The sequence below is a fragment of the Agrobacterium bohemicum genome (genome assembly GCF_002896715.1).
GTDB lineage: Bacteria > Pseudomonadota > Alphaproteobacteria > Rhizobiales > Rhizobiaceae > Agrobacterium > Agrobacterium bohemicum.
In genome coordinates, this window is sequence record NZ_PGEL01000024.1 from 1 (window position 1) to 57,671 (window position 57,671).

At 55.9% G+C, this 57,671-nt stretch carries 48 protein-coding genes, 1 pseudogene and 1 riboswitch (1 of these 50 running past the window's edge); of the genes and pseudogenes, 35 read left to right on the forward strand and 14 right to left on the reverse strand.

The genetic code is table 11. The features are described from left to right. The first annotated feature begins 383 nt into the window (after positions 1–383). From CUC55_RS10520 to CUC55_RS10540, 5 genes are all read left to right on the forward strand, one after another. On the forward strand, positions 384–1,334 hold the full coding sequence (locus CUC55_RS10520; RefSeq protein ID WP_103087809.1) for a phosphoribosylaminoimidazolesuccinocarboxamide synthase: 951 nt from the start codon (positions 384–386) through the stop codon (positions 1,332–1,334). 109 nt (positions 1,335–1,443) lie between these two features. Continuing rightward, the gene (locus tag CUC55_RS10525) at positions 1,444–1,995 is read left to right on the forward strand and encodes a TetR/AcrR family transcriptional regulator (protein ID WP_425352817.1); all 552 of its coding nucleotides are present in this window, start codon (positions 1,444–1,446) and stop codon (positions 1,993–1,995) included. A gap of 146 nt (positions 1,996–2,141) precedes the next feature. Then, complete coding sequence (locus CUC55_RS10530; protein ID WP_103087811.1) at positions 2,142–3,341, forward strand: efflux RND transporter periplasmic adaptor subunit; 1,200 nt, start codon at positions 2,142–2,144, stop codon at positions 3,339–3,341. A 55-nt stretch (positions 3,342–3,396) separates the two neighbouring features. Beyond that, on the forward strand, positions 3,397–6,486 hold the full coding sequence (locus CUC55_RS10535; protein WP_103087812.1) for an efflux RND transporter permease subunit: 3,090 nt from the start codon (positions 3,397–3,399) through the stop codon (positions 6,484–6,486). Between the two features lie 140 nt (positions 6,487–6,626). Beyond that, positions 6,627–8,078 (forward strand): efflux transporter outer membrane subunit, encoded by a 1,452-nt coding sequence (locus tag CUC55_RS10540; protein ID WP_067645661.1) that lies wholly within the window; start codon positions 6,627–6,629, stop codon positions 8,076–8,078. 129 nt (positions 8,079–8,207) lie between these two features. Here CUC55_RS10540 and efp read toward each other — a convergent pair whose 3' ends face one another. Further along, positions 8,208–8,777 (reverse strand): elongation factor P, encoded by a 570-nt coding sequence (gene efp / locus CUC55_RS10545; protein WP_103087813.1) that lies wholly within the window; start codon positions 8,775–8,777, stop codon positions 8,208–8,210. A gap of 250 nt (positions 8,778–9,027) precedes the next feature. On the opposite strand from efp, the pseudogene epmA reads away from it, so the two are divergent. The 3 genes and pseudogenes from epmA to CUC55_RS10560 all read left to right on the forward strand — a co-directional run bounded on the left by epmA (position 9,028) and on the right by CUC55_RS10560 (position 11,718). Further along, positions 9,028–10,093: pseudogene (epmA, locus tag CUC55_RS10550) on the forward strand (EF-P lysine aminoacylase EpmA). After that, the gene (locus tag CUC55_RS10555) at positions 10,090–11,142 is read left to right on the forward strand and encodes a lysine-2,3-aminomutase-like protein (RefSeq protein WP_067645666.1); all 1,053 of its coding nucleotides are present in this window, start codon (positions 10,090–10,092) and stop codon (positions 11,140–11,142) included. Before epmA ends, CUC55_RS10555 begins: the two are co-directional and overlap by 4 nt. A 384-nt stretch (positions 11,143–11,526) precedes the next feature. Beyond that, positions 11,527–11,718, forward strand: coding sequence for a hypothetical protein (locus tag CUC55_RS10560; protein WP_082760186.1), 192 nt, complete (start codon positions 11,527–11,529; stop codon positions 11,716–11,718). A gap of 81 nt (positions 11,719–11,799) precedes the next feature. On the opposite strand, the gene CUC55_RS10565 is transcribed toward CUC55_RS10560, so the two are convergent. Further along, positions 11,800–12,036: an Lrp/AsnC ligand binding domain-containing protein gene (locus CUC55_RS10565; protein WP_067645669.1), complete on the reverse strand. Its 237-nt coding sequence runs from the start codon at positions 12,034–12,036 to the stop codon at positions 11,800–11,802. A 273-nt stretch (positions 12,037–12,309) separates the two neighbouring features. Between CUC55_RS10565 and CUC55_RS10570 the strand changes: the two genes are divergently transcribed. From CUC55_RS10570 to modC, 4 genes are all read left to right on the forward strand, one after another. Next, complete coding sequence (locus CUC55_RS10570; protein WP_103087814.1) at positions 12,310–13,593, forward strand: NAD(P)/FAD-dependent oxidoreductase; 1,284 nt, start codon at positions 12,310–12,312, stop codon at positions 13,591–13,593. A 130-nt stretch (positions 13,594–13,723) separates the two neighbouring features. Beyond that, complete coding sequence (modA, locus tag CUC55_RS10575; RefSeq protein WP_067645671.1) at positions 13,724–14,518, forward strand: molybdate ABC transporter substrate-binding protein; 795 nt, start codon at positions 13,724–13,726, stop codon at positions 14,516–14,518. A 70-nt stretch (positions 14,519–14,588) separates the two neighbouring features. Then, positions 14,589–15,290, forward strand: a complete 702-nt coding sequence (gene modB, locus CUC55_RS10580) for a molybdate ABC transporter permease subunit (RefSeq protein ID WP_067645672.1) — start codon at positions 14,589–14,591, stop codon at positions 15,288–15,290. Beyond that, on the forward strand, positions 15,287–16,363 hold the full coding sequence (modC, locus tag CUC55_RS10585; RefSeq protein WP_103087815.1) for a molybdenum ABC transporter ATP-binding protein: 1,077 nt from the start codon (positions 15,287–15,289) through the stop codon (positions 16,361–16,363). The genes modB and modC overlap by 4 nt, the downstream gene beginning before the upstream one ends. Here modC and CUC55_RS10590 read toward each other — a convergent pair. From CUC55_RS10590 to thiC, 6 genes are all read right to left on the reverse strand, one after another. After that, positions 16,357–16,725 (reverse strand): winged helix-turn-helix domain-containing protein, encoded by a 369-nt coding sequence (locus CUC55_RS10590; RefSeq protein WP_067645674.1) that lies wholly within the window; start codon positions 16,723–16,725, stop codon positions 16,357–16,359. The two genes, modC and CUC55_RS10590, sit on opposite strands and share 7 nt — an antisense overlap. Then, a complete protein-coding gene (locus CUC55_RS10595) occupies positions 16,722–17,720 on the reverse strand; it encodes a P1 family peptidase (RefSeq protein ID WP_082760172.1) in 999 nt (332 codons plus the stop codon). Before CUC55_RS10595 ends, CUC55_RS10590 begins: the two co-directional genes overlap by 4 nt. 64 nt (positions 17,721–17,784) lie before the next feature. Continuing rightward, a complete protein-coding gene (locus CUC55_RS10600) occupies positions 17,785–18,558 on the reverse strand; it encodes a thiazole synthase (protein WP_103087816.1) in 774 nt (257 codons plus the stop codon). Positions 18,559–18,561: 3 nt separating this feature from the next. Beyond that, positions 18,562–18,759, reverse strand: coding sequence for a sulfur carrier protein ThiS (gene thiS, locus CUC55_RS10605; protein WP_103087817.1), 198 nt, complete (start codon positions 18,757–18,759; stop codon positions 18,562–18,564). Continuing rightward, complete coding sequence (gene thiO, locus CUC55_RS10610) at positions 18,728–19,723, reverse strand: glycine oxidase ThiO (RefSeq protein ID WP_067645689.1); 996 nt, start codon at positions 19,721–19,723, stop codon at positions 18,728–18,730. Before thiO ends, thiS begins: the two co-directional genes overlap by 32 nt. Before the next feature lies 1 nt (position 19,724). After that, positions 19,725–21,548, reverse strand: coding sequence for a phosphomethylpyrimidine synthase ThiC (gene thiC, locus CUC55_RS10615; RefSeq protein ID WP_103087818.1), 1,824 nt, complete (start codon positions 21,546–21,548; stop codon positions 19,725–19,727). A gap of 100 nt (positions 21,549–21,648) precedes the next feature. After that, positions 21,649–21,760, reverse strand: a riboswitch (TPP riboswitch). Positions 21,761–21,925: 165 nt separating this feature from the next. Between thiC and CUC55_RS10620 the strand changes: the two genes are divergently transcribed. The 9 genes from CUC55_RS10620 (at position 21,926) to CUC55_RS10660 (ending at position 34,026) form a co-directional block, all read left to right on the forward strand. Then, on the forward strand, positions 21,926–22,177 hold the full coding sequence (locus CUC55_RS10620; protein WP_067645693.1) for an acyl carrier protein: 252 nt from the start codon (positions 21,926–21,928) through the stop codon (positions 22,175–22,177). Beyond that, positions 22,177–23,358, forward strand: a complete 1,182-nt coding sequence (locus CUC55_RS10625) for an acyl-CoA dehydrogenase family protein (protein ID WP_103087819.1) — start codon at positions 22,177–22,179, stop codon at positions 23,356–23,358. The genes CUC55_RS10620 and CUC55_RS10625 overlap by 1 nt, the downstream gene beginning before the upstream one ends. 4 nt (positions 23,359–23,362) lie before the next feature. Next, positions 23,363–24,271: an amino acid--[acyl-carrier-protein] ligase gene (locus tag CUC55_RS10630; RefSeq protein ID WP_103087820.1), complete on the forward strand. Its 909-nt coding sequence runs from the start codon at positions 23,363–23,365 to the stop codon at positions 24,269–24,271. Positions 24,272–24,278: 7 nt separating this feature from the next. Then, positions 24,279–25,265: a DUF1839 family protein gene (locus CUC55_RS10635; protein ID WP_067645698.1), complete on the forward strand. Its 987-nt coding sequence runs from the start codon at positions 24,279–24,281 to the stop codon at positions 25,263–25,265. Beyond that, positions 25,262–27,718: a glycoside hydrolase family 2 protein gene (locus CUC55_RS10640; RefSeq protein ID WP_103087821.1), complete on the forward strand. Its 2,457-nt coding sequence runs from the start codon at positions 25,262–25,264 to the stop codon at positions 27,716–27,718. Before CUC55_RS10635 ends, CUC55_RS10640 begins: the two co-directional genes overlap by 4 nt. 204 nt (positions 27,719–27,922) lie before the next feature. Further along, entirely contained in the window at positions 27,923–30,640 is a 2,718-nt protein-coding gene (locus CUC55_RS10645; protein WP_103087822.1) for an ABC transporter ATP-binding protein, read from the forward strand. Between the two features lie 44 nt (positions 30,641–30,684). Next, positions 30,685–31,140, forward strand: a complete 456-nt coding sequence (locus CUC55_RS10650; RefSeq protein WP_067645704.1) for a cyclic nucleotide-binding domain-containing protein — start codon at positions 30,685–30,687, stop codon at positions 31,138–31,140. 192 nt (positions 31,141–31,332) lie between these two features. After that, a complete protein-coding gene (locus tag CUC55_RS10655) occupies positions 31,333–32,193 on the forward strand; it encodes an MBL fold metallo-hydrolase (protein ID WP_067645706.1) in 861 nt (286 codons plus the stop codon). A 174-nt stretch (positions 32,194–32,367) separates the two neighbouring features. Then, positions 32,368–34,026 carry an adenylate/guanylate cyclase domain-containing protein gene (locus tag CUC55_RS10660; protein ID WP_103087983.1) on the forward strand — a complete coding sequence of 553 codons (1,659 nt, stop codon included), beginning with the start codon at positions 32,368–32,370 and terminating at the stop codon, positions 34,024–34,026. 5 nt (positions 34,027–34,031) lie between these two features. Here the strand turns inward: CUC55_RS10660 and CUC55_RS10665 are convergent, their stop codons facing one another. Together CUC55_RS10665 and CUC55_RS10670 are read right to left on the reverse strand one after the other, a co-directional pair. After that, complete coding sequence (locus CUC55_RS10665) at positions 34,032–34,514, reverse strand: class I SAM-dependent methyltransferase (RefSeq protein WP_103087823.1); 483 nt, start codon at positions 34,512–34,514, stop codon at positions 34,032–34,034. Between the two features lie 14 nt (positions 34,515–34,528). Next, positions 34,529–35,890 carry a nucleotide sugar dehydrogenase gene (locus CUC55_RS10670; RefSeq protein ID WP_170063861.1) on the reverse strand — a complete coding sequence of 454 codons (1,362 nt, stop codon included), beginning with the start codon at positions 35,888–35,890 and terminating at the stop codon, positions 34,529–34,531. Between the two features lie 104 nt (positions 35,891–35,994). Between CUC55_RS10670 and CUC55_RS10675 the strand changes: the two genes are divergently transcribed. Then, entirely contained in the window at positions 35,995–37,092 is a 1,098-nt protein-coding gene (locus tag CUC55_RS10675; RefSeq protein ID WP_103087824.1) for a glycosyltransferase family 4 protein, read from the forward strand. Further along, positions 37,089–37,832 carry a polysaccharide deacetylase family protein gene (locus CUC55_RS10680; protein ID WP_103087825.1) on the forward strand — a complete coding sequence of 248 codons (744 nt, stop codon included), beginning with the start codon at positions 37,089–37,091 and terminating at the stop codon, positions 37,830–37,832. Before CUC55_RS10675 ends, CUC55_RS10680 begins: the two co-directional genes overlap by 4 nt. Here CUC55_RS10680 and CUC55_RS10685 read toward each other — a convergent pair. Next, positions 37,824–38,801, reverse strand: coding sequence for a glycosyltransferase family 32 protein (locus tag CUC55_RS10685; RefSeq protein ID WP_425352818.1), 978 nt, complete (start codon positions 38,799–38,801; stop codon positions 37,824–37,826). The genes CUC55_RS10680 and CUC55_RS10685 overlap by 9 nt on opposite strands. 179 nt (positions 38,802–38,980) lie before the next feature. On the opposite strand from CUC55_RS10685, the gene CUC55_RS10690 reads away from it, so the two are divergent. The 7 genes from CUC55_RS10690 (at position 38,981) to CUC55_RS10720 (ending at position 48,635) form a co-directional block, all read left to right on the forward strand. Then, positions 38,981–40,873, forward strand: coding sequence for a dipeptide ABC transporter ATP-binding protein (locus tag CUC55_RS10690; RefSeq protein ID WP_103087826.1), 1,893 nt, complete (start codon positions 38,981–38,983; stop codon positions 40,871–40,873). After that, on the forward strand, positions 40,870–42,771 hold the full coding sequence (locus CUC55_RS10695; protein WP_103087827.1) for an ABC transporter substrate-binding protein: 1,902 nt from the start codon (positions 40,870–40,872) through the stop codon (positions 42,769–42,771). Before CUC55_RS10690 ends, CUC55_RS10695 begins: the two co-directional genes overlap by 4 nt. A 1-nt stretch (position 42,772) precedes the next feature. Next, positions 42,773–43,771 carry an ABC transporter permease gene (locus CUC55_RS10700; RefSeq protein ID WP_067645720.1) on the forward strand — a complete coding sequence of 333 codons (999 nt, stop codon included), beginning with the start codon at positions 42,773–42,775 and terminating at the stop codon, positions 43,769–43,771. Further along, positions 43,768–44,943 (forward strand): ABC transporter permease, encoded by a 1,176-nt coding sequence (locus tag CUC55_RS10705; RefSeq protein ID WP_067645722.1) that lies wholly within the window; start codon positions 43,768–43,770, stop codon positions 44,941–44,943. Before CUC55_RS10700 ends, CUC55_RS10705 begins: the two co-directional genes overlap by 4 nt. Positions 44,944–45,007: 64 nt before the next feature. Further along, positions 45,008–46,216 carry a glycosyltransferase family protein gene (locus tag CUC55_RS10710; RefSeq protein WP_067645724.1) on the forward strand — a complete coding sequence of 403 codons (1,209 nt, stop codon included), beginning with the start codon at positions 45,008–45,010 and terminating at the stop codon, positions 46,214–46,216. A gap of 44 nt (positions 46,217–46,260) precedes the next feature. After that, positions 46,261–47,487 (forward strand): glycosyltransferase, encoded by a 1,227-nt coding sequence (locus CUC55_RS10715; protein WP_425352814.1) that lies wholly within the window; start codon positions 46,261–46,263, stop codon positions 47,485–47,487. Continuing rightward, the gene (locus CUC55_RS10720; RefSeq protein ID WP_103087828.1) at positions 47,469–48,635 is read left to right on the forward strand and encodes a glycosyltransferase family protein; all 1,167 of its coding nucleotides are present in this window, start codon (positions 47,469–47,471) and stop codon (positions 48,633–48,635) included. The genes CUC55_RS10715 and CUC55_RS10720 overlap by 19 nt, the downstream gene beginning before the upstream one ends. 6 nt (positions 48,636–48,641) lie before the next feature. Here CUC55_RS10720 and CUC55_RS10725 read toward each other — a convergent pair whose 3' ends face one another. Continuing rightward, entirely contained in the window at positions 48,642–49,874 is a 1,233-nt protein-coding gene (locus CUC55_RS10725) for an FAD-dependent oxidoreductase (RefSeq protein ID WP_103087829.1), read from the reverse strand. 24 nt (positions 49,875–49,898) lie between these two features. Continuing rightward, a complete protein-coding gene (locus CUC55_RS10730; RefSeq protein ID WP_103087830.1) occupies positions 49,899–50,591 on the reverse strand; it encodes a phosphatase PAP2 family protein in 693 nt (230 codons plus the stop codon). A gap of 133 nt (positions 50,592–50,724) precedes the next feature. Here CUC55_RS10730 and dxr point away from each other — a divergent pair, with 133 nt between their 5' ends. Both dxr and CUC55_RS10740 read left to right on the forward strand, forming a co-directional pair. Continuing rightward, entirely contained in the window at positions 50,725–51,924 is a 1,200-nt protein-coding gene (gene dxr, locus CUC55_RS10735) for a 1-deoxy-D-xylulose-5-phosphate reductoisomerase (protein ID WP_067645732.1), read from the forward strand. A gap of 181 nt (positions 51,925–52,105) precedes the next feature. Beyond that, positions 52,106–52,774 carry a metal-binding protein ZinT gene (locus tag CUC55_RS10740; protein ID WP_103087831.1) on the forward strand — a complete coding sequence of 223 codons (669 nt, stop codon included), beginning with the start codon at positions 52,106–52,108 and terminating at the stop codon, positions 52,772–52,774. A 65-nt stretch (positions 52,775–52,839) separates the two neighbouring features. Here CUC55_RS10740 and hemA read toward each other — a convergent pair whose 3' ends face one another. Next, a complete protein-coding gene (gene hemA, locus CUC55_RS10745) occupies positions 52,840–54,057 on the reverse strand; it encodes a 5-aminolevulinate synthase (RefSeq protein WP_067645736.1) in 1,218 nt (405 codons plus the stop codon). A gap of 374 nt (positions 54,058–54,431) precedes the next feature. Between hemA and CUC55_RS10750 the strand changes: the two genes are divergently transcribed. The 3 genes from CUC55_RS10750 to CUC55_RS10760 all read left to right on the forward strand — a co-directional run. Beyond that, positions 54,432–54,683 carry a YMGG-like glycine zipper-containing protein gene (locus CUC55_RS10750; RefSeq protein WP_103087832.1) on the forward strand — a complete coding sequence of 84 codons (252 nt, stop codon included), beginning with the start codon at positions 54,432–54,434 and terminating at the stop codon, positions 54,681–54,683. A gap of 170 nt (positions 54,684–54,853) precedes the next feature. Further along, a complete protein-coding gene (locus CUC55_RS10755) occupies positions 54,854–56,779 on the forward strand; it encodes an autotransporter assembly complex protein TamA (protein ID WP_103087833.1) in 1,926 nt (641 codons plus the stop codon). A gap of 40 nt (positions 56,780–56,819) precedes the next feature. Next, a protein-coding gene (locus CUC55_RS10760) for a translocation/assembly module TamB domain-containing protein (RefSeq protein WP_103087834.1) crosses the window boundary here: on the forward strand, positions 56,820–57,671 show its 5' end (the start). It continues 3,309 nt past the right edge of the window; the window shows 852 of its 4,161 coding nt (coding positions 1–852); it begins with the start codon at positions 56,820–56,822; its stop codon lies off the right edge, out of view.

Below are 57,671 nucleotides of genomic sequence, written 5' to 3' on the forward strand. Positions count from 1 at the left end.
AAAAAACAGACACACATTAGTGTCNAAAAAAACCAACCAAAACCCCTCAAGGCCATGATCTAAAAGACTAAACTCAWTCGCTCAATCTTCMSTKTTCTCMWGAACGAAGGACATCGTCGCTAGCAGCGCCGCCGCCCTCGTCAGTGAGCGGACTTATAGAGGACACCCAACGACATAGTCAACAGTGCCTCTGTAAAAAAATAGACATATTTTATAAATTATTGATTTCAAAAAGTATTTTGGATTAACCCCGCCCAACCACCCCGCCCCGCATAAAAAAGCCAATACTGGTCCTTCCCGATNAAACATGCGATAGGGTGATCCCATACTCTCCGGCACGTCTGAGCCGGTTATCGCCTTATAGAAAGAGATTGGACAATCCCGTGCGCGTTCTAGCAGAAGCCGTCATTCCTGAACTTCCCCAGTATTATCGTGGCAAGGTTCGCGAGAACTATGACTTGCCCGACGGCAATCGCATTATTATCTCGACGGATCGTCTCAGTGCTTTCGACCGTATTTTGACGTGCATACCCTACAAGGGCCAAGTGCTGACCCAAACTGCGCGTTACTGGTTTGAACAAACGAAAGATATCTGCCCGAACCATGTCGTCTCTTACCCGGATCCGAATGTCGTGATCGGTAAGCGACTTGATATTCTGCCAGTCGAGATCGTGGTGCGCGGATATATGGCCGGAACAACCGGCACCTCCATTCTGACGCTCTACAAAAAGGGCGAGCGCCAGATGTACGGTGTTACCTTCCCGGATGGCATGAAAGACAATCAGGTTTTGGTTGAGCCTATCATCACGCCCACCAGCAAGGAGTTCGATGGCGGTCATGATGAACCTCTCACCCCTGCCGAGATCATCGAAAAGGGTTTGCTGACGCCCGCGCAGTGGGAGAACCTTTCGGCTTACGCATTTGCGCTGTTCAAACGTGGGCAGGACGTTGCTGCAAGCCGTGGCCTCATTCTGGTCGATACCAAATATGAGTTTGGCACCGACGAGAATGGAACTATCATTCTGGCCGATGAAATTCACACACCGGACAGCAGTCGTTACTGGATGGCAGATACCTACGAGCAGGCTCTCCAGAACGGTACACGCCCGCAAAGTTTCGACAAGGACTTCGTCCGGGCATGGGTTGCCGAACGTTGCGACCCTTATAAGGACGACGTNCCCGNAATCCCGCAGGAGTTGGTTGCCCAAACGTCCAAGGTCTATATCGAAGCTTTTGAGCGGATCACCGGAGAAGCGTTCAGGCCCGATGACAGCGAGGCATCGCCCCTGGAGCGGGTACGGAAGAATCTGGAGCCATTTTTCCAGGGAGTGTAACGTGGCTAAAGCAAGCGTCCAGACATCCGCGTTGTCGAAAGCCGAAACGAGTGGGCGGCAGGTCCGTCCCCGTCGCTCGGGTGAGGAAACGCGCCGTGACATTCTTGTCATGACAGAGCGGCTTTTCCGCGAGCGGGGGTTTGGCGCCGTTTCTATCGCAGATATCGCCGCCGCGCTGACCATGTCGCCAGCGAACGTCTTCAAACATTTCAGCTCCAAGAATGCCTTGGTCGATGCTATCTTTCTGCAACAGATCCGATTGCTGGNAAACAAGCTCGATCCGCTGGACGCAACTCACTCCCCGTTCGAGAGGCTTCGGCATCTGGCGCATAGTCTGATGGNAAACCATCGACGTGATCTGAATGACAATCCGTATATTTTCGAAATGATTTTAATGACCGCCAAAAGAGAACTTGCGTGCGGCCGACATTATGAGAATGTGATAACAGAGCTACTCGCCAAGATCATTAGCGATGGAATAGAAGACGGAACCTATTCTGCGACGGATATCGACAGATCATCGCGTACTGCGCTTTTTGCTTTAACGAGTGTTCTGCATCCGGCTTTGATTGCACATGAAAACGTGGACATTTTAGCAACACGATGTGATGAACTCGTTCGCCTTCTGGATGCTGCACTGCGATATGGGATTGATAAGTGACGATATCGGCTGTACGTCACTTTGCTGAAACTGCCTGATCGTGTCGTGTCCGTGCATTCAACCAAACCGACTAAACATTGCAGAACCTGTATTTTCGTCTGCAACCGAATAGCAACCGAGATTTGACCGCTGATATGAGAAAAACGATGAAAAGACGCCTTACCCCTCTCTTCACCACATTGCTCATGGCAGGCATTCTTGCCGGTTGCAGCGACAGCGAAGAAAAAAAGGGAGCCGAGGCGCAGAAAAATCAACGTCCTCCCTCACCCGTTAGCGTCGTGACGATGAAGACGAGCGAATACCCGCTGACAACCGTTCTACCGGGCCGCGCCAGCGCATTCCAGACTGCCGAGATCCGTCCCCGTGTAACCGGCATCATTCGCGAGGTTCCTTTCAAGGAAGGCAGCGAAGTCAAGCAGGGTGACATTCTCTATCAGATCGAAGACAACACCTACATGGCCGAAGTTGCGCAGGCAAGCGCCAGCGTCGCCAAAGCAGAAGCCAGCATTCCAAGCGCCAAGGCAAACCTTGCGCGTTACGAGCGCCTCGTCAACAGCGGCGCGACGCAGATCGAATATGAAAATGCCAAAGTGACACTGCTTCAGGCGGAGGCAGATGTTGCGCAGTCCAACGCGGCGCTCGAGACGGCCGAAATCAATCTCGACCTGACAAAGATCCGCGCGCCGTTCGATGGCATCACGTCGTCAACAAATGTCAGCATTGGTAACGTGGTGACGGCCAACCAGACAACGGCCCTGACAACGCTTCGTCGTATCGATCCTATCTATATCGACCTGATCGAATCCAGCGCCAACCTCCTGCGCCTGCGCAATGCGGTGGCGTCCGGACGGCTGGCAGGTGAAAAGAACACCGACATTCGCCTGACGCTGGAAGACGGCACCGAATATTCGCAGACCGGTAAAGTCGATATGTCGGACATGGCGGTCAGCGAAACCACTGGCACCTTTGCCATCCGCGCGCTGTTTGNAAACCCGAACGATCTCATTTTGCCAGGCACCTACGTGCGCGCTACGCTCACAATCGGCAAGGAACAGGGTTTCCTCATTCCGCAGCGCGCCGCAACCCGCAACGCGGCCGGCGAACTCGAAGCAAAATTCGTTGGCGCGGAAAACAAGGTTGAAACCCGCGTCTTTCCGAAGAGCCAGCAATCCAACAATGCGTGGCTCGTCACAGAAGGCGTCAAGGACGGCGACAAGCTGATTGTCGACGGGTTCCAGTGGATTGCCAATGCTGCAGTCGTCAATCCCGTTGAAGCGACGATTGACGAACGTGGCATTGCCGTTCCTCAGCAGCAGGCGCAGCCGCCCGCTGCTCCATCGAAGTAAGCGTGTCCGTACCCGTGTCCGTTAGAGCTCGCAAAAAGTAAGGCGCAGACTTTCCATGGCCCATTATTTTATCCGGCGCCCCGTTTTCGCGTGGGTTATAGCGATTGTCATCATGCTTGGTGGTGCGCTGGCAATTTTCACGCTGTCCATCTCGCAATATCCGGAAATCGCGCCGACCACCGTGCGCATCAATGCGAGCTATAACGGTGCGAGCGCTGAGACGGTCGAAAAATCGGTTACGACCATCATCGAAGACGGCATGACCGGTCTTGACGACCTGACATACATGACATCGACGTCCTCGACCGGCAGTGCGTCCGTCACTTTGACATTCGGCAACAGCATCATGCCTGACATCGCTCAGGTGCAGGTGCAGAACAAGTTGCAGCTGGTCGAGTCCCAATTGCCGGATGTCGTTCAGCAGCAGGGCATCGAAGTCAGCCGTTCGACCTCCAGTATCTTGATGGTCGGCGCGCTGATCTCCACGGATGGCAAACGGACATCCGCAGATCTGGGTGATGTGNTTTCCACACAGGTCGAAGACCAGATCAAGCGCCTGGAAGGCGTCGGCAGCATCAATGTCTTCGGTTCGGAATATGCCATGCGGGTTTGGCTCGACCCGTTCAAGCTCAACAAATATCAGTTGACGACAGCAGACGTGACAAGCGCCATCGAAAGCCAGAACACTCAGGTGTCCGTCGGCTCTCTTGGCGCATTGCCAGCCGTACCGGGCCAACAGCTCAACGTCACCGTGACGGCGCAAAGCCAACTCACCACCGTTGCGGACTTCGAATCCGTCATTCTCAAGGTCGAAAAAGACGGGGCGGCGGTCCGCCTCAGCGACGTTGCCCGTATCGAGATCGGTCAGGAAACCTATGGCGGCGACTCGCGATCCAACAGCCGTCCGTCTGCGGGCTTTGCCGTGAACCTGGCGGTTGGTGCGAACGCTCTCGATACATCATCGCGCGTAAAAGCAGCGCTTGCCACAGCGGCTGGCGGTCTGCCAGAAGGCGTTTCGATTGAGTATCCCTACGACACGACGCCCTTCGTCCAGCTTTCCATCGAGAAGGTTGTTCACACGCTGATCGAAGCGATCATTCTGGTTTTCGTGGTTCTTCTGGTCTTCCTCCAGAACCTGCGCGCCACCCTTATTCCGATGATCGCTGTGCCCGTGGTTCTCCTTGGGACCTTCGGTATTCTGGCCCTGACGGGGTATTCCATAAACACGCTGACCATGTTTGCGATGGTTCTCGCCATCGGTTTGCTGGTGGATGACGCCATCGTCGTCGTGGAAAACGTCGAACGCATCATGTCCGAGGAGGGCTTGTCTCCGCTTGAGGCAACCGAGAAGTCGATGCACGAAATCACCGGTGCCATTATCGGCATCGCGCTCGTGTTGACGGCGGTGTTCATTCCGATGGCATTCTTCGGCGGATCGACCGGCATCATCTATCGTCAGTTCTCCGTCACCATCGTTTCGGCCATGTTGCTGTCGGCTGTCGTCGCCATCGTGCTGACACCAGCGCTCTGCGCCACGATGCTGAAGCCAGTCGATCATNAAAAAGAGAAGCGTGGTCCAGGAGCGTGGTTCAACCGCGTGTTCGGCCGCACCACGAATGGTTACGTCTCCAGCATCGGTTATTTGCTGAAACGCCCGGCACGCGTGATGATACTTTTCCTCGTCGTCATCGGTGGCTGCGCATGGTTCTTCACAAGACTACCAAGCTCATTCCTTCCACAGGAAGACCAAGGCGTCCTGCTGACAATCGTGCAGACGCCGACCGGTTCGAACATCGAACGCACGAATGAGGTGGTCAAACAGGTCGAGAAATACTTTCGTGAAAAGGAAGGCAACAATGTCGAATCCGTCTTTGGTGTTCTCGGCTTCAGCTTCACAGGTTCCGGCCAGAACAACGCGATGGTCTTCACCAAACTGAAGGACTTCTCGCTGCGCTCAGAACCTGAGCAACATGCTGCGGCCATCGTTCAGCGGGCAATGGGCACGTTCCTGTCCTTCCGCGATGCGCAGGTCTTCCCGCTGTTGCCACCGGCAATCCAGGGTCTTGGAACATCCAGTGGTTTCTCGATGTATCTCGTGGACAGTGGCAGAACAGGTACCGAAGCCCTAAGCGCCGCTTCCAAGCAGTTGATTCAGGAAGCGGGTGGAAACCCGAACATCAGTTCTTTGCGCTCCAACAGCCGAGACGAAGAATCGCAGATGAAGATTCTGCTCGATCAGGAAAAGATGGGCGCGATGGGCGTGGACCTTGCTTCCGTCAACCTCATGCTATCGACCATATTCGCGGGCCGCGACGTCAACGACTTCACGCTGAATGGAGAGTTGAAGCCCGTCTATGTTCAGGGTGACGCCCCTTACCGCATGCAGCCGGATGACCTGAAATACTGGTATGCCCGCAATACCAGCGGCGAAATGGTACCATTCTCGTCGTTCAGCGAAATCACCTGGGTCAACAGTCCGCCAACGCTTGCGCGCTTCAACGGCACAAGCGCTATCTCCATGGAAGGCGCGGCGGGTGCGGGCGTTGCGTCCGGTGATGCGATGAACGAAATGGAACGCCTGACAGCTGCACTGCCCGGTGGCTATACCGTCGCATGGCAAGGCATTTCCTATCAGGAGCGTCTCTCGGGTTCGCAGGCACCGATGCTGTATGCGCTCTCCGTTCTCATCGTCTTCCTTTGCCTGGCAGCGCTTTACGAAAGCTGGTCGATTCCGTTCTCTGTCATCATGGCAGTTCCGGTGGGCGTGCTTGGCGCTGTGGTCGCGGCTCACGTCTTTGGTCAGTCCAACGACGTGTATTTCAAGGTCGGCTTGCTGACGACCATCGGCCTTGCCGCCAAGAACGCGATTCTGATCGTGGAATTTGCCAAGGAGCGAATGGAGCACGGACTGAGTTTGATGGAAGCGACATTGGAAGCAGCAAAGCTTCGCCTGCGCCCGATTATCATGACGTCGCTGGCATTTATCTTGGGGGTTGTGCCCTTGGCAATCGCTACCGGCGCGGGCTCCGCTGCGCAGAATGCCATCGGTATCGGCGTTCTCGGTGGTATGCTTTCTGCAACACTCCTTGGAATTTTCTTCGTTCCATCGNTTTTTGTCGTGATTCGGCGGCTATCTAAACGTTAACAAACCAAAAATATGCTAGCAAAGCCGGGAGACGCTGTTAGAAATGTTGGAAATTACGAACCGCATTTTTGTCAGCACGCAGCAGTGCTCAGCTCGTTTCGACTGGTGTGTCACTTGCACCAAAATATTGGGATAACTTCATGCTGTCTATTCGCGCTACCATTCCTCTGACCTTGCTCCTTCTTTCTGGATGTGTTGTCGGGCCTGACCACAAGGAACCGGAAATCCAGCTTCCAGTAAAATTTGCGGAAGGTGGCAAAGCCAGCAATGGCGACGTCGCAACTGTCGCATGGTGGAACGCTTTCAACGACAGCCGTTTGAATGGCTATGTCTCAACAGGTCTTGCGCAGAACCTGACAGTTCTCCAGGCTATCGAGCGTATCAATCAGGCTCAGTCACAGATTACGGTTGCAGGTGCGGGCGCGCTCCCAAGCCTCACAGGCTCCGGCAGCCATACGATATCGGAGACGAAGGGAAGCCTCGCAACCGCGGACCGTCCTGTTCAGAACACGTCGAGCGGTGCGCTTGACGCGTCATGGCTGCTGGATCTTTTCGGCCAGTACCGCCGCTCCAAGGAGAGCGCCAGCGCGTCGCTTGACGCCGCTTATTCCACGGCGGACGTTCAGCGCCTGACGCTTATTTCGTCTGTCGTTTCCGCCTATATCGATGCCCGCTATTTTCAGGAACGCCTGGCGATTGCCCGCGCCAACCTGAAGTCTCGTCGCGAAACACTTGACCTGACGAAGCTGCAGCTGGAGGCTGGCGCCGCATCACGTCTTGACGTTGTTCAGTCTGAAGGTCTGGTCAACTCAACACTTGCTGACATGCCGGGTCTCGAAACCAGCTTCCGCCAGGCTGCGCATCGCATTGCCACACTTCTCGGCATGCCCGCATCATCCTTGGTCCTGGAACTGCAACGCGGCGCTCGTCAGCCGGTTGCCCGCAAGGCGCCGCTCACTGGCATCCCGGCTGATCTTATCCGTAATCGTCCAGACATCCGCGTTGCAGAACGCAACCTTGCAGCAGCGGTCGCGCAGATCGGCGTTGCCGAATCACGTCTTTATCCAAGCATCACGATCAGCGGTTCGATCTCGCCAAGCCTCGTAAACGTCGCCAATAATGGTGCGCGCGGAACATCGAACTCCTGGTCCTTCGGCCCAAGCCTTGTGTTGCCGATCTTTGATGGTGGCAGCCTGCGCGCCAATGTCGATATTGCTAAATCCTCGGCTCGCGAACAGTACCTGGCCTGGAAGGAAACGGTACTAAACGGTATCGAAGAAGTCGAAAATGCACTTGCCGCTGTTACGCGCGACAAGCAGACGGAAGACGCGCTTCGTAGAACCGTCAGGTCCTACCAGGAAGCCCTGTCGCTCGCGACAGCCAGCTACCGCGACGGCGCTTCATCCCTGCTCGACGTCCTCGATGCCCAGCGTCAGGTCTCTACCGCGCAGGCCAATCTTGCAACTGCGGTTCAGACGACGGCTCAGGACTATGTCCGTCTGAGCGTTGCGCTGGGCGGTGGTTACGCAGTGGGCGGCCCGACGACATCCTCAAACACCGTGATTGCAGCCAACACGCCAAAGCGCAGGTAGGCGAGGCGATCGCTCTGTAGAAGACATCAATCCCGCAACGAAAGTTGCGGGANTTTTTTTGTCTATGCAGCCAATAAAAAAGCCCCGGATCACTCCGGGGCTTTCTTCAAAGGACGATGGTCGCAAAAATCAGCTCTTTGCGCGCTCTACATAAGAGTTGTCTTCGGTTGCGATAACAACGCGGATACCGGCATCGATATGCGGCGGAACCATCGTGCGAATCCCGTTGGAAAGGATCGCTGGCTTGTATGAGGAGGAGGCCGTCTGGCCCTTCACGACCGGTTCGGTCTCCATGATTTCAAGCGTCACATGGCGCGGCAGAATAACGGCCAGCGGCAAACCTTCATGAATGGAAAGAACGCAGGTCATGCCTTCCTGAAGATAGGCCTTCTGGTCGCCCATCGTTTCCACGTCCACGACAACCTGGTCATAANTTTCCGGGTTCATGAAATGGAAGCCTTCACCATCTTCATAAAGGAACTGGAAGTTCAGGTCTTCAACGAAAGCGCGCTCGACCTGCTCGGTCGTGCGCCACCGCTCGGCAACTTTCACGCCATCCGAGATGCGGCGCATATCAACCTGCGTTACAGGCGTGCCCTTGCCAGGATGAAAGTTATTGGCGTTGAGAACGACGTAAAGCTTGCCATCGACATCGATAACATTGCCCTTGCGCACGGATGAGGCGATAACCTTGACCATATGATTTCCTTGTAACTCAATGAAATGCGTCGTAAAGGACCGCGCGGCAGCACTGACCCGATGGACGTTTTGTATGTTTTATGGGGCGCAACTACCTTAAATCCACGGTAATTGCCAGCCTTCAAAAGCCTCGGAGCGAAAACAGTGCCGTGGTTTTCGAATAAATCGATACCAATGCGGGGACTGCGGCAGTCCGAAATGTCTAATTTCGCCCGCTACTCGACACAAGTGATCGGAAAGAAAGCAGCAGATGGGCTCCAGTCTCGACACGACGTCTCCTTGGTGGACGCCCGATGTGCATCAGGATCGCCGCCCGTTTCTGATTGGGCGAAACGCCATCCAAGCTGCCATGCGCGGCTTTTTTGCCGCCAATGGNTTTCTTGAGGTCGATACATCAACCTTGCAGGTATCCCCTGGAAACGAGGCCCATCTGCATGCGTTTGCAACAACCGCCATAACAACAAGTGGCGAGCAGACACCGCTCTATCTGCACACGTCCCCGGAATTCGCCTGCNAAAAATTGCTGGCCGCCGGCGAAAAGCGGATCAACTGNTTTGCGCATGTTTATCGCAACCGCGAACGTGGACCTCTGCACCACCCCGAATTCACGATGCTGGAATGGTATCGCACGGGCGAGACCTATGAGACGCTGATGCGTGACAGCTGGCAACTGCTGGCGCTGGCCGCCGAAACCGCCAAGACCNAAAACGCTTACCTATCGCGGCCACAGCGTCGATCCGTATCTTGAGCCGGAAAGGCTCAGCGTTGCAGAAGCCTTTCAACGCTATGCGGACATTGATCTGCTGGCAACGATAGAGGCTGATGGTGCAACCGACCACGAGCATCTGGCGACAATGCTCAAAGCGTCGGGCATCCGTGTTGCGGATGATGACAGTTGGGCGGATATGTTCAGTCGCGTCATCGTTGAGCGCGTGGAGCCGCAACTGGGCTTCGGACGCGCGACCATTCTGGACGAATATCCAACCAGCGAGGCTGCCCTTGCCCGCCGCTCGCCAAGAGACAACCGTGTTGCCGAACGATTCGAACTCTATGCCTGCGGCGTGGAGCTTGCCAACGCTTTCGGTGAACTGACGGATGCCGAAGAGCAACGTCGCCGTTTCGAAGTCGAAATGGCGGAGAAGCAGCGCGTCTACGGCGAAACCTATCCGATAGACGAAGACTTTCTCGCAGCGCTCGACGTCATGCCGGCAGCCAGCGGTATCGCACTCGGCTTTGATCGGCTGGTGATGCTGGCAACAGGCGCACCCCGCATCGATCTGGTGATGTGGGCGCCAGTCACGGATTATGGCCCATGACCGCACACAGCCTGAAATCCGCAGAAGACCTCTTCGATGCAGGTCTTATCGACGGCCCTACGCTGGAGCGCATTCGCCCTGTAACCGAACGTTATGCCGTGGCGGTAACACCTGCCATGGCCGATATCATCGATAGAACCGATGCCGCCGATCCTATCGGATTGCAATTTCTTCCACACGAGGACGAATTGCGGCAGACACCCGAAGAGCGTGCCGATCCGATCAGTGATGAGGCCCATAGTCCGGTCCACGGCATCGTGCATCGCTACCCCGATCGTGTTCTGCTGAAAGCCGTGCACATATGCCCGGTCTATTGCCGCTTCTGCTTTCGCCGCGAAATGGTCGGGCCGCAAGGCAACGGCACCATGACCAGCGAAGAGTTAGATACTGCCTTGGCCTACATAAAGGCACATCAAGAAATATGGGAAGTTATCCTCACGGGTGGCGATCCGCTGGTGCTTTCGCCACGACGCCTGACGGTGATCATGGAAGGCTTGAAGGCCATTCCGCATGTCAAAATCGTGCGGTTCCACACGCGTGTACCGGTCGTTGACCCTGATTGCATCAATGCAGCGTTGGTCGAAGCCCTGAGATCAAGCGGCAAGACAACCTATATCGCGCTTCACGCCAACCATCCGCGTGAACTAACAGAGGATGCGCGGGCCGCCTGCGCACGCCTGATCGACGCCGGCATTGCCATGGTCAGCCAGTCGGTGCTTCTGAAAGGCATCAATGACAACCCTCTCGTTCTTGGCGCCCTGATGCGCGCGTTTGTGGAGACGCGGGTAAAGCCCTATTATCTGCATCACCCGGATCTGGCACCCGGCACCAGTCACTTCCGGCTGGATATAGAAGAAGGGCAGCAAATCGTTGCCGCCATGCGTGGACATATTTCCGGTCTTTGCCAGCCGATCTATGTGCTGGATATTCCAGGCGGACATGGNAAAGCCGCCATCGGTCAGAATGCGGCGACGAAACATGCCGATGGTTGCTACTCGGTTTCCGATTTCAACGGCAACGATCACCTCTATCCGCCATCGACCGAATGAAAATCTCTAATAAGCGCAGTTTCCCAGAGCATTGACGGCGACCTGGCTAAAGAAACAAAAATTTCACAATTCCGCCCCTGTCCTGTCATCATAAAGNAAAATATTCTACCTATATTCATAATAATTGATTACGCCGCGAATCCGGAGTATCAGTGATTCAACTGGAGAGCGATTCTCTCCGGTATTCCGGGTCCACACCAATGCAGGGAGAGTGACATGTCAAAAATGAAACGTATTGCCGCGATCCTTGATCAGCGGTTTGTGAGTGCCGGACACACATGCACGTGTTCCCGCTGCTGTCGAATGTGACTTAACGGTCAACCCATCTTTAAAAATTCGATTCGACGAAATGCTGTGTGCCAAGCCACAGCGGGAGTATGTATGATGCAAAAGCAAGTTATTGAATTCGCTGGTGAACCCGTAGGCATCGTCGTACCCGACGATAACAGGCTGAAGTTCATTGCTGTAAAGTTTCACGTCCATGATCTTGATGAGCAGCGTTTCGACAGTGCCGACGATGTGAGGCTGGCTATTCGCAACCTCGTGCGCAGCCGCAAGATTGCTGAACTGGTCTGACAAGCGCTGCCAAAGACCCGATAAAAACAAAGGCGTTGCCCCTGATGGGACAACGCCTTTTTTAGTCAAGGTGGAGAGTGGCTAGAACGCGGTGAATGTCAGCGTCGTCAGCGACCGCACGATGCCCGGAATACCAGCGATATTGTCATTGACGAACTTGCCGATGTCATCGTCCGTGGAGAGGTAGACCTTCAGCAGGAGATCATACTCCCCACTGGTCGAATAAAGCTCCGAAACCAGTTCGGTTTTGTAAATGGCATCGGCAACATCGTATGTCTTGCCGGGTGCGCATTGAAGCTGAACGAAGATAGGCTTCATGATCNTTTCCCGTCATAAATTAGATTATTGGCCAAGGGTCATCATNCCCCGTGCATGTGATGCAGTATTGTCCGAGGCAGGCGCATGTTTCAAGCCTGTGTCTCGATTGCAGGTGAAACCGTCTTCCACAATGCCTGTGGAACCAATTGCAGGCCACATTCCACGCCAGCATGACGTGATCACGATATGTCGGTATTCATAGGGCCGACACGGTTGTAAGCTGCTCGTCATACGGCGCACCGCACACGACCTTTCCGCTTCCTGGTGATTACGATGTACAACGATCCACGCTCTCATGGCCTTTGGGNAAAAACCGCGCCACAACCGCCAGTCACATCACCGCTGGAAGGCCGTGAGAAGGCTGATGTTGTGGTCGTGGGCGGTGGCTTTACCGGGCTTTCCGCAGCACTGCATCTGGCTGAACGTGGCATCAAAGTCATTGTTCTCGAAGGCAAGGAGATTGGCTTTGGTGGCGCTGGCCGCAATGTTGGCCTCATCAATGGCGGCATGTGGGTCATGCCTAAAGAGCTGCCAAATGTTTTAGGCCCCATCTATGGCGAACGCCTGCTCGACCTTCTCGGCAACGCGCCTTTTCTGGTACGCGAACTGATCGAAAAGCACCAGATCGAATGCCAGCTTGNAAAGAACGGAACACTCCATTGCGCGGTAGGAGAAAAGGGACTGGCCGAAATCCGCGAACGTTGCAGCCAATGGGCCGCACGCGGAGCGCCTGTCCGGGTTCTCGACGCGCAGGAAACAGCCGACCGTATTGGCTCTTCGGCCTATAGCGGCGCATTGTTGGATGAGCGTGCAGGCACGCTGCAACCGCTTGCCTATGTGCGCGGCCTGGCACACGCAGCCCAAAAGGCAGGTGCAACAATCTACACCTCCAGTCCCGTCACCGACAGCCAGGCAAATGGTGACGGCTGGGTGGTCAAGACCGCAAGCGGATCGGTTCATGCTGACTGGATCATCGTCGCGACGGAGGCCTATAGCACTGGCCCCTGGNAAATCATGCGCGAAGAGCAGGTCTACCTACCCTATTTCAACGTCGCGACCAAACCTCTAGGCGACAATGTGCGGAAAACCATTCTGCCGAATCGTGAAGGTTGCTGGGACACGAACGAAATCCTCTCCTCCTTCCGCATGGATCAAGCAGGACGCCTCGTTTTCGGCAGCGTGGGCGCGTTGCGCAACACGGGTGCTGCCGTTCACCCCGCCTGGGCCAAACGTGCGATGAAACGATTATTTCCGCAATTGGGTGACATCGAATTCGAATGTGAATGGTACGGCCAGATCGGCATGACCGACGATTCGGTGCCACGTTTCCACAAATTCGCGAAAAACGTCGTTGGTTTTTGCGGATACAACGGCCGCGGTATCGCACCCGGAACAATATTCGGTAAAACGCTTGCAGCGCATGTAGCAGGCGATCTCGCAGAAGACGCTCTTCCTTTGCCGGTCACAGACCCGCAGGCCCGCAGCTTTCGCGCTTTGAAAGAAGCCTATTATGAAGTCGGAGCACAGGTCGCGCATTTCGCAGGAGAGCGCATCTAGGCATCAGCAGATTCAGGCTCATGCGAATGTCCTGATCGCGCCCATCGATATATCCTTGNAAATATAATGCCCGCCATCTAAACAGTTTCGATATATTCATGNAAATATTTCGCCAAAANGGGCTAAATGGATGGGAATTCTTCGTAGCACTCTTATCAGAACCACTCTGGCAGCCATTATCGGCTCCGTCGTGGCGACCATTGGTCCATCTACACCGGCATCCGCGCAGGACAAGGTCACAGTGTTTGCCGCAGCCAGCATGAAGAACGCGCTTGATGCGGCAAATGCTGAATGGGCAAAGGAAACCAGAAACGAAGCCACCGTCTCCTATGCCGCAAGCTCGGCGTTGGCCAAACAGATCGAAGCAGGTGCGCCTGCCGATCTCTTCATCTCCGCAGACCTCGCCTGGATGGACTATCTCGCGAGCAAAAAGCTGATCAAGGAAGACACGCGTACAAACCTGCTCGGCAACCGCCTAGTCTTGGTTGCCCCCGTCGACAAAGCAACGCCCGTCGAAATCAAGCAAGGTTTCGACCTTGCAAAGCTGGTGGGTGACGGCAAGCTGGCCATGGGTGCGGTCGATAGCGTTCCAGCTGGTAAATATGGCAAGGCGGCCCTTGAAAAGCTCGGCATCTGGTCTTCCGTGGAAGGCAAGGTTGCCGGTGCGGAGAGCGTCCGTGCAGCGCTGGTTCTCGTTTCTCGCGGTGAGGCGCCTTATGGCATCGTCTACCAGACCGATGCCGCTGCCGACCAGGGCGTGAAGATTGTCGGCACCTTCCCGCAGGACAGCCACGAGCCGATCATCTATCCGGTTGCTATCTTGGCTGAATCCAAAAACCCGCTAGCTGCCGCCTATCTCGAATTCCTGAAATCGGCCAAGGCTGCGCCCTTCTTTGAAAAGCAGGGCTTTACCATTCTGAAGTAAGATCGATTTTCACGATCCTCATGGCTCCGGCAATCGTCTGAGCCATCCTATAATAACGGGAAATGGCATCTTGGACTGGCTCACTCTCAGCGCGGAAGAATGGACTGCGATACGCTTGAGCCTCTGGGTTTCCAGCATCGCGATGTTCGCGAGCCTGCCACTCGGCATCTTGATTGCGCTGGCGCTGGCGCGCGGCCAGTTCTGGGGCAAATCGCTGCTCAATGGCATCGTGCATCTGCCGCTCATACTACCTCCGGTCGTCACCGGCTTTATACTTCTGGTTACCTTCGGGCGCCGCGGCGTCATCGGCCAGTTTCTCGATCAGTATTTCGGCATCGTCTTTTCCTTCCGCTGGACGGGCGCCGCACTCGCCTGCGCCATCATGGCCTTTCCGTTAATGGTGCGCTCCATTCGCCTCTCGATAGAAGCCGTGGATTACAAACTGGAGGAAGCGGCAGGCACGCTGGGCGCTAGTCCTGTTTGGATATTCCTTACCGTTACCCTGCCGCTCATCTTACCCGGCATTATCGCAGGCACGATCCTCGCTTTTGCCAAGGCCATGGGGGAGTTCGGCGCAACCATTACTTTCGTCTCCAATATTCCCGGCGAAACGCAAACCTTGTCGGCGGCCATCTACACCTTCACCCAGGTTCCGGGCGGTGATGCGGGTGCGATGCGGCTGACACTGGTTGCCATCGCTATTTCCATGATAGCCCTGCTCGCCTCGGAATATCTGGCGCGCATTGTTGGAAAAAGGGTGAATGCGCAATGACACTGACGCTCACCGCCAAACATCGGCTGGGTGCCTTTACGCTGGACGTGGACTTCACCGCTGGCNAAAGCGTGACAGCCCTTTTCGGCCGCTCCGGCTCCGGCAAAACCTCCATCATCCGTATCATCGCCGGGCTGACGAAACCCGATCATAGTAGACTGACGCATGATGGTAAGGTGCTGGTAGACAGTGCAAAACGCCTGTTCACGCCATGCCACAAGCGTCATTTCGGCACCGTCTTTCAGGAAGCGCGCCTGTTTCCGCATCTCACCGTCGAGCAGAACCTGCATTACGGTCGCTGGTTTTCTGGCAATGCAAGCAGCGCCGCAGAAAGCGCAAAGATCATCGAGATGCTCGGCATCGGAGACCTGCTGAAGCGCCGCCCGGAAAAACTGTCCGGCGGGGAGAAGCAGCGCGTGGCGATTGGCCGTGCGCTTCTGTCGTCACCCCGCCTTCTGTTGATGGATGAACCGCTGGCCGCACTCGATGAGGCGCGCAAGGCCGAGATCATTCCCTATCTGGAACGGCTGCGCGATGAGTCGAAAATTCCGATCATCTATGTCAGCCATTCTATCAGCGAGGTATCGCGTCTTGCAGACCAGATCGTGGTGATGAAGGACGGCAGGATAGAGGTCGCAGGCCAGGCAGCGGACATCCTGTCGCGCACAGCTTTCACAGCCCAACTGGAACGCCGCGAGATCGGCAGCATTCTGTCCGGCAGTGTGGGAGGCTTCGATGCCGCTCACGGCCTTGCCACGATCAGACTGAGCAGAGTGGCGTTGCAAGTTCCCGCACCATCGGCGGAAGTCGGGCACCGCGTTCGCGTCCACATTCCAGCCCGCGACGTGATGTTGGCGACGGTCAAGCCCGAGGGGTTGAGCGCGCTCAACATTTTGGAAGGCCGCATCGCAGACATCGTGCTGTCGGAGGATGGCATGGCGATGGTGCAGGTGGATTGCGGTGGCGATATCGTTGCGTCGCGCATCACCCGCCTCTCGGTCGAACGGTTGGCGCTGGAGGCTAGACAGCCGATCTTTGCCATCATCAAATCGGCAGCACTCGATCCTTACTGATCGGAATGTCTGTTCGTCTCGAGCCAATCGAGGTCGGCTTTCAGTGTATCGTTCAGGCGCCGCTGCATGGCTCGATAGCGTTCAAGCAATTCCTGACCGAAGGCAGTCAAGCTTGCCCCGCCCCCTTGGCTGCCGCCGCGCTGGGATTCGATCACAGGCTCCTTGAACATATGGTTCAGCGCATCCACCAGCAACCAGGCACGTCGATAGGACATATCCATGGCCCTACCGGCAGCAGAAATGGAGCCGGTGGAGGCGATCAGTTCCATCAGCTGGATTTTTCCCCGCCCAAGTCTATCGCTCGGCGGAAAATCTATCCGTAGAACCGTTTTCAGCGGCAACTTCTGTTTTTGATCGCTCATTCGGCACCGGCTCCGAAATGATCATGCCAGGATTTTTGTGCGCCTTCATATGGCAATGCCGTCGCCTGATAAACACCCCGTGCGATGGCGCGGCTGACGACCATGCTAGCCAGGTGGCAAAGCTCTGCAAAGTCACTCGCAGCGCTCATGGATTTCTTGCAGGTCGCCGCCACCAACATGGTATCGCCATCACTGGCAAGGTGGGACGGCAAGATCGCACGGGCGAGCCCACTATGCGCCATGATCGACAGCCGGTGCGCCTGCGCTTTCGTCAACACGGCATCCGTCACCACCGCGCCGATCGTTGTTGCCGTCAGCGTTACGCCTTTGATGCGCATGGAAGTATCGGTGGATGAAAATTGCGGCGGCAATCCAAACCCGCCAAACTCGTTGTTACGCTCAAAGGGTGCCGCCCAAAAATGCTGCCTCGTTCCAACTGTCGCGGAGCCCATCGCGTTGACGGCAACTATGGCCGCGACCCTATGGCCGCCCGAAGTTACGGCGCTGGCAGAACCCAGCCCACCCTTGAGTGTTGCGGTCGTCGCGCCGGTGCCAGCCCCTACGCTGCCAAGCGCAAAGGGCTGGTGAGTAGCGGCCTTGAAGGCGTCATAACCCATCTCACGATAGGGCGAATGCAGGCCCCAATCCTTGTTGCCGCCATTCAACAAATCCATCAGGATCGCCTGCGGCACGATGGGAACGCGGGTCGAGCCAACGGCAAAGCCACGCCCAATGTCGCGAAGCCCGGATTGTGCGCCACCTGCCGCATCCAGACCAAAGGCCGACCCGCCAGATAGGACAAACGCATCGACCACCTCCACCGTCATGGACGGGTCAAGCAGTGCCGTATCCCGCCCTCCCGGTGCACCGCCAAGAACGGAGCCGGAAGCGATGGCAGGCTCGTCAAAGATAATGGCAGTAACGCCCGACCCGAGTTGGAGATCGGTGGCATGGCCGACAGCCACACCGTCGATATCGGTTAGCAGATTGTGCATGTCTGGGTACCTCGTGAGGCTCATCCCTGCCGGTATCCCGCCGTCATCTCATCTTGTCAACGGCTCAGGAAAACACCGCCGTACCGATAACGGGCGTTGAGGGCACCGCCATGTCGCGCGGTTCCAGCATGCCAGCAAGATAGGCCTCACGCCCCGCCGTCACCGCCTTTGCAAAGGCGCCAGCCATGATGACCGGATTGCCCGCACCGGCCACCGCAGTATTGAGCAGCACGGCGTCGTAGCCCAGTTCCATGACGGTCGCGGCATGAGATGGCCTTCCAAGACCGGCATCGACAATCATCGGCACATCGGAAAAATGAGCCCGCATCGACCGCAAGGCGGTGATGTTCAGTGGCCCCATGGCGCTACCAATCGGTGCGCACCAGGGCATCAGCACCTTGCAACCGGCATCCACCAGCTTTTCCGCCACCACCAGATCATCGGTCGTATAGGGNAAAACCTCGAAACCGTCGTCGCTGAGAATACGGGCGGCCTCCACCAGCGCAAAAACATCCGGCTGCAGCGTATCGTGATTGCCGATGACCTCCAGCTTGATCCAGTTCGTCTTGAACACTTCCCTTGCCATCTTGGCCGTCAACACGGCTTCCTTGGCTGTGTGGCAACCGGCGGTGTTGGGCAGAATGTTTCGGTCCAGTTCGCGGATCATCTCGAAGAATTGCCCTCCTTGCCTGCCGCCCGCCGTTTCGCGTCGCAGAGAGATCGTCAGAATATCCGTTTTACTGGCCCGCACCGCATCCGCCAGCACCGCAGGAGAAGGATACCGCGCGGTACCGAGCAGCAGTCGCGATCCGATGTCGCGTCCATAAAGTTTCAACATCGCCTACCCTCCCTGCATTGGTGACAGAACTTCGATCCTGTCGAATTCCTTCAATCGNAAATCATCGCGATCCTGCGCATGGACGAGATCGCCGTTGACGGCGGTTGCCAACCATTCGCCTTCAAATTCTAGCGCGGCCAGCAGGTGGGAAAGCCTTTCCGTGGCAAGATCATGCTCTTGCCCGTTGACGAGAATTTTCATGGGAAACCTCCTTTGACATCATGATATCGACAGCCTGCCGCGCCATGGCTGGCGAAAGCAGAAACCCGTGCCGGTGGGCACCGTTGATGAACAGCGTGCCGTTGTTCTCTCTGATAGCGGGCAGATTGTCGGCAAAGGCGGGGCGGATACCTGTGCCCGCTTCTATGATCTGCGCTTCACCGAAAGCGGGGTGCAGCGCATAGGCAGCGTTCAGCAGTTCCATCATCGAGCGTGCCGTGATCGGTCCCGCCTCATCCGTCTCGAGCATCGTTGCTCCCACCATGAAACGCCCCCCTTCTCGCGGCACGATGTAGAGCGGAATGCGTGGATGAAGCAGCCGAACGGGGCGGGACAGCGTGACCTCGCCGGTAGAGAGATAAAGCATTTCCCCACGCACGCCGCGAAGACCAGTAAGCTTGCCGGTCTGTGCCGCGCCGGTGCAATCGACGACGTGATCGAATGTGGTTCCATCTGGCGCGTCACCGCCGAAATGGAAGCCGGTACCCATCAAGACAACGCGTTCATAAAGTGCCAAGAGAGCCAAGCGTGGATCGAGATGCCCCTCGCCTTCGAAAAACAGCCCCTTACGGAAACGCCCCGCGAGATCGGGCTCCAGCGTAGCAATCTCGTCCTCATCAACCCATCGATAACCGGTCGTGCGAGAAGCAAACCGCGACAGTTCCGCCTTGTCCCGCGCAGGGGCCACAACCAGCGTGCCGTTGCGTTTGACCAGCCCCGGCGTCGCCTCATCCCACCAGTCGAGCGCTGATTGGCCAAGCGTCAGCACGGCTTCCTCGGCGCTTTCGCGCTCGCACCAAGGCGCCAGCATGCCGCCCGCATACCAGGACGCACCGCGCCCCGGTTGGTTGGCAAGATCGCAAACCGCGACCTCCATCCCATGGCGGACAAGTTCCAGAGCAGCCGTCAGACCGGCAACGCCTGCCCCTTTGACGAGAATGCGCATCTCATTCCCCCGCGACCGGCTTTTCCAACGGCATATAGAGATCGCCGCCCTGCTGGAATTTCTGCGCCATAACCTCCAGACCTTCCTTCTGTGCCTCGGCGCGGATGTCGTGCGAAATGCGCATGGAGCAGAATTTCGGCCCGCACATGGAGCAGAAATGCGCGACCTTATGCGCCTCCTTCGGTAAGGTCTCGTCATGGAACGACCGTGCCGTTTCCGGGTCGAGCGACAGGTTGAACTGGTCTTCCCAGCGGAATTCGAAGCGGGCGCGCGACAGCGCATTATCGCGGATCTGCGCCGCCGGATGCCCCTTGGCAAGATCGGCAGCGTGGGCGGCAATTTTGTAGGTGATAACACCGACCTTCACGTCATTACGATCCGGCAGACCCAGATGCTCCTTCGGTGTGACATAACAAAGCATCGCGGTACCAAACCAGCCGATCATCGCCGCACCGATGCCGGAGGTGATGTGGTCATAGCCCGGCGCAATATCGGTTGTCAGAGGCCCAAGCGTGTAGAAGGGCGCTTCGCCACAGACCTTGAGCTGCTTGTCCATGNTTTCCTTGATCTTGTGCATCGGCACATGGCCGGGGCCTTCGATCATGACCTGACAATCTTTAGCCCAGGCGATCTGCGTCAACTCGCCCAGCGTTTCGAGCTCGGCAAATTGTGCCGCATCGTTTGCATCGGCGATAGAGCCNGGCCGCAGCCCATCACCCAGCGAAAACGACACATCATAAGCGCGGCAGATGTCGCAAATCTCTTCGAAATGCTCGTAGAGGAATGATTCCTTGTGGTGATGCAGACACCACTTGGCCATGATTGAACCCCCGCGCGACACGATGCCGGTGACACGGTTGACGGTGAGCGGGATGTAATGAAGCCGCACGCCAGCATGGATGGTGAAGTAATCGACACCCTGCTCAGCCTGCTCGATCAGCGTATCGCGGAAAACCTCCCAGTTCAGGTCTTCCGCAATACCGTTCACCNTTTCCAGCGCTTGATAGAGCGGCACGGTTCCAATCGGCACCGGCGAATTGCGGATGATCCATTCGCGAATGTTGTGAATGTTGCGGCCGGTGGAGAGGTCCATAACGGTATCGCCACCCCAGCGGATGGCCCAGACCATCTTGTCGACCTCATCCGCCATGGAAGACGTGACGGCCGAGTTACCGATATTGGCATTGATCTTGACGAGGAAGTTACGTCCAATGATCATCGGCTCCGCTTCAGGGTGGTTGATGTTGGCAGGGATAATCGCCCTGCCCGCCGCCACTTCCTGACGCACGAATTCAGCCGTTACGAGATCGGGAATATGTGCGCCAAAGCTCTCACCATCGCGGGCCAACGTTTCCTTGGCTGCTTCGCGTCCAATATTCTCGCGAATGGCAATAAATTCCATCTCAGGCGTGATGATACCCGCCCGCGCATAGGCAAGCTGCGTGACAGCTTTGCCGTCCTTGGCCTTCAAGGGCTGGTGGCGGAGGGAAAACTCCGGCGTCAAACGCTCGCCGGTGGCAAAGCCGTTGTCTTCAGGTTTAACATGGCGGCCCGCGTAAGCTTCGACATCGCCACGCGCAACAACCCAGTCATGACGCACACGTGGCAAGCCACCGTCGATGCTGACTGTGTGGGATGGATCGGTGTAGGGACCGGAGGAATCGTAGACTGTAACCGGTGGTTCGCCCGCCGTGGGATGCACGGCGATTTCGCGCATGGGTACGCGGATGTGAGGGTGGATGATACCCGGCTTGTAGACCTTGGTCGAAGCGGGTAGCGGGCCGGTGGTAACGACAGGGGTAGGATTTTTAGTGGCAATGTTCATCGTGAGGCTCCAAAGCAAAAACAGTGGAGACCCAGTTCGAGCATGAAGACGNAAAACCACGTGAACGAATAACGACGCATTTCGGCAAAGCCGAACTGCTGTTCCCGCGTTTGCACCGTCCCTACGCCAGTATGAACTGGATCAGGTTCAACGGGTCACTGCGCGCGCTAGCAGTATCTCAGCCCCTTGCCGGGACTCCCCTGGTGAATGCCGCAATCAGAAACCCGACGCAGAAATTTGTCAAGTCATCTGTGGATGGTTGTCGAAAAACAGAAAGTTACACTAAGTTAACCCATCCATTTATTCGAATGTTATTTTTTGGAGCGTAACTCCAAGAATGCGTTATGATGACGCGCTGTGAAGGGAGACTACTCAGAATGAATTCAACTATTCGTGAAATACTGTCGAAATTCGGCCAACTCCCGGTGCCCGTCGATACCATCGAAGATGAGGCTGACCTTTACGCAGCTGGACTTTCTTCNTTTGCATCCGTGCAACTGATGCTTGGCATAGAAGATGCATTCGACATCGAATTTCCCGATAGCATGCTCAACCGGAAGTCTTTCGCCAGCATCAAGGCCATCGAAGACACGGTCAAAACCATTCTTGATGGCAAAGAGGCCGCGTGATGAACGTCTCCGTCGNCCCGCCTGATGCGACGCTCTCGGCGCGCGCCTCCCGTGTCGCGTCGATCGCCGCACGGCATGNCGACGATGTCGATACCGCCGCACGTTTTCCAATAGAAGCCGTTGATGCGCTTCGTTCGGAACGGCTTTTAGGCATTCAAGTACCTGTTCATCTGGGCGGTGAAAGTGCAAGCATCGCGCAAATTGCCGATATCTGCTGCATTCTCGGCCAATCCTGTTCCGCAACGGCGATGATCTTCGCGATGCACCACATCAAGGCCTCCAGCCTTGTGGAACATGGCGAAGACAGTGAATGGCATGTTGCCTTCATGCGCCGCGTGGCATCAGAACAATTGCTTTTGGCGTCTGCCACCACCGAAGGCGGTATCGGCGGAAACATGCGCAATTCCATCTGTGCCATCGAAGTTAACGGTCCCGACTGCACCTTGGAAAAAGACGCCACCGTAATTTCCTATGGCACGCATGCCGATGCCATTCTGATTACCTCGCGTGCCAATGACGCAGCGGCACCCAGCGATCAGGTCATGACCGTTTTCCTGAAGGACCAGTACACGCTCGAACGGACCCATATTTGGGACACGCTCGGCATGCGCGGAACCTGTTCCGATGGCTTCCTGTTCAAGGGAAGCGCACCTTCCGAGCAGATTTTCTCCAAGCCTTTCGCCGAAATTGCAGCGCAATCCATGCTGGCGACATCCCATCNTTTGTGGAGCGGCGTCTGGTATGGAATTGCCTCTGACGCGGNTTTGCGTGCACAAGCCTTCGTTCGTGCAGCGGCGCGCAAATCGCCCGGCGTCACGCCACCAGGTGCCATTCGTCTGGCAGAAGTGTCGAGCAAGCTTCAGACCGTCAAATCGAACGTCATTGCTGGTCTCAAAGCCTATGAGGCCACCAAATCCGATCCCGACAAGCTGATGTCGATGGGGTTTGCCATCGCCATGAACAACGTCAAGATTTGCTCGTCGGAAACCATTATCGAGATCATCAATCACGCCATGCTGATCTGCGGCATCATGGGCTACAAAAACGGTACGCCTTATAGCCTCGGTCGTCACCTGCGTGATGCGCATTCGGCGCAACTGATGATCTCCAACGACAGAATTCTCAGCAACTCCGCCAATCTCCTGCTCGTCCAGAAGCAGGACACCAGCCTTTCGGGATAAGATCATGGACATGCAAACATCNTTTCTCGATCGCCTGTTTGACAAAGGCCTGCTGATCGATACCGGCGTCGATGGCCTCTATGGTCGTAGCGGCCAGTTCGAAGACGTGATTGCCGGTTTTGAGCGCCTGATCGGAACGGTCGGCGGCGCAGATAAAGCCGAAGTTATCCGCTTCCCGCCCGGCATCAACCGTGCCTANTTTGAAAAAAGCGGCTACATGAAAAGCTTCCCGCAACTGGCAGGCACCGTCCACTCCTTCTGCGGCTGCGAGCTGGATCATGTCAGCCTTATCAAAAGCATGGACGAAGGCACGGACTGGACGAAAGACCAGAAGATTACCGATATCGTGCTGACGCCAGCGGCCTGCTATCCGCTGTACCCAACCATCGCCAAGCGCGGAAATCTGCCCGCTAGCGGAGGTCTTTACGACATTCAATCCTACTGCTTCCGCCATGAGCCCTCCAAGGACCCGGCCCGCCAGCAACTGTTCCGTATGCGCGAATATGTATGCATGGGAACTGAAAGCGACGTGACGGAATTCCGTCAGCTATGGATGGATCGCGGCGTCGAGATGATGGNAAAGATCGGTCTCGATGTGAAGATCGACATCGCAAATGATCCGTTCTTCGGGCGTGCCGGCAAAATGCTGGCCAACAACCAGCGCGACCAGAACCTGAAATTCGAATTGCTGATTCCGGTAACATCCACCACCAACCAGACGGCCTGCATGAGCTTCAACTACCATCAGGACGCTTTTGGAGCCAAATGGGGCCTGAACCTCGAAAACGGCGACGTCGCGCACACAGCCTGCGTCGGCTTCGGGTTGGAGCGGATAGCACTGGCACTGTTTGCCAAACACGGACTGGATGTCGAAGCATGGCCACAGCCGGTTCGAGACGCGCTTTGGGGCTGAAGACAGCATGACGAGCATCTTTCCAGCCCTCAACGCCGAGACCTACATTCCGCATCCGTTGCATTCGCTGGAGCGGATGTGGCCGGAAACGAATTGCTATGTCGATCTGTGGATAGAGCTGCTGGCTTCCAGCGGTCTGCCGCCAGAAGCCATGCTGGGCTTTACGCTGACGCAGGATTTCGAGGGCGACCAGTTCACTTTTTTCAAGGTGCCGCTGGAAGACCTCGAAGCGCTCTATGGCATCCGCGTCACCGAACTTGCGATTTTCGACAGGCTCGAAAGACATATCGACATGCAGCTGCAACGTGGACGCATCTGCCTGATCGAGATGGACAGTTTCTACATGCCGGATACGCACGGCACCGCCTATCGCAAGGAACATGGCAAAACAACCATCGCCATCAACCGGATGGACGTGGCAAACCGCAAGCTGGAATACTTCCACAATGGCGGTTATTTTGCCCTGGAAGACGATGATTTCTCCGGTATTTTCCAGCACCATCTGACAGACGAAGACGCCCCATTCCTACCCTATACAGAATTTGCGAAATTTCCTGAAAAGCCAATGTCCGATGTGGAAAGACGGGCGATAGCGCTGCGTCTTCTGGCCTCGCATTTTGCAAGACGACCCGCGCAAAACCCGATCAAGGCATTCGCCAAGGTCTTTCCTGCGCAAGTCGAAAAAATAGCCGACCGGCCCTTCGGNTTTTTCCACAAATATGCTTTCAACACGCTTCGCCAATTCGGCGCGAATTTCGAACTGGCTGCCAGCCATCTGCAATGGCTGGGTAGCGATCAACGTTTCGGCAGCGCGCCTGCCCACGCACTTCGCATTTCGGAGGTGGCTAAAACGGTGCAGTTTCAGCTTGCCCGCGCTATCGCCCGGCGTAAGTTCGACACGCTCTTGACCGCTCTCGACCCGGCGATTGCAGCTTGGGACGCGCTCATGGCGGAATTGGAGATTTCGCTTGCCCAGACAAGCGAGGCAGCGTGACGGTCTCGGGCATCGATAAGGGACAGTCGTTAAGCGAGGGCTGGACCCTGACGCTGACAGAAGCCGATGCCTTTAAGACACCTGTCGATATTCCGCTCGACATCGAGGCGGTAACGGCGCCCGTTCCCGGGACTGTCGCGCAGGCACTGGAAGCACTGGGAAGATTTGATCGCTTTCAACCAGAGCCGCTCAATAATCAGGATGCCTGGTATCGACTGACACTGGTATCCGATAAAATCGGCCCAGCTATTTTGCGCTTCGAGGGACTGGCAACCATTGCCGAAATTTTCCTGAACGGTGAACGTGTTGCGCACTCTACCAGCATGTTCGAAGCGTTGGACGTTTCCTTTGAACCATCAGGTGCCGACGAACTTGCCATTTGCTTTCGTGCCTTGGCACCACATCTGGAAAAATCAGGACCACGGGCGCGCTGGCGTCCACAAATGATGAATTCTCAGGGCCTGAGGCTGATCAGAACAACGGCGTTGGGCCACATGCCCGGCTGGTGTCCGGAAATTCACGCCGTCGGGCCGTGGCGGCCGGTTCGGCTGATCCGCAAAGATCAGTGCAAATTCGAAATCCTGTCCTTTCAGTCGCAACTGGATGCGGATGGAACGGGATTCCTGCGTATCTCTGTTCGCAGCGATGCCACTGCAATAGAGCTGGGATGCGCCGATCTATGGACAACATTGCATCCCGCGGGCGACACTACATTCGAAGGTGAACTCCGGCTGGAGCATATCGAGCCATGGTGGCCCGCCACTCATGGCACACCGGTGCTTCACGATGTGAGCCTGCGCATTGAGGGTCAGACTCACCTCGCCGCCAGGACAGGGTTTCGGCGTATCGATATCGACCATGGAGCCGACGGAAAAGGCTTTGGCCTGAAAATCAACGGCGAGCCCGTGTTCTGCCGTGGCGCTGTTTGGACGAATGCCGATATTGTTCGACTGCCTGGCAACCGCGCAGATTACGAGCCCTGGCTTCGCCTCGCTGCTGAAGCCGGTATGAACATGACCCGCATCGGCGGCACGATGGCCTACGAGACACCTGAGNTTTTTGTACTCTGCGATGAGCTGGGGTTGATGGTCTGGCAGGATATGATGCTGGCCAACTTCGATTATCCAGCCAAGGATGAGGCGTTTCTGGCTCATATCGATCAAGAAATCTCCCACCTCCTCACCAACACCGCTTGCTCGCCATCACTTGCCGTTTTGTGCGGCGGAAGTGAAATGTATCAGCAGGGAGCAATGCTGGGGCTATCGGAACAGTTCTGGAAAGGCCCGCTGACGGAAGAAATTCTGCCCGCACATGTTCGTCGTCTGCGACCTGATATCGCCTATGTGCCGAACTCTCCGTTTGGCGGGGCCCTGCCCTTCGTCTCGAACGAGAAGATCGGCCACTACTACGGCGTCGGTGCCTATTGCAGACCGCTGGAAGATGCGCGGCGCGCGAATGTACGGTTTGCCGGCGAATGCCTCGCCTTTGCAAACGTCCCGCATCAGGTCACCCTCGACAAATACCTGCCAGTAAAACCGGTTCACGATCCGAAATGGCGCGCGCGCGTGCCCCGTGACCGANGGGCGTCCTGGGATTTCGAGGACGTGCGGGATCATTATCTCAAGCTACTTTACGACTTAGACCCGGCAACATTGCGAAGAGAGAATGTTGATCGCTATCTCGATTTTTCCCGCGCAGCGATTGCCGAGGTCATGGAAGCGACATTCGCAGAATGGCGGCGTGTCGGCTCAAATTGTCAGGGCGCGATGGTATGGACGTTGCAGGATCTGCTGCCGGGTCCCGGCTGGGGAGTTATCGATTCAACAGGCCTGCCGAAGTCTGCCTTTTATGGTCTTAAACGTGCGTTTCGACCTCTGCAGATCAACCTTCTCGATGAGGGCACCAACGGCCTCGATATCCATCTCATTAATGAAACACCTGNAAATGCGGACGTCGTCGTGGAGATTGCATGCCTGCGTGACGGCATCCAGCCTGTCGTCAGCGGCAGGCGCGCAATGAGTCTAGCAGCGCGTGACAAGCGGTTGATTGCTGCAACCGACCTGTTCGGTGCATTCTTCGATACCACCTATGCCTATCGGTTTGGTCCCCCTGCACACGACGTCACGGTCGCAAAACTCCTGGATGCGCAAACTGGTGTGCTGCTCGCCAATGCCGCCCANTTTCCAAGGGGCCGACAGGCAGCCCTTCATCCTGTCAGCCTTCAAACTGACCTGACGATGAACGACGGGCGTTGGATCCTGCATGTAACCGCGGACCGTTTTGCCCAATCCGTTTGTATAGATGCCGAAGGNTTTCGTCCCGCCGATGATGGATTCCATCTCTCGCCGGGGGAAGGCAGGCGTATCGAACTCATTCCTGCCGGCCCCCAGTCAACGGAAATGCCCCGTGGCGAAATTCGCACGCTGGGCAATGTCCAACTATTCCGTTTTTGAGAAATTGCGCTATAAGGCGCTTCATTCATAATTCGTAAAAGAATGGTCCGCGCCGTCACGGTCGTTCCATCCCGCCANTTTGCGAGAAGAGACGCATCTTCATTCATTCTTCTAACGTTCATAACCGTTGCGCAACAGCGGCTTTGACGCAATGACAAACATCAACTACCTTCCAGTCAGTCCGGCAAGGCATAGAAGTCCTACATGGNAAAAAGTCTAACCCGCTATATCTGGAATCATACGAGGCGGCAGCAACTTTTCATTCTGCTGATTGTCGCCTTTTCGATGGTTCCCTACTTCCTTGCCTTCGATCTTCCCAAGCAGATCGTCAACGGCCCGATACAGGGCGATGGCTTCGAGGGCGTGAATTCCACACAGCTCTTCATGCATTTGACGTTCGATCTCCCCTATCTCGGAAAGATCACGCTGTTTCCGGGCGTCGAGCTCACCCGTTTCGGCATGCTGATGGGGCTGAGCCTGACGTTTCTGGCACTCGTCGTCATCAACGGCCTCTTCAAATACTATATCAACACCTATAAGGGCCGCCTCGGTGAGCGTTTGCTGCGCCGTATTCGCTTCCAGTTGATCGACCGTATCCTGTTGTTTCCCCCTTCCCACTTCAAACGGGTGAAGGGTGCGGAAATTTCCAGCATGATCAAGGACGAAGTGGAGCCTCTCGGTGGTTTCACCGGTGATGCCTTCGTTCAGCCAGCGCTTCTCGGGGGCCAGGCACTTTCAGCTCTCTTCTTCATTCTCGTGCAGAATTTCTGGCTCGGGCTGATCGCTGCTTTCATGGCCGCGATTCAGGTCGGGATCATTCCCCAGATGCGTCGCCGCTTGATCGAACTCGGCAGGCAGCGACAGTTGAGCGCGCGCCAGCTCGCCGGCAGGATCGGCGAAATGGTGGATGGCATCGGCACCATCCACGCCTACGACACCTCCAATTATGAGCGCGCGGATGCTGCTCACAGGCTCGGCGAAATCTTCAAGATCCGCTACGACCTGTACCAATGGAAGTTTATCGTCAAGTTCATCAACAATTTCCTGGCTCAGCTTACACCGTTCTTCTTCTACTCGCTCGGCGGTTATCTAACGCTGAGAGGCAGTCTCGATGTCGGTCAGCTCGTCGCCGTCATCAACGCCTACAAGGAATTGCCGGGTCCCTTGAAAGAATTGATCGACTGGGACCAGGCGCGCCAGGACGTTCAGGTGAAATACGAGCAGGTGTTCGAACAGTTCGATTCACCGACAATGATCGACTCGAAAATTCAGGCCCTGTCGCCGGAAGAAGCCGCAGCGATCACAGGGCCTATCGTTATTGCGGGGCTTGCATTGGATGACGACAGCGGCACTCGGCTTCTGGATCAGGCATCCCTGACGATCAATCCGGGAGAGACCGTCGGCATCGTGGGCGGCTCAGGAGCCGAAGCGCTCGCCGATGCGCTTGGACGGACCCTTTGGCCAACATCAGGCAAGATCACCTTTGGGGATATAGACCTGCACGACCTGCCGGAATCTGTCAGCGGCCGACGCATATCCTATGTTTCAGCCGACACATATTTCTTCCATGCAAGCCTGAGGGAAAACCTCGTTTACGGCCTGAAACACGCACCATTGAAGGCNAAAGACTATACCGGTGCCGACCTGGAACACCGGAAATGGGAAATTCGCGAAGCAAAGCTCGCNAAAAATCCTGATATCGACATCAACAGTGACTGGATCGATTACACATCCAGTCCTTTTGGAAGCGATGAAGAAGAACAGTTCCTCAAGGCCATGCTGTCAGTTCTCGACACTGTTCAGCTGTCACCCGACATTCTCGAATTCGCCTTGCGCTCCTCTATCGATCCTTCGACCGATCTGCATTTGGCAGCCCGGATCGTAGAACTGAGGCAGGCGCTGCGCGCAGAGCTGGAAGAGGAAAACCTCAGCGGCCTGATCGTGCCGTTCGAGCCCAACAGCTATAACGCCGAGGCCACTGTCGGCGAAAACATCATGTTCGGCACGATGCGCGATTCATCGATTGCAAGTCGGAAAGTTATCGACAGTGATTATTTCCGCACCCTGATGCGCAGCAGCGGACTGTCCGAAACGCTGTACGACATGGGTTATACGATTGCGGAAAACGTGGTTGAAATTTTTAGCGACCTTGCGCCCGACCACCCTTTTTTCCAGCAGCTGACCTTTATGACGGCTGACGATATTCCGACCTATCAACAGACGCTACAGCGCCTTCAGGGCAAGAGCTACAAGGATGCCAACGACGCCGACAGGCGCGCCATGCTACGGCTCAGCTTCTTCTATATCGAACCACGTCAGCGTTTCGGTCTTCTGACGCAGGAGGTAATGGACAAGATCATCGAGGTCAGACACATGTTCCATCAGAACCTGCCCGATGATTTGCGCAGCTGGATAGAGCCATACGATCCCGAAAAATATGCGGCTTCAACCAGTCTCCTCGACAATATCCTGTTCGGCAAGATCAGCCACCGCTATGCCGACGCCTCGCGCCGCATCACCAAGATCGTCGCCGAAGCCATGAAGAAGCAGGGCCTTTACGAAAAGGTCCTGGCCGTCGGACTGGAATTCAACTTGGGCGCAGGCGGCAAGCGGCTAGGCCCCTTGCAGCGGCAAAAACTCAATCTGGCGCGGGCGCTGATGAGAAAATCGGACTATTACGTGCTCAACCGCCCGTTGCCCGGTCTCGACCATCGCATGCAGCAGGAAATTGTCGATAGCGTCATCTCTTTCCTCAAGCGCGATGACGCTAATCCGGCTGTGATTTGGATACTGTCCAATGCTGCACTTTCAAAAATGTTCGACCGTGTTATCGTTATAAACCACACGACCATCGTTGCGGATGGAACATACGAGACTCTTCTGGAAGAAAACGGTACATTTAAAGAAATGATCGCCGCATAGTTGGTTTATCTTGGGTAGAACAGGAATACGGACGGGACAGGGCAATGCTTTTCAAAGACGAAATTCAAATGCTGAAACGCGTTCCCTTCTTCAGTGAGATGGAGCCTTCCAAGCTGAAGCTGTTGGCTTTCGCGTCAGATCGGGTTTCCTACCACGCCGGTGACGAGTTGTTCCGGCAGGGTGATCTTGGAGATGCCGCTTACGTTCTTTTGACCGGCAAGGTCGACGTTCTGATCGATTCCCCCTCAGGGCAGATCAAACTCACGGAGATGAGCGGAAACGCCATCGTCGGTGAAATCGCCATACTGTGCGACAGTGTGAGAACGGCAACAGTACGCGCGTCCACCTCGGTGGAAGCTTTGCGGATCGGCAAGGAGCAATTCTTCAAGCTCATGTCGGATTTCCCGGACGTAACGATCAAGGTCATGCGCGTGCTGGCCGAGCGCCTGACGCAGACAACGACCGAGTTGAGCAAAGCAAGGTCAAGTTCCAACGCTTAAAGAAACAGTCTTTTTAAACCACGTTTTTTGAAAGAAAAATAAAAGTGGTGCTATCGTCATAAAACTGAAATGCTGGCCCTACTAATGGCGGAGACATTCTTGTCTTCCTAAGGCGGGGTAACGGCAGGGCAGATAAAACGATGCCCATCGGAAGATGGCCTCAGGGCTATCCGTGGTAAATTGGGGTGTATCATGGCGTTGAATTCCGACGATCTACGTCGGGACAATAAATCAGAGTTTCGGGTAAAGATTTGGGGAGCAAGGGGAACGCTTCCCGTATCAGGAGACAAGTTCCGAAAATATGGTGGCAACACGATCTGCATCGAAGTCAGATGCGGCGAGCACGTCCTGTTGTTCGATGCGGGTTCAGGTTTGTTGCCTGCCGGTCAGTCGCTTAAGGCTGAAGGTGTTGGCGCCGTCAACATGTTCTTCTCCCACTGCCACTATGACCACATAGTTGGATTTCCCTACTTCAAGCCGTTTTTCAATCGCGAAAATGCGGTTCGCATCTGGTCGGGCCATCTGGCCGGACAAAAGACGACGCGGGAAATTCTCAGCGAATTCATGAGCCCTCCCTGGTTTCCCGCCCCGCTCGATATCTGTTGCGCCCGGATCATTACCAAGGACTTCCAAGCAGGAGACGTTCTCTCTGTCCATCCCGATTTGAGCATCACGACAGGAATGCTCAACCATCCTGGAAACGCCATCGGCTACCGCATCGATTGGCAAGGCCGCAGTCTTGCTATCATCACCGATACTGAGCATGAGGCCGGCAAAACCGATAAGACTGTTTTGAAACTCATCGAAAACGTCGACCTGTTTCTCTACGACGCAAGCTTTACCGATGCCGAGATGGAGACCTATCGGGGCTACGGCCACTCATCGTGGCAGCACGCCGTCCATCTCGCAAAGCTTGCCAATGCCAAAAGCGTCGGTCTGATCCATCACGCACCCTTTCGCACCGATGACGAACTCGATGTTATCGATGCCGATGCAAAGATAGAGTTTGCGGGTGCCTTCGCTGCTTGGGACGGGCAAACGATAAATCTTTGATATCAGTGTGCTTGCCCTAACGGACGTGATGCTTTGCACAAATGCCGATGACGTGATCGCTGATCTGTTCAGCTTTTTTAATCGTTAGAGTATAGCGGCAAACGGCTATCAACAGAGAACTCTCTGGCAATCTGCCGAATAACGAGCGCGATGCTGCAACCGGAGACGATCAACATGGCCAGGATCGTCTCGGAAACGTCGCTGAGGCATGCGCGCATGCTGTCCGGCCTCGTGATGCTGGGCTTCGTGTTCACCCATCTGGCGAACCACGCACTCGCCCTGATTTCGATTGATGCCGCCGAATATGGCCGTATGTGGTTCAGCATCGTCTGGCTCAACCCCCTCAGCAGCCTTATTCTCTATGGTTCGGTGTTGACCCATATCGTGCTGGTTTTGCGCTCCCTTTATCTGCGCCGCTCCTTCAAGATGCCTGCTCGGGAAGCGCTTCAGATTCTCATCGGCCTCCTCATCCCCTATCTGATCATCGACCATGCCACTGGTATCCGCATTTCGCGTTCGCTTTACGGGGTCGATATCGGTTACGAAACCGTGATCCATAATTTCTGGGTGCGCAATCCGCTGCTCGGTCTGCGCCAAAGCACAGCACTGGTGCTGATCTGGCTGCATGGCTGTCTTGGTATATTTTTCTGGCTGCGGTACCGGGACTGGTACAAGAAAATTTCGCCCTATCTTCTCACCATCGCCGTGTTGCTGCCCATTCTGGCGCTTCTGGGCTTTAGCGATGCGGGCCGGGCGATGGAGAACAATCCGCCGCCGCCGAGAACGCCTCATGCCAACCAGGCTGAACTCGAAGCGACGATCGATGCCGTTACGAACGGAGCGAAAGCCCTGTTTGGCGGTGCAATCGCGCTGGTTCTTGCTCTTCGCGGCGTTCGCAGCTGGCGGCAACGTTCNAACGCGTTCGAAATCCGTTACGATCACGGAGCCTTCGTGCGCGCACCTGCTGGCTTGAGCATATTGGAAGGTAGCCGCTTGGGTAACGTCCCCCATTTTTCGGCCTGCGGTGGCAAAGGCCGGTGTTCGACATGCCGTGTGAGGATCATAGATACGGAAGGACCCCTGCCGGAACCATCCACGATGGAAAAAGCTACCCTTCAGCGTATCCATGCGGATAGTGATGTCAGGCTTGGATGCCAGCTCCGCCCTAAACACAATATCAAGGTTGCTTTACTGCTCGCCTCAAAACAGCAGCGAGACATCCCCGCCAGCGGTGAGCCGATCCGGCCCGGTCGCGAAGAGGAGATTGCCGTCCTGNTTTGCGATCTTCGCAGCTTCACAGCCCTGTCGGAAGCGCGGTTGCCCTATGACATGGTGTTTTTGCTCAACAGGTACTTCACTGTTGTGGGCCAAGCGGTGGAGCAGGCTGGTGGCAGGCTCGACAAATTTATCGGCGATGGTGCCATGGCACTGTTTGGCCTTGAGGGAAACACGGAGACCGCAAGCCGAGACGCGCTGAAGGCGGCAGCACTCATTCTGCGCAACATCGAAACGCTCAACGAGGAGCTGGAAAAGCAGTTCTCAGTGAGACTGCGTATCGTCGTTGGTATCCATGCGGGGCCATCCATCGTCGGCGTGATGGGTTATGGCGCAGCTAAAAACCTGACTGCCATCGGCGACACCGTCAACGTCGCGAGCAGGCTGGAAACTGCCGCAAAGGAATTCGATACAGCGATCGTTGTGTCAGAACCGGTATTGAAGCAATCCGGTCACGACATCCGGGCGCTGCAAAGTCGCACAATTCCCATCCGTGGCAAAAGCTCGCAAATGAAAGTCTTTCTGATTTCAGAAACAGAAAGCCAGCTCTTCCTGTAGGCAGATTATANTTTCCGATACAGGAAATAACGATCCGTTGGCACCGAGGTTGGTGCTGGCAGCGGATTGAGGGTTTTCTCCTCCAACGGAAGACCACTGACCGCGACTCCGCCCTTGGCCAGCATTCCCGCGACGAACTGCGGCAACCATGTCAGTGTAACCGCGTCCTTTTCCGGATAGCCGGTGNCGATATCGGCGTGAACGAGTGATGCCTCGATGCCGAGATAAGCCTGGGCAGTCTCGGCGATCTCACCGATCACCAAATCTTTTTCGTCCGGTACTGAAGAAGCGTGCGCGCCCATGGCCCGATCAAACGCAACGATGCGGCGATCTGGAAAAAGTTCGCGCAGATGATTGAAGGTACGGCCGTTACCGAGACCGATTTCCATCACCGGNCCACCGGTGGGAAGGTTCATATCGGCGTGGACGTGGTTGAGAATATCGCGCTGCGCCGTCAGGCGACGAATGAAGCTGTCCAGTCTGCTCATTTCTTACTCTTCCATCAGGCTTTGATGATGTGGCTTGCCACAATGCCACGCTTGGCAAAAGCATTGCGCGTGTCGATAATCAGCGGTGACCACGTCGAAAGACTTTGATAATCGACGTCGTCATGGTCGGTCGCGATGAGAACCGCATCGAATTCACTGATCGTCTTCTCATCCCAGACAACAGACTTCATGCCCATCAGGTGACCATATTCGCGGGNTTTCGGAATTTCCGCGACATAGGGGTCGAAATAGGAGGGCTGACCGCTTCGCTCGAGAATAAGCTCGATCAGCTTCAACGAAGGGCTTTCGCGAATGTCGGGCACGTTCTTCTTATAGGCCAGACCGACGATCAGAACCTTCGAGCGACTGAGCGCCTTGCCGCTGTGAACATCAAGCGCTTCTGCAAGGCGGGTAACGATGTGGCGCGGCATACCGGTATTGATCTGCCCGGCAAGCTCGATAAATCGTGTCGGCAAATCATATTCGCGGGATTTCCAGGTCAGGTAAAACGGGTCGATGGGAATGCAATGCCCGCCAAGTCCCGGACCGGGATNAAACGGCATATAGCCGAAGGGTTTGGNTTTGGCCGCGTCGATCACTTCCCATATATCGATGCCCATCGCCTCGTAGACGACCTTCAATTCGTTGACGAGGGCAATATTGACAGCACGAAAGACGTTCTCGGTAATCTTGACTGCCTCAGCCGTGGCGTTGGTGGAAACGGGGACGACCGTTTTCACAACGGACCCGTAAAATGCCGTCATCAGTTCAGCCGCATCGGAACCCTCACCGGCCACCACTTTGGGAATGGTTGATGTCTGAAAGTCGCGATTGCCGGGATCTTCCCGCTCGGGCGAGAACCCAAGAAAGAAATCCACACCCGATTTAAGGCCCGTCTTTTCCAGAATAGTTTTGACGACGCCATCCGTGGTGCCGGGATAGGTGGTGGACTCCAGCACGATAAGCTGACCCGGGCGAAGTCTGCTGGCAATCTCCCGGCAGGTGNTTTCGACATAGGAAAGATCAGGATCGCGATATTTCGTCAGTGGTGTCGGGACGCAGATGGCAATCACATCACAATCGGCAAGTCTGGNAAAATCACAGGTCGCGACGAAACCATCGTTCTGACGCGCGCCGTTCAACACATCGTGTGGTACCGCTTCGATGTAGCTCTTACCGGCATCGATGGCCGTGATCTTGTCAGGATCGATATCGAACCCCACCACCTTGAAGCTGGCATGCGCGATCGTCATCGCCAGCGGCAGACCGACGTATCCGAGGCCTATCACGCCTGCCGTGGCCTTTTTGGACTGGATGAGACCGAGAAGGTGTTGTGCGTTTGAAGAGAAAGTCAAAGCTGATTGCGCCCCGCGCATGGAAGAAGATGTCCATCAGTTGGGCGAGAAGAGGCAAAGTGTCAAGGTTTGGCCGGGTCAAATTCCCATTGACGAAGCGTTGACCGGCGACGCAAAACTGAACCATGAAAATCGCATTCTACTGCCCACTGAAATCTCCCAACCATGCCGTCCCCTCCGGCGACAGGCTGATGGCACGGTTGTTGATGGAAGCGATGCGACTTGGCGGGCATGAGGTACACGTCGTGTCAGAGCTACGCAGCTTTCTGCGGCAGCCAGAAGGCGAGGACGCCGAGAGCCTGAGAATGGCAGCCAAAGCGGAGAGGGACCGCATTACAGGTGAATGGCTGGGCAACGGCAAGCCGGATGTCTGGTTCTGTTACCACCCCTATTACAAGGCGCGCGATCTTCTCGGACCGGAGCTTTGCCAGCACTTCGGAATCACATACGTCACCGCAGAAGCGTCCTATTCACCAAAGCGAAATAGCATGGGATGGGCGAAGACGCAGGCTGAACTTCTCGCCGATCTCCGCTTCGCAGCCGTCAATATCTGCTTCACCCAGCGTGATCGCGACGGGATTGTAAAAGCAGCAGCCGATATCAGCACGGCCATGCTGCCTCCCTTCATCGATGCCTCAGNTTTCATGAAGGTGAGCCCCTCACCCACCCGTTACCGTATGGCAACGGTGGCAATGATGCGCGCGGGCGACAAGCTGGCGAGCTATCAGGCGCTGGCGCAAGCCTTGAAACAGATACCGCCTGATGTGCCATGGACGCTAGACATTGTCGGAGACGGACCTGAACGTGACACCGTGCGAGAGCANTTTGACACGATCGATCAAAACCGCCTCATCTGGCACGGCGAGCGAAATGCCAAGGACATCTCGGAAATCCTGTCGCGTGCCTCCCTCTATGTGTGGCCGGGCCACGGCGAGGCCTACGGGCTTGCCTATCTGGAGGCGCAGGCAGCCGGCTTGCCAGTTGTTGCAGAGCGTATTGCCGGGGTTCCGGAAGTCGTCAGGGATGAAGAAACAGGCATTCTGACCGCGCCAGGCGATATCGAGGCCTATAGCGCAGCACTGGTCAAACTGATGACGGATGACGCGACGCGCCAGACTATGGCGCAAAAAGCGCGCCGCTTTGCGAGCATCGACCGCTCCCTGCAAAACGCCGCCACAACACTGAACGAAATCCTGAAGCACGTGCTGGAGCAGACGCCATGACCGNAAAAAAGCTTTTGGACACACTCGATGATTTCGCGAGCAAAGGCATCATCGCCGACTTGTGGTTGCGGGATGACGACGCGACGGTGCCAAGCCTGGCACTTAACAGGTTGCTGAACCTTTCCGAGCAATATTCCATCCCCATAACATTAGCGATCATTCCAGAACCGACCGGCGAGGCGCTGGCAGCCCGGCTTGAGCAAACGACAAACATCGATGTCGCGGTCCACGGCTGGGCGCATCAAAACCATGCGGGACCGGATGAGAAAAAACGCGAGCTTGGGTTACACAGACCGCTCGGAACCGTTCTTGGCGAACTGCAAGCCGGACTTGTGAAACTTCGATTGCTCCACGGGACCCGTGTCACGCCCATGCTCGTGCCGCCATGGAACCGCATCGACCCTGACCTCATCAAACATTTGCCGCAGGCGGGCTACAAAGCATTGTCCGTTTACGGGCCTGAAAAGCCTGATCGCCTCCTCCTTCTCAACACACATGTCGATGTCATCGATTGGCGCGGCAACCGAGGCGGCAAGGATCATGACCTGTTGTTTACGGAAACCGCCGCACGGATGCACGAAGCGCATGCGACCGGCGGCATGACGGGTATCCTGACGCACCACCTCGATCACGACGACAATGTCTGGACGTTTTTGCAAAGGCNTTTCAAACTGACAGCAGGCCATCCCGGCTGTCGCTGGCGTTCATCGCGCCAATGGCTACATGCATTGTCACCATGATTTCCAGGCGACCAGCAATCCATCACCTTTCACGTCCGCGCGAATAGCTTCGACTGCGCTAAAGGGCGCCAGATCCGGCAGCGTCGCCACGACGAAATCCCCACTGGCCAGACAGACAGAGCCGGAGCGTGCAACGATTGTGAAAATCAGCGGGCCGGTTGCCCACCATGCCGGCGCTCTGGGCAGCTTATCCAAAATCTCGGGAAAAGCATCCAGCATCCGGCTGAATAGGGGGTGAGACGCTGGTGTTGCGATAAACGAATTGGCCAGAAGGACACTACCCTGTCCCGTCATGCGCGGCACATTTTCCGCNAAAGCGGTCAGTCCGATCATGGGCAGCAGATCACCGAAACTCAGATCATCACGGGCGGGATAGAAATCGCAATCGAGGTAAATGCCACCCATCTTCGACAGAACGATATATCGTGCCACATCCACCGCACCGGGATAATCCTTTTCGGCCAGCATTCCAGCAAATACAGGATTGGCGAAAACCCCCTCCTGTTCAAGATCGGCCTCACGCCATAGACGATAGTCAAACCCGTGTGTTGCAGCATGGGCCGCCCACGCACCGGTCGATACCGGCACTTGCTTCTCACCGATCCATATCTGGTGAATGATCTTTGGCACAGGCTCCCGGTTTTTGGCGGCCATCACACGTCGCTCCGCCGCAGAAAAACGACCATAGGTCTCTAAAACATCCGGTGAGGGAACAAGGTGGTATTGATAGCCGACACGGCTGACCACATCCCTTTGCGCCTTTGCCAAGGCAAGAAAGACGGAATGAAGCCTGCGCGGCAAACCCAGGGCTGTCTCATCACCCATCAGATGTTGGTCGGGCTCCTTGGAAAGCGCGTCCAAAACATCGCGAGCGTCTACAAACTTGCCTTGGGCAATGTCGTGCCGGGCGGCGGCAAGCTTTTTATCGAAATAAGCCTTGTCGGGCATGGCGGTCCCTCGCGTGTTCATCACTCAGACATATCTTCGAAATAGATGTTTTTCCGCAAGCCCGGTTTATTCGGAACTTCCTGAAANTTTCATTGTTTCAGGAGCATAGACAGATGTTAAGGCCTGCGATAACGTATCNTTTATGGCCCCGAAGTAACTGCCGCAGGCAAAATNAAAAAAACGGTGAGGACACCCTTGGCATGACTTCAGGCGCCGATCTGCTTCGCATCGAAAATTTGCAAGTATCGTTTTCTCTGATGGGCGGNAAAATCGATGCCGTCAGAAATGCCAGCCTGCGCANTTTGCCGGGCAAAGTTACGGCACTTGTCGGCGAATCCGGCTCTGGNAAATCCGTCATTGGCCAGACCATCATGGGCATTCAGCCGCGCACGGCAAGCGTCAAGGGGCGCGTCCTGNTTTCCGATCCGCAGCGTGCGCTGGCCGAACCGGTTGATCNTTTGCGGCTGGAGCAGGACGGCAAGCCCATGCGGGCAATCAGAGGCAACCGCGTCGGCCTGATCTTCCAGGAGCCGATGACCTCGTTTTCGCCGCTGCACACCGTCGGAAACCAGATCGATGAAGCCTTGCGGATTCACTCCGTACTGACGCCTAGGGAACGGCAGGAAAAGCTCGAAGAAACACTCGATCTCGTCGGCTTTTCAAATCCGCCCAAGATTTGCAATATGTACCCCTTCGAGCTTTCCGGCGGCATGCGGCAGCGCGCGATGATTGCCATGGCGCTTATCTGCCGTCCCGCACTTTTGATCGCCGATGAGCCGACGACGGCTCTCGACGTAACGATCCAAGCACAAATTCTCAAGCTGCTGCGCGATCTGCAAAGCCGCCTCAACATGGGGATGCTGCTGATCACCCACGACCTTGGCGTCGTCGCCAATATCGCCGATGAAGTCGCCGTGATCTATCAGGGCGAGATCATGGAATCCGGACCGGTCGATGAGATTTTCCGGGCGCCGTCGCATCCTTATCTTAAAGGTCTGATGGCGGCGGTCCCGCATTTCGACATGAAGCCCGGCGAACGGCTGAAGGCACTGCGCGACGTCGTCATCGACAAGGAAAGCCTGATCGGCAAGAAAACGGCGAGTGTCGATAAAACGCAGGGCGTCCTTCTCACAGTCGACAACATCGGCAAGACGTTCACGACCCGAAAATCGAGCTGGTTTACCGCTGGAAAGGCCACCACCACCAAGGCGGTCGATGGTGTCAGTTTCGAAATCCGTCGCGGCGAATGTCTCGGCCTTGTTGGCGAAAGCGGCAGCGGCAAGACCACTGTCAGCAAAATCCTCATGCGCGCCGTGAGACCTGATGAAGGCTCCATTACCTTCCACAGCCGCACCGGCGATATCGACGTTTTGAGTGCAAAGGACGACGATCTGCGCGAATTGCGCACAAAGATACAGATGGTGTTTCAAGACCCTATCTCGTCGCTGTCTCCGCGCATGACGATCAGCAATATCCTCAGCGAACCGCTCGAAATTCACGGTCGCGGCGATGCCAGATACCGCGCGGAAAAAGTCCGCAATCTCCTCAAGGCGATCGGTCTTGGAGAAAGCGCGCTCAATCGTTACCCGCACAGTTTTTCGGGTGGCCAGCGTCAGCGCATCGGTATCGCCAGAGCGCTGACTTTGGGGCCGGAACTGCTGATTTGCGACGAGCCGGTATCGGCGCTCGACGTTTCGGTGCAGGCGCAAATTCTCAATCTGCTTAAGGATCTGCAAAAAGACCTGGGCCTGACCTACCTGTTTATTTCGCACAATCTGGCTGTGGTGGATTATATGGCGGACCGCGTTGCGGTGATGTGCGAGGGCAAAATCGTGGAGCTTGCACCGCGTGAAGCGCTGATGCGAAATCCGGTTCATCCATATACCAAATCGCTGCTGGCCGCCGTGCCGTTCCCCGACCTCGACAGACCACTCGATTTCAGCACCATCGCCAAGATAAGCGCCACGGGTAAATTCGACTGGGGTAAGCAGTTTCGCGACAGCGATGATGGTGGGTTGATTACAGCCGATCTCGGCGACGGCCATCTTGTGCTTGCCAATGGGAATGTCGACATTGCGGAGCTACGCTCGTGATTACCCGCCGAACCACACTCGCCCTCCTCGCCTCGGTCTTTGCACCATGGAAAGCATTCGCAGCCTATAGCGATTCCGACTTCTTCAAGGAAAAGCGCGAAAAAGGCGAGCTGCCGCCGGTCGATCAACGGCTGCCCAAGAACCCTCGTGTTATGAACATGAAGAACCTGGGTCGAGAGCCTGGCAAGCATGGCGGCTCCGTCCGCATGCTGATTGGCGGGCAGCGGGATATTCGACTGATGCCGATCAACAGCTACGCGCGGCTGGTCGGCTATGACGAGAGCTTCAATTTTCAGCCAGATATTCTGGAAAGCTACACGGTCGATGAGGAGCGCGTCTTTACGCTGAAACTGCGCGACGGCCACAAATGGTCTGACGGTAGCGACTTCACCACCGAAGACTTTCGTTATTTCTGGGAAGAAGTGGCGCTCAATCGCGAAATCCACAAGGGTGGACCACCCATCGAGTTGCTGGTTTATGAAAAGCCGCCAAAGGTGGAGGTCATCGACCGTCTGACCGTGCGTTATTCCTGGGAAGGGCCGAACCCGGACTTTCTGGCCAAGCTCGCCGGTGCCTCGCCTGCACGCTTGTGTCTGCCCGCTGCCTATATGAAGCAGTTCCATGCGAAATATCAGACGCCAGAAAATCTTGCCAAGTTGATGAAGAAGAACAAGGTGGAAGACTGGAGCAATCTGCATGTGAAGATGTCACGGCAGGTGCGCCCGGNAAATCCCGATCTCCCGACGCTGGATGCGTGGCGCAACATCACGTCACCGCCGTCTGAACAGTTCATTTTCGAGCGTAATCCCTACTATCACCGCGTCGATGAAAATGGCCTGCAGTTGCCGTATCTCGACCGGTTCCTGCTCAATGTGACGTCATCGGAAATCATTGCCGCAAAGACGGCTTCCGGCGACAGCGACCTGCAATTCATGGGTCTGGATTTCAACGACTACACGTTCCTGCGAGACGCCGAAGACCGCTATCCGATCAAGGTGAACCTTTGGAAACGTAGCCAGGGCTCGCGTGTCTGTCTTTTACCGAACCTGAATTGTGGTGATGATGTCTGGCGCAACCTGTTCCGCGATGTGCGGATGCGCCGTGCCTTGTCGCTCGCCATCGACAGGCATGNAATCAACATGGTCTGTTTTTACGGATTGGCAAAGGAAAGCGCCGATACGGTTTTGCCGGAAAGCACGCTTTTCCGTCCCGAATTCGCTAAAGCCTGGGCCGACTTCAACCCCGCCTTGGCAAATGCGCTGCTGGATGAACTGGGACTGACAAACCGAAATGACAAGGGCGTTCGACTGCTTCCAGATGGCCGCCCCGCCCACATCATCGTCGAAACCGCGGGTGAAAGCACGCTGGAAACGGACGTGCTGGAACTGGTCACCGATCATTGGCGAAAAATCGGTATATCCCTTTCCAGCAGGCCCACCCAGCGCGATGTGTTTCGCAAGCGGGCCATGGGTGGCGAGGTGCTGATGTCGGTATGGTTCGGCATGGATAACGCCGTGCCGACGCCCGATATGCTGCCTGCCGGGCTCGNCCCAACCGGCGATGATCAGCTTCAATGGCCCGTCTGGGGCGTTCACTATCTGTCNGGGGGGCGCGAAGGTAAGGAACCTGACTTGCCAGAGGCTGCCCAGCTTCTTGCCCTTTTGAAGAAGTGGCGCCTGAGCATAACCGAAGAGGAGCGGCGCCATATCTGGCTGGACATGCTGACGCTCTATTCGCAGCAAGTCTTTTCCATCGGCATCGTCAACAGCGCACTTCAGCCCATCGTGCATGTGACGAAGATGCGCAACGTCCCGGAAAAAGCGCTCTATGGNTTTGAGCCGACTTCCTATCTCGGTGTCTATATGCCAGACGCGTTCTGGTACGACGGAGACGCATGACATGCTCAGATATATTCTAGGGCGTCTGCTCGTGATGATCCCGACACTCATTCTGATTTCGATGCTGGTCTTTACAATCATCGAATTGCCGCCCGGCGACTATTTCGAAAGCTATGTCTCCGAGATGCGCGCCATGGGCGAAACCGCCAATATGGCGGAGATCGAAGAATTGCGCGCCCGTTATGGCTTCGACCAGCCTGCGCCCATCCGATATCTTCGTTGGGCATCCGGCATGCTGGTGGGCGATTTCGGTTATTCCTTCGAGTATCAGCTTCCCGTCAACGAGGTGGTCGGCGACCGCCTCTGGCTGACAATTCTCGTGTCTTTTGTCACCATCATCGTCACCTGGCTGATCGCTTTTCCTATCGGCATCTATTCCGCCACGCATAAGTACAGCTGGGGCGATTATGGACTGACGTTTGTGGGGCTTCTGGGCATCGCCATTCCCAACTTCATGCTGGCGCTCATCCTGATGTATTTCGCCAATATCTGGTTCGGAACGTCCATCGGTCACCTCATGGACCGCGAATACCTCAACCAGCCGATGAGCTGGGACAAGATGAAGTCGATCCTGGAACATCTTTGGATACCCGTCCTCATCATCGGCACCGGCGGCACTGCCGGTATGATACGCAGATTGCGCGCCAACCTGCTGGACGAGCTTCAAAAACAATATGTCGTCACCGCTCGCGCCAAGGGCCTTCATCCCTTCAAGGTGCTGACGAAATATCCGCTGCGCATGGCATTGAACTTTTTCATTTCAGACATTGGCTCCATCCTGCCTGCCATCATTTCCGGTGCGGAAATCACTGCCGTGGTTCTGTCACTGGAAACGACCGGCCCCATGCTGATCCGCGCCTTGCAAAGCCAGGACATGTATTTGGCTGGGTCTTTCCTGATGTTCCTAGCCTTCCTGACAGTCATCGGTGTGCTGGTATCGGATATTGCACTTGCCATCCTCGACCCACGCATTCGCTTTGGAGGCGGTAACATCAAATGACCACCTCTCTTCCCGAACCTGGCGCACCATTGCTGCATTATGTATCGACGGCGCCGTTCGACCCCAATCTGATCGAACCGACGACCTCTGGGATGGCCGCATTCAACAAGGCGTCGCAATTCAAGCTGATGTGGTGGCAGTTCAAGCAGCACAAGCTTGCGCTCTATTCCGGGGCCTTTCTGCTGTTCGTCTATCTGTCGATCGTCATATGCGAGTTTTTGGCGCCCTATAATCTGCACACGCGCAATGTCGAAAGCATCTATACACCGCCGCAATCCATTCACCTGTTTCACGATGGCGAATTCGTCGGTCCTTTCGTCTACGGGCGAGCCATGAGCCTCGATATGGACAATCTGAAGCGCATTTATAGCGACGTGCCGACGGATGTGCAGAAGCTGCGTTTCTTCTGCCGGGGGGACGGCTACCGGTTCTGGGGTCTGTTTGACAGCAACGTCCATCTGGTGTGCCCAGCTGAAGGCGGGCAGATGTATCTACTGGGAACAGACCGTCTCGGCCGCGACGTCCTGTCACGTATCATTTACGGCGCGCGCATTTCGCTGACCATCGGCCTGCTTGGTGTGGCAATGAGCTTCGTTCTCGGCATCGTGATCGGTGGTCTTGCCGGCTACCGCGGCGGCGTGTTCGATCTGATCGTCCAGCGTATCATCGAAGTGCTGCAATCGATCCCCAGTATTCCGCTCTGGCTGGCACTTGCAGCCATCATGCCGGTGACATGGAGCCCGATCCTCGTCTATCTCGGCATCACCATCATTTTGGGCCTTCTGGACTGGACTGGGCTTGCGCGCGCAGTGCGCTCCAAACTTCTGGCCCTGCGCGAAGAGGACTATGTGCTGGCCGCGCAATTGATGGGCGCCAGTACACCGCGCATCATTGGGCGCCATCTCATTCCGGGGTTCATGTCGCATCTGATTGCGTCTGCCACGCTGACAATACCAGGTATGATATTGGGCGAAACGGCACTTAGTTTCTTGGGCCTTGGCCTTCGCCCGCCGATCACAAGTTGGGGCATTCTGCTCACGGAAGCGAGAAGCGTGAGCGTGATAGCCCTTTATCCATGGCTTCTTTTGCCGACGGTACCCGTGGTACTCGTCATCCTGGCCTTTAATTTCTTCGGCGATGGACTACGTGATGCGGCAGACCCTTTTAAATAACAACGGACTGTCCAGTGACATATCGATCTACGACGAGCCCAAGCCTGGACGAGAGGTACCCCCTTTGAGCACCCGTCTGAACGACGCCCGCATCCTCATGTACAGCCACGATTCTTTCGGGCTTGGCCATCTACGGCGTTGCCGTACCATTGCCCATGCCCTGGTTGAAGATTATCGCGGGCTCAACGTCCTGATCATTTCAGGTGCGACGATTGCCGGTGCGTTCGACTACCGCGCGCGCGTGGATTTCGTGAAAATCCCAAGCGTCATCAAGCTGCGAAACGGCGAATATACCTCGCTCGACCAGCATATCGATCTTCAGGAAACCCTGAAAATGCGCCGGTCGATCATCTATCATACCGCCGAGAGCTTCCAGCCCGACATCTTCATCGTCGACAAGGAACCCATGGGCCTGCGCGGCGAGGTCGAGGAAACGCTGACCTACCTCAAAGCCAAAGGCACAAAGCTAGTTATCGGCTTGCGCGACGTGATGGATTCACCGCAATTGCTGGAAGCGGAATGGAAGAGAAACGACATTCTCAAGAAGATCGAGCGTTATTACGACCACGTCTGGGTCTATGGCCCGCCTGATTTCCACGATCCGCTGATCGGTCTGGATGTGCCACCCAAGGTACGCGACAAGATGGATTTCGTCGGCTTCCTGCAACGGTCGAAGACCCAGTCTGAAAGCACGTCCCATCGCACGGAAGGCGACTATATTCTGGTTACGACCGGCGGCGGTGGCGATGGCAGCGAGTTGATCGACGATGTCATCAATGCCTACAAGGCCGATCCGGAACTGACACACAAGGCTCTGATCGTTCTTGGTCCTTATATGCCAGGAGAACAGCGCCTTCGCTTCATGCAGAATACCTCCGATATTCCCTACATCGAGATCATCGAATTCGATAATCGCATGGAAGATATCGTCGCCGGCGCCAAGGCTGTCGTGTCCATGGGTGGCTACAACACGGTCTGCGAGATACTATCCTTCGACAAGCCCGCACTGATCGTGCCACGCATCGTNCCGCGGGAAGAACAATTGATCCGTGCCAGCCGCGCATCGGAACTCGGCCTGTTCGACATGCTCTTGCCCGAGGATGCCGAAGATCCAAAGAAGATGGCGCAGGCACTCAAAGACCTGCTGAACCGCGCGCCGCCATCCGCCAATGGCAGAAACCTCAAGCTTGACGGGCTGGAAAACCTTTCCAAGCGAATTGCCGAATGGCTTCAACCTGACGATACCGTCAAGGCCGTTAGCCCCAGCGCCTGACTTCAGAAAGAGACGCGGATATCGTGATCGTCAAAAAGAAAATTATGGTTCTTCTGAAAGGATATCCGCGCCTTTCAGAAACTTTTATCGCACAGGAACTTCTTGGCCTGGAAAAAGCGGGGCTTGAGCTTGAGCTGGTGTCCATGCGCCGCCCGACTGACAAGAAGCGCCACCCGGTTCATGATGAAATCCGCGCCAGGGTGACCTACCTGCCGGAATATCTGCATGAGGAACCGCTGCGGGTGCTGAAAGCACTGTGGGCTTGTCGCAACAAGCCAGGTTTCGACAAGGCCTTGCGTTGTTTTGCCTCGGACCTGCGTCATGATCTCAGCCGCAACCGCTTTCGTCGCTTCGGGCAGGCTGCCGTTCTGGCGCATGAATGGCCCGGAGACGCTGGCTGGCTGCATGTCCATTTCATTCACACACCGGCATCGGTCGCCGCCTACACGCATTTGATCACCGGTATTCCCTGGACTATCTCGGCTCACGCCAAAGATATCTGGACGTCTGGTGATCGCGATCTTTCAGGCAAGCTGGATAGTGCACGCTGGGCCGTAACCTGCACCGCCAGCGGCTTCCGACATCTGCAAAACCTGTCCACCGATAAATCCAAAGTCCATCTGAGCTATCACGGACTTGATCTCACCCGNTTTCCCCATTTCGATGAAGAGCGTAGACATGGCGACGGTTCTGATCCGAACGATCCGGTCAGAATCTTGAGCGTCGGTCGAGCGGTAAAGAAAAAAGGCATCGACATTCTGCTGCATGCGCTCGCTACCCTGCCACCGTCGCTGCACTGGCATTTCACCCATATTGGCGGCGGCGATGAACTGCCCCACCTGAAACCGCTGGCAGAAGAGCTCGGTCTTTCGAACCGCATCGTCTGGACCGGCGCGATGGACCAGAAACAGGTGCTGGAACATTACCGGCAGGCTGATCTGTTTGCTCTTGCCTGCCGCATCACCAGCGATGGCGACCGCGATGGCCTGCCGAATGTGCTGGTGGAAGCCGCAAGCCAAAACCTTGCCTGCGTCTCAACCCATATCTCTGGCATCCCAGAATTTTTTACAGATGGTGAAAACGGACTGCTGACCGCACCAGATGACGCCGCCGCCTTCTCACGAGCCCTGCAAACCGCTATCACTGAACCTCAGCTTCGGGCACGCCTTGGATTTGCAGCGGNAAAAAGGGTGCGCACATCCTTCGACCATCGCAGCAGCATCACGGAGTTGAAAGCGCTGTTTGAGCAGGAATGGGAGAAGCCCCTTTGAAAGCCGCCACATCCGCCCCTCGCGTTTTCTTCTATGTGCAACACCTGCTCGGCATCGGCCACATTGCCCGCGCAAGCCGGATCGCACGCGCGCTGGTGGAAGACGGCTTCGACGTCACGCTTGTCACTGGCGGCACCCCCGTCCCAGGCTTTCCCGGTGAAGGCATCCGCCACATCGAGTTGCCACCGATTGCCGTCAGCGACGGAAGCTTTTCTGGCCTGATGGATTCTACCGGCCAGCCCGTCAACGATGCCTTCAAGGATAACCGCACCAGCATGCTTTTGGGCGCCTATCAAGGCGCAAAGCCGGACATCGTTATCATTGAAGCGTTTCCGTTTGGTCGTCGGCAGGTGCGGTTCGAACTCATGCCGCTTTTAAGCGCCATAGAACACAGTCTCGAGCGTCCGCTGGTGATGACGTCGCTGCGCGATATTCTGCAGGAGCGGGCCAAGCCCGGCCGCGATGAGGAAACGATCACGCTCGTCAAAAAGCACTTCGACGCTGTCCTCGTGCATGGCGATCCAAACTTCGCGCGGCTGGAAGAGACATTTCCACTGGCAGACCAGATCAGCCAGCGTATCGTTTACACCGGCCTCGTCGCCCCTTCAAAACCAAAGCCGCCGCACGAACGCTTCGACGCCGTGGTGTCTGCCGGTGGCGGAGCGGTGGGTGCCGCCCTCATCCGTGCGACACTGGAAGCAGCCCCTCTGATCAAGGACATTAAAAGCTGGTGCTTCATCACCGGACCCAACATGCCACAGGCCGATTTCGATGAGATATCCGCACAATCCGGCAAGGGCATCTCGGTGTTTCGTTTTCGAAAGGATTTTGCCAGTCTCCTTTCTGCTGCCAAACTGTCCATCTCGCAGGCGGGCTACAACACGGTCTGCGACATCCTGCAGACAAACTGCCGTTCGCTTCTCATTCCCTTCGCCGCTGGCGGTGAAACCGAACAAGGCGAGCGGGCTTCACGTCTTGCCCGATTGGGGTTGGCCCATGTGCTGGAGGAGCGCGCGATATCGCCGCNATCCATGGCAGATGCGATAGAGCGTGCGCTCGAACTGCCAGCACCTGAAAACGTCGATCTCGATCTCGACGGAGCAGCCGGGACCGCNAAAATATTGCGCCGTCTTTATGACGAACGATAGTCCAGCCTAAAAGCGAAGCTTTTCTCGCCGAAAGCCAAGACCGATCAGTCTGCCAGCCAGATGCGCCAGCAAGGGAAACCGCATGATGGCAAGAACGAAAGCTGGCGGGCCTTTTGCCCGCTTTGCATCGGACTGATCNTTTTTATTGCGGCTGCGCATCATCAATTGCAGACGCTGTGTCGCCTTTGTCGGGAAAGACCGACGCTTTTCAATGGCAACAAGGTCAGGATCGGCGATAGCGCGTCCAGATGCCAAAGCCGGGATAAGCACATTTGCAGCCGCAACGGCATCCTGAATGGCTAGATTGACACCCACGCCGCCAATCGGCGACATCGCATGCGCAGCATCTCCGATGCATATGACGCCCGGCGTCCACCATTGTTTCAGCCGGTCGATGCGAACCGTCAACAGATAGGCATCATCCCAACTTCTGATTTCCGACAAACGTTCTCGCGGCAACGGGCAAACTTCAGCGACCCTGTCACGGAATGTGTCCAGTCCCTTGGTCCTCATCTCTGCGAATGCGCCCTTGCGGACAACGTAACCGCATTGCCAGTAATCACCACGATCAATCAGCACGAAACCCTGTTGAGGACCCGCGTGGCCCATGGTCTGTGTTGGATCACCGGCTTGTTTGGAGAGCCGCATCCAGACGACTTCCGTGGGAACGCCAAACCGCTGGATTTCCAAACCAGCTTTTTCCCGCACAACCGAACTTCGCCCGTCAGCACCGACAACCAGATCGGCTTCGATGGTCAGTGGCCCCTGCGGTGTCTCGACACGAAGGCCGCCGACCTTATCTCCTTGCTGGATCAGTTCCGTCACCGGTGCATTCATCAACAGGCGAAAATTCTCGTATTGCCCGGCCTTTCCCGCAATGAAATTCAGAAAGTCCCATTGCGGCATAAAGGCAATGAAGCGGTTGTTGACCGGCAGCCAGGAAAAATCGGCGATGGTTATTTTCTGATCGCCTATCTCCGCAAAGAGCTTTTCTGCCTGCGTATGGGGCAGCGTCAGAAACTCCTTGATGAATCCCAGTTGCTCGATGATCTCAAGCGTCGATGGGTGAATGGTATCACCACGAAAGTCTCGAAGAAAATCTGGATGNTTTTCGATGACTACTACATCCACATTNGCGCGCGCCAACAACAGGCCAAGCATCATGCCCGCGGGCCCACCACCCGCTATTGCGACTCTTGTCTTTATGGAATGAACTGCTGCGATGTCTGNTTTTTCCATTGGCACCCCCCAATCGCTGACTGCTCACGACGCGGAATACGGTACGTTTTTCGGGAAAGGCCAGCCCTTCATGTCGAAACGAAACAGCCATTCGGAACGTGCAAAGATAAAGGCGAAGGCCATCGCAGTCCACGTTCCCAGAAGCAGACCCGCCGCCACGTCACTGGGATAATGCGCACCGACAATAACCCGCGATACGCCGATAACCATTGCAAGACCAATAAAGACGAATCGAAACCGCGGCATCAGCATCATAAACGCGCCAAAGAAGGAGCCTGCCGCCGCCGAATGGCCGGAAGGAAAGCTCTCGTAGAGATTGTCACCCGTAAAGGGCGTCAGACTGTAAGCACCCAAATCGATCAGCAATTCCGGTCTGGCGCGTCCAATCACGAACTTGAGCAGGTGAACCAGAATACTGGCCGTGCCGATGGTCNAAAAGAAATAGAGCAACAATCTCCAGGCCGTTTTGATGCGACTGGCATAGGAATAGCTGGTCAGCACACGCGCAGCGACATAAGCGGCAATTGCCAGAAGACCAGTACTATAAAGCATCCAGCGAAACGTGCCGAAGTCGGTAATGGATTTGTTGAAGCCGACAATGGAGCCAGGAAGCGCTTGGGCGCGTTGTGAAATGATCGGGTCGAGAGGAATGAAGACCAGCACCAGAAGGAAGGTCGCTGCTAAAATCCAACCGCTGGAAACAAAAAACCGCCGCATGCTTTTCCTCTACGTGAACAGCCTGGAATATGCGGGCGGTGCAGAGCAAAGACAATAGTGAGCAGCCTCCTTGTTATGCCCGTCTTTCGCTTGTAGAGGCATCACTGACATATTTCACNAAAACCGGATTGATATGACGCACGCGCAGAGCTCAACCTTACCTGAAAAACTGACCGTTCTGGGCTCAACGGGTTCCATCGGGACGAGCACGCTGGATGTCATCGCTCAGCTTGGAGGCCGGTCGCGGTTCGATGTCATGGCTTTGACCGGTGCGGAAAACGTCACCTTGTTGGCAGAGCAGGCACGCGCCTTGGGCGCCAAACTGGCGGTGACGTCGGAAGACGACAATTATCAGGCTTTGAAGGATGCCTTGGCGGGTAGCGGTATCAAGGTCGCAGCAGGCCGAAGTGGGTTGCATGAAGCAGCCGAGATGGACGCTGACTGGGTCATGGCGGCGATTGCGGGAACGCCCGGTCTTGAACCGACGCTGAGCGCAGCCAGACGCGGTGCCAATATCGCGCTTGCCAACAAGGAATGCCTCGTTTCCGCTGGAGACGTCTTTCTTCGAACCATCTCCGAAGGTGGCGGCCAACTGATCCCCGTGGATAGCGAACACAGCGCCATTTTTCAATGTCTTGAGCCGACAAACAAAGCAAACGTCGAGCGCATTGTGCTGACGGCATCCGGTGGCCCGTTTCGCACCTTCAGCCGCGAACAGATGGCAGGCGTGACGGCAGATACCGCCCGCGCCCATCCCAACTGGTCGATGGGTCTGAAGGTTTCCATCGGCAGCGCCTCCATGTTCAACAAGGCGCTGGAAATGATCGAGGCNAAATATCTTTTCGATCTCGAACCGAGCCAGATCGAAGTCATCGTTCATCCGCAATCGATCATCCACTCGATGGTAGCCTATACGGATGGATCGGTCATCGCCCAACTGGGTTGCCCCGATATGCGCACGGCCATCGCTTACGCTCTGACCTACCCGACACGTGGAAAAATCGATGTGGAGCGACTGGATTTCACCAAGCTAGCGAGGCTGGATTTCGAAGCACCGGACGAGGTTCGCTTTCCTGCTTTACGTTTGGCCAGAACGGCCCTGGAACGCGGCGGCGCGCAGGGCGCGGTCCTGAATGCAGCGGACGAAACCGCGTTTCATGCCTTTGTCGATGGTGCAATCGGCTTCCTCGACATGGCCGATATTGTCGAGACCGTGATGGATCGAATGAACCACGGCCAGTCGGCGCAGACGATGGAAGCCGTGCTTGATGCAGATACCCAGGCCCGCGCGTATGCGCGGGAAGCCGTGCTTCAAAAACAAAGAGCCGCCTGAAGCCCAATAAGTAAACTGCCATGCGCGCGTGCCCTCCACGATGGCGCGCCCAACACTGCGTTAAAAATTCCCATTAAAGAGAATGCAGCATTGCCTGCCTTCCAGAATACGGCTATGTGCAATTTGTAATGTAATTACATTACAAACNTTTCGGAAACGATGACGAATTGAGGAACGCATAATGATCACCAAACACGCCCTAGCCTTGACTGTCGGCGCCACTTTGCTTTCGGCGATGGCAGTGTCTGCGCAGGGAACCGAAGCCCCAGCCAANGCACATTCTCACTCTCACTCGCATGATCACTCCGAAGAATCCCAGGAGATTTACAAGGGCTATTTCAAGGACAGCCAAATCGAAGCACGCGCACTTTCCGATTGGAAAGGTGACTGGCAGTCCGTTTATCCTTACCTCCTTGATGGCTCGCTTGACCCCGTCATGGCGCATAAAGCGAAGCATGGCGACAAGAGCGCGAAAGAATACCGCGACGAGTACGCGACCGGCTACAAAACAGACGTCAACCGCATCGTGATCAATGGTGACACCGTCACCTTCTTTCGCGATGGAAAGCCTGCGGAAGCCAAGTATGTGTCGGATGGTTTTGAAATCCTGACCTACAAAAAGGGCAATCGCGGGGTCCGCTACATCTTCAAGAAGAGCGGTGGCGAGGCAACTGCGCCGGAATTCATCCAGTTCAGCGACCACACCATCGCACCGGCCAAAGCCGGTCATTATCATCTGTTTTGGGGAAATGACCGCAGCGCGGTGCTTCAGGAACTCGGCAACTGGCCGACATATTATCCCGCATCGCTTGATGCGAAAGACATCGTGCACGAAATGCTCGAACACTGAGGCAGCAATAAAAAGGTCGCGGCTTACNAAAGCCGCGACCGACAACGAATTATGTTCAGCCTATATCAGGCAACAGCTCTCGCCAAAGCGCAACGCGACCAGAGCATATGCAACGCTCCGACCAGTTGCTCCAGATCGGCATCACTGTGCAGTGGTGTCGGTGTAATGCGCAGGCGCTCAGTCTTGCGCGGCACCGTTGGATAGTTGATCGGCTGAACATAGACGCCATGGTCATCCAGCAGAATGTCGGAAATCCATTTACATTTGGCGGCATCACCCACCATGACAGGCACGATGTGGCTCGGGTTGTGCAAATGCGGAATCCCGTTGGCATCCAGCATGGACCGCAGCGTACGCACACGCTCTTGGTGACGGGCGCGCTCAAACGGGCTGGCCTTCAGGTGCTGGATGGAGGCGACCGCACCGGCCGCAAGTGATGGCGGCAACGCTGTGGTAAAGATGAAGCCGGACGAGAACGAGCGGATGAAATCGCAAAGCGCCACGGATGCTGCGATGTAACCGCCCATAACACCGAAAGCTTTGCCGAGCGTGCCTTCGATGATCGTCAGACGATCCATCAGACCTTCACGTTCGGCAATGCCGCCGCCACGTGGACCATACATGCCGACAGCATGAACTTCATCCAGATAGGTCATAGCGCCGTATGCATCGGCCAGATCGCAGATTTCCTTGATGGGAGAAATATCGCCATCCATCGAATACACCGATTCGAACGCAATCAGCTTCGGTGCCGCAGGGTCCGCCGCCTTCAGCTTGGCTTCTAGGTCTTCGAGATCATTATGCTTCCAAATGACTTTCTCGCAACGACCGTAGCGAATACCCTCAATCATCGAAGCATGGTTCAAGGCATCAGAAAAGATGATGAGGCCAGGAATTTTCTGGCCAAGTGTACCAAGTGTCGCCCAGTTAGAAATATAACCGGAGGTAAAAACCAGCGCGGATTCTTTTCCATGCAGGTCGGCAAGCTCTTGTTCCAGCTTCACGTGGTGATGGTTGGTGCCAGATATATTCCGGGTGCCTCCCGCACCCGCGCCACAGTGATCGATGGCCGCCTTCATGGCTTCGACAACTTTGGGATTCTGCCCCATGCCGAGATAATCGTTGGAACACCAGACGGTAACGTCCTGCTTGTCGCCATTTGCCGTGTAGCGGGTCGCGCGTGGGAAATTGCCCTGCTGTCTCTCCAGATCGGCGAAGACGCGGTAGCGACCTTCCGAATGCAAACCATCCAGTTCGGTCTTGAAATATGCCTCGAAGTCCATTCCATGCTCCAGAATTCTTGCGGTCGTTGTCGGTCTACCTACCAACACCGTCAACCCCTTTTGGCGCTGTTTGCTGCAAACTGCGTCAATTGGCCTCCACTTTTGAACCATTCCAAGGAGACTTATAAGAGATTCAGCAAACAGCAAAATTGATTCATGTCAAAGAGAGATTGAAATGGAACTTTTCTTCTCGAACGCCGTTCAGTAGGGCACAATCGATTTGGGACGGGAGCATGGCCTGCCAAAGGGAGGCTTCCATAAACACTTTCGACTTGTTAGATATCTGTTGCGGTCGGAGGTAGCAGTCGCCGCAGATAACCTATGGGACGCCTATCAAGAGCCATAGAGCTCGGATGTAACGTTGGAGAGAGTTCATGAAGAAGGCTATTANTTTTGCCGTTATCGGTTTGACGCTTGCAGGCTGCACGCAGACTGAAAAGGGTGCATCCATCGGTGCCGTATCCGGTGCTGTCATTGGTGGCGCTGTGACCGGTAACGTACGCGGCGCAGCGGTTGGCGCAGCAATCGGTGGCGTAGGCGGTGCCCTTATCGGTAACGCTTCTGAGCCAGGCTATTGCTACTATCGCGACCAGTACGGTCAGCGTTACACGGCACGTTGCCGCTAACATCGCCTGATTGGCATGTTACGAAGCCCCGGTTAGCCGGGGCTTTTGCGTTTGTGGTCGAAAAAGCGCNTTTTCGGGTGCCCAATCAGGCCATTTTATGCTTAAGCTGTTACATTAACGAACGGTCAACCGCTTGGGCCGATAGTAAATGCTCAACCATAAAGTAGCCTATGCCGACAGTGCGGACTGACCCAAAGAAGAGTATTGCGTTCTGGAAGGCTGGCTCCGCTTTGGCGGTGGCGGCAACAGTGTCGCTATATCCCGGGTTTGCCCGCGAGGCTTACGCACTCAAGATTTTCGGCATTACCATTTTCGGTTCCGACGACAAGAAGGAGGAGGTTCTTGACCCCGTTTCCTTCACTGTCACGTTGAATGCACCGGGCGCAGACGCGAAGCTGAAAGAAAGCCTCGAGAACAGCTCACTGCTGACGTCAGAACCCGACAAGCCTGCATCAGGCGATCTCGGTCTGATTATCAGGGCGAGAGACGATCGCGAACGGTTGATTGCATCCCTTTATGAAAACGCGCGATACGGTGGAATCGTCAAAGTGACGGTCGCGGGTCAGGATATTGATTCGATTCCGCCGAACCCATCCTTTAATCGCTCTGGACCAATCCCGGTCGTGATCGACGTAACACCCGGACCCGCGTTCACGCTTGGAAACGTTCGACTTGAGGGTGATGTCATAGGGCATGATCTTTCCGAATATGGGCTGGTTTCGGGTGGAAATGCGGGTTCGCTTGCTATCATCCGCGGCGGCAATAAGTTGATCGACGACCTCAAGGCCGAAGGCCGCCCGCTTGCAGAACTGACGAAGAGAGAAGCGGTCGCCAACCACGCAAACAACACAGTCGACTTGACGTTATCTGCGGAAGGCGGACCAGTGGCGCCTCTTGGCGACGTTGCCGTCAAGGGACAACGCACGGTCGATCAGGATTTCATCCGGAAATATTCACGACTCAACGGCGGCGAGCCCTACTCGCCGGAGAAATTACGCAAGGCTTCCGACCGACTTCGTAAACTGGGTGTCTTCTCCAGCATCACCATCAAGGAAGCAAAAACGCTCGCCCCCAACGGCACGATCCCGCTGACTATCGAAGTATCTGAAGGCAAGCACCGTTATCTCGGCGTCGGCGCACAATATTCCACGACCGAAGGCATCGGCCTCCAAGGCTATTGGGGTCACCGCAATTTGTTTGGCAAAGCCGAATCGTTGCGCATCGAAGGTGCGATCTCGCGTCTGGGTGAAGCATCCAACGTGCAGGATATGGATTATTCCGCCGGAATTATCTTCACAAAGCCAGGCGTCTTCAATCCGGCAACGACATTTACGGCAAGCCTCAAGGCCAAGACCGAGCACCCCGATACATACGATGCGCGATCCGTCACCGGATATGCTGGCTTTGCCTATGAGTTCAACGATTACGACACGGCATCCGCCGGACTTGAGGTCGAGTGGACGGATTCAGATGATGCATTCGGCAACAACCAGTATTTGACCACCTCTGTGCCGCTAGAATTCGTGCGGGACATGCGTGATGACAAGCTGAACCCGACAGAAGGTTTCCGGGCGTCGATTTCCGCAAAGCCCAGCTATGAAGCGCTAAACGGCACGTTCTTTACGTCTTTTGAAGGTTCCACCACCGCCTATAAGGGCCTTGGCGCTGACGACCAGGTTGTGCTGGCCGGAAAAATCGCAGCCGGTGCACTGGTCGGCGTCGGCGCGCTGGAAGATATTCCACCGACCCGCCGATTTTATGCGGGCGGAGGTGGATCGGTGCGCGGCTACAGCTATCAGGAAATCTCACCCTATAATGCCGCAAACGAAGCCACTGGCGGGCGCTCCTATGTCGTCACCTCGCTTGAAGCCCGCGTCNAAATCACAGAAACCATCGGTCTTGTTCCCTTCGTGGACGCAGGCGTGGTATCATCCGATCTCGCGCCTGATTTCTCCGATATCCGCGCTGGCGCAGGCATAGGCATTCGGTACGCGACACCGTTCGGCCCCTTGCGTCTTGACGTTGCCATGCCTCTTCAAAAATATGAAGGCGGAAGCAGTTTCGGTATTTATGCCGGCATCGGACAGTCGTTCTGAGAAGAACTTCAGATAACCAGCAGAGTGTAGATAGCTTCAGATGACCGCATTGATTCGATTGCTGAAATGGTTTGTCTATATCGCCGTTGGCGGCGTTACGTTGCTCGTCCTTGCTGCTCTGTTCATCGGATACACGCCGACAGGTGCGCAGTTCGTCGCACATCAGGTTTCCGCACTCGTCTCCACGCCCGATCNAAAAATTGAAATCTCGCCCCCATCCGGTCTTCTGACAGGAGACTTGAGACTGGATAGCGTCGTTATTTCCGACCGTGACGGCGTCTATGCCCGCCTCAACGGTTTAGAGGTCGACTGGTCGCCTTCCGCCCTTCTGAGCAGAACCTTCCATGCGCAACGAATTGCTGCAGCCAATGTGACCTTCGACAGATTGCCGCTGCCCCCAACCGAACCAAAAGAACAGGCTTCAAGCGGCTTTTCGCTGCCGGTTGCCATCGACATTGACGACATCTCTTTGCCGGACATCCGCCTTGGCGAAAAACTCGCCNGGCGCCCGTTCGAGCTGGCAGCTACAGGCAACGGTACAGCCACGAACGATGCCATCGCTCTCTCTCTCGCGGCCAACCGCAAAGATGAGCAGCAAGCTAAAGTCATGGCAGATATCGCCTTTGCACCCAATGACAACGTCTTGAAACTCGATGCCAACATCAGCGAACCACAAGGTGGATTGCTGGCCACACTTTTGCGCCTGCCGAATGCACCTGCCGTGGCATTGAAGCTGAGTGGTGAAGGTGCCCTGTCAGACTGGTCTGGCAAGCTAAGCGGCGCGGTGGCTGGCAACACGGTTCTCGATCTCGACGGTCGCCATAGGCTTGAGGCCGACGGCACACGCCGGGTTGAACTCCATGGTGGCGGACAGCCTGATATGTTGCTGCCA

What these genes read in the sequence shown, in the direction of transcription:
- CUC55_RS10540 (WP_067645661.1), top strand. Translation starts at nt 6,627, where the DNA reads ATGCTGTCTATTCGCGCTACCATTCCTCTGACCTTGCTCCTTCTTTCT.
- CUC55_RS10560 (WP_082760186.1), top strand. Translation starts at nt 11,527, where the DNA reads ATGCAAAAGCAAGTTATTGAATTCGCTGGTGAACCCGTAGGCATCGTC.
- CUC55_RS10565 (WP_067645669.1), bottom strand. Translation starts at nt 12,036, where the DNA reads ATGAAGCCTATCTTCGTTCAGCTTCAATGCGCACCCGGCAAGACATAC.
- modA (WP_067645671.1), top strand. Translation starts at nt 13,724, where the DNA reads ATGGGAATTCTTCGTAGCACTCTTATCAGAACCACTCTGGCAGCCATT.
- CUC55_RS10590 (WP_067645674.1), bottom strand. Translation starts at nt 16,725, where the DNA reads ATGAGCGATCAAAAACAGAAGTTGCCGCTGAAAACGGTTCTACGGATA.
- CUC55_RS10595 (WP_082760172.1), bottom strand. Translation starts at nt 17,720, where the DNA reads ATGCACAATCTGCTAACCGATATCGACGGTGTGGCTGTCGGCCATGCC.
- thiO (WP_067645689.1), bottom strand. Translation starts at nt 19,723, where the DNA reads ATGCGCATTCTCGTCAAAGGGGCAGGCGTTGCCGGTCTGACGGCTGCT.
- CUC55_RS10650 (WP_067645704.1), top strand. Translation starts at nt 30,685, where the DNA reads ATGCTTTTCAAAGACGAAATTCAAATGCTGAAACGCGTTCCCTTCTTC.
- CUC55_RS10655 (WP_067645706.1), top strand. Translation starts at nt 31,333, where the DNA reads ATGGCGTTGAATTCCGACGATCTACGTCGGGACAATAAATCAGAGTTT.
- CUC55_RS10700 (WP_067645720.1), top strand. Translation starts at nt 42,773, where the DNA reads ATGCTCAGATATATTCTAGGGCGTCTGCTCGTGATGATCCCGACACTC.
- CUC55_RS10705 (WP_067645722.1), top strand. Translation starts at nt 43,768, where the DNA reads ATGACCACCTCTCTTCCCGAACCTGGCGCACCATTGCTGCATTATGTA.
- hemA (WP_067645736.1), bottom strand. Translation starts at nt 54,057, where the DNA reads ATGGACTTCGAGGCATATTTCAAGACCGAACTGGATGGTTTGCATTCG.